Annotated in this window: 43 protein-coding genes (1 of these 43 only partly in view); 24 read left to right on the top strand and 19 right to left on the bottom strand. The window is 62.4% G+C overall.

Annotation, left to right across the window (positions count from 1 at the left end):
• On the bottom strand, positions 1 to 101 hold the beginning of the coding sequence (locus CO666_RS17750; protein ID WP_010067732.1) for a hypothetical protein. It extends 118 nt beyond the left edge of the window; only the first 101 of its 219 coding nucleotides appear in the window; it begins with the start codon at positions 99 to 101; the stop codon falls past the left edge of the window.
• A gap of 353 nt (positions 102 to 454) precedes the next feature.
• Between CO666_RS17750 and CO666_RS17745 the strand changes: the two genes are divergently transcribed.
• Positions 455 to 1,546: a DUF475 domain-containing protein gene (locus CO666_RS17745; protein ID WP_097613445.1), complete on the top strand. Its 1,092-nt coding sequence runs from the start codon at positions 455 to 457 to the stop codon at positions 1,544 to 1,546.
• 103 nt (positions 1,547 to 1,649) lie between these two features.
• Here the strand turns inward: CO666_RS17745 and CO666_RS34185 are convergent, their stop codons facing one another.
• The 4 genes from CO666_RS34185 to CO666_RS17725 form a co-directional block, all read right to left on the bottom strand.
• Complete coding sequence (locus CO666_RS34185; RefSeq protein ID WP_097613444.1) at positions 1,650 to 1,820, bottom strand: hypothetical protein; 171 nt, start codon at positions 1,818 to 1,820, stop codon at positions 1,650 to 1,652.
• Positions 1,821 to 1,971: 151 nt separating this feature from the next.
• The gene (locus CO666_RS17735; RefSeq protein ID WP_097613476.1) at positions 1,972 to 3,489 is read right to left on the bottom strand and encodes a tripartite tricarboxylate transporter permease; all 1,518 of its coding nucleotides are present in this window, start codon (positions 3,487 to 3,489) and stop codon (positions 1,972 to 1,974) included.
• 90 nt (positions 3,490 to 3,579) lie between these two features.
• On the bottom strand, positions 3,580 to 4,071 hold the full coding sequence (locus CO666_RS17730; protein ID WP_097613442.1) for a tripartite tricarboxylate transporter TctB family protein: 492 nt from the start codon (positions 4,069 to 4,071) through the stop codon (positions 3,580 to 3,582).
• On the bottom strand, positions 4,068 to 5,012 hold the full coding sequence (locus tag CO666_RS17725; protein ID WP_097613440.1) for a Bug family tripartite tricarboxylate transporter substrate binding protein: 945 nt from the start codon (positions 5,010 to 5,012) through the stop codon (positions 4,068 to 4,070). The genes CO666_RS17730 and CO666_RS17725 overlap by 4 nt, the downstream gene beginning before the upstream one ends.
• A gap of 434 nt (positions 5,013 to 5,446) precedes the next feature.
• On the opposite strand from CO666_RS17725, the gene CO666_RS17720 reads away from it, so the two are divergent.
• Positions 5,447 to 7,060 (top strand): right-handed parallel beta-helix repeat-containing protein, encoded by a 1,614-nt coding sequence (locus CO666_RS17720; RefSeq protein ID WP_097613438.1) that lies wholly within the window; start codon positions 5,447 to 5,449, stop codon positions 7,058 to 7,060.
• A 6-nt stretch (positions 7,061 to 7,066) separates the two neighbouring features.
• Here the strand turns inward: CO666_RS17720 and CO666_RS17715 are convergent, their stop codons facing one another.
• Positions 7,067 to 8,113, bottom strand: a complete 1,047-nt coding sequence (locus CO666_RS17715; RefSeq protein WP_097613436.1) for an ABC transporter substrate-binding protein — start codon at positions 8,111 to 8,113, stop codon at positions 7,067 to 7,069.
• A 59-nt stretch (positions 8,114 to 8,172) separates the two neighbouring features.
• A complete protein-coding gene (locus tag CO666_RS17710; protein ID WP_097613434.1) occupies positions 8,173 to 9,042 on the bottom strand; it encodes an ornithine carbamoyltransferase in 870 nt (289 codons plus the stop codon).
• Between the two features lie 362 nt (positions 9,043 to 9,404).
• Here CO666_RS17710 and CO666_RS17705 point away from each other — a divergent pair, with 362 nt between their 5' ends.
• The 14 genes from CO666_RS17705 to CO666_RS17640 all read left to right on the top strand — a co-directional run bounded on the left by CO666_RS17705 (position 9,405) and on the right by CO666_RS17640 (position 33,409).
• Complete coding sequence (locus CO666_RS17705) at positions 9,405 to 11,270, top strand: adenylate/guanylate cyclase domain-containing protein (RefSeq protein WP_097613432.1); 1,866 nt, start codon at positions 9,405 to 9,407, stop codon at positions 11,268 to 11,270.
• A gap of 96 nt (positions 11,271 to 11,366) precedes the next feature.
• Positions 11,367 to 12,044 (top strand): response regulator, encoded by a 678-nt coding sequence (locus CO666_RS17700; RefSeq protein WP_097613430.1) that lies wholly within the window; start codon positions 11,367 to 11,369, stop codon positions 12,042 to 12,044.
• Entirely contained in the window at positions 12,041 to 13,423 is a 1,383-nt protein-coding gene (locus CO666_RS17695; RefSeq protein WP_097613428.1) for a sensor histidine kinase, read from the top strand. The genes CO666_RS17700 and CO666_RS17695 overlap by 4 nt, the downstream gene beginning before the upstream one ends.
• Positions 13,424 to 13,520: 97 nt before the next feature.
• Positions 13,521 to 16,847: a transglutaminase family protein gene (locus CO666_RS17690; RefSeq protein WP_097613427.1), complete on the top strand. Its 3,327-nt coding sequence runs from the start codon at positions 13,521 to 13,523 to the stop codon at positions 16,845 to 16,847.
• Between the two features lie 37 nt (positions 16,848 to 16,884).
• Positions 16,885 to 19,302, top strand: coding sequence for a circularly permuted type 2 ATP-grasp protein (locus CO666_RS17685; RefSeq protein ID WP_097613425.1), 2,418 nt, complete (start codon positions 16,885 to 16,887; stop codon positions 19,300 to 19,302).
• 5 nt (positions 19,303 to 19,307) lie between these two features.
• Entirely contained in the window at positions 19,308 to 20,186 is an 879-nt protein-coding gene (locus CO666_RS17680) for a transglutaminase family protein (protein ID WP_097613423.1), read from the top strand.
• Between the two features lie 114 nt (positions 20,187 to 20,300).
• Complete coding sequence (locus CO666_RS17675) at positions 20,301 to 21,533, top strand: TadE/TadG family type IV pilus assembly protein (protein WP_097613421.1); 1,233 nt, start codon at positions 20,301 to 20,303, stop codon at positions 21,531 to 21,533.
• 275 nt (positions 21,534 to 21,808) lie between these two features.
• On the top strand, positions 21,809 to 24,271 hold the full coding sequence (locus tag CO666_RS17670; protein ID WP_097613420.1) for a glycogen/starch/alpha-glucan phosphorylase: 2,463 nt from the start codon (positions 21,809 to 21,811) through the stop codon (positions 24,269 to 24,271).
• Positions 24,268 to 26,475, top strand: a complete 2,208-nt coding sequence (gene glgB, locus CO666_RS17665) for a 1,4-alpha-glucan branching protein GlgB (RefSeq protein ID WP_097613418.1) — start codon at positions 24,268 to 24,270, stop codon at positions 26,473 to 26,475. Before CO666_RS17670 ends, glgB begins: the two co-directional genes overlap by 4 nt.
• A 19-nt stretch (positions 26,476 to 26,494) precedes the next feature.
• Positions 26,495 to 27,757 (top strand): glucose-1-phosphate adenylyltransferase, encoded by a 1,263-nt coding sequence (gene glgC, locus CO666_RS17660; RefSeq protein WP_085738378.1) that lies wholly within the window; start codon positions 26,495 to 26,497, stop codon positions 27,755 to 27,757.
• Between the two features lie 3 nt (positions 27,758 to 27,760).
• The gene (gene glgA / locus CO666_RS17655) at positions 27,761 to 29,203 is read left to right on the top strand and encodes a glycogen synthase GlgA (protein WP_097613417.1); all 1,443 of its coding nucleotides are present in this window, start codon (positions 27,761 to 27,763) and stop codon (positions 29,201 to 29,203) included.
• 6 nt (positions 29,204 to 29,209) lie between these two features.
• Entirely contained in the window at positions 29,210 to 30,841 is a 1,632-nt protein-coding gene (locus CO666_RS17650; RefSeq protein ID WP_097613415.1) for an alpha-D-glucose phosphate-specific phosphoglucomutase, read from the top strand.
• 12 nt (positions 30,842 to 30,853) lie between these two features.
• Positions 30,854 to 32,830, top strand: coding sequence for a glycogen debranching protein GlgX (gene glgX, locus CO666_RS17645; protein ID WP_097613413.1), 1,977 nt, complete (start codon positions 30,854 to 30,856; stop codon positions 32,828 to 32,830).
• Between the two features lie 90 nt (positions 32,831 to 32,920).
• Positions 32,921 to 33,409, top strand: coding sequence for a MaoC family dehydratase (locus CO666_RS17640; protein WP_097613411.1), 489 nt, complete (start codon positions 32,921 to 32,923; stop codon positions 33,407 to 33,409).
• Between the two features lie 14 nt (positions 33,410 to 33,423).
• Here CO666_RS17640 and CO666_RS17635 read toward each other — a convergent pair whose 3' ends face one another.
• The 5 genes from CO666_RS17635 to CO666_RS17615 form a co-directional block, all read right to left on the bottom strand.
• Complete coding sequence (locus tag CO666_RS17635; RefSeq protein ID WP_097613409.1) at positions 33,424 to 33,825, bottom strand: VOC family protein; 402 nt, start codon at positions 33,823 to 33,825, stop codon at positions 33,424 to 33,426.
• Between the two features lie 45 nt (positions 33,826 to 33,870).
• Positions 33,871 to 34,419, bottom strand: a complete 549-nt coding sequence (locus tag CO666_RS17630; RefSeq protein WP_097613408.1) for a sarcosine oxidase subunit gamma — start codon at positions 34,417 to 34,419, stop codon at positions 33,871 to 33,873.
• On the bottom strand, positions 34,412 to 37,405 hold the full coding sequence (locus tag CO666_RS17625) for a sarcosine oxidase subunit alpha (RefSeq protein WP_097613406.1): 2,994 nt from the start codon (positions 37,403 to 37,405) through the stop codon (positions 34,412 to 34,414). The genes CO666_RS17630 and CO666_RS17625 overlap by 8 nt, the downstream gene beginning before the upstream one ends.
• Entirely contained in the window at positions 37,402 to 37,743 is a 342-nt protein-coding gene (locus CO666_RS17620; RefSeq protein WP_097613404.1) for a sarcosine oxidase subunit delta, read from the bottom strand. The genes CO666_RS17625 and CO666_RS17620 overlap by 4 nt, the downstream gene beginning before the upstream one ends.
• Before the next feature lie 79 nt (positions 37,744 to 37,822).
• Positions 37,823 to 39,076, bottom strand: coding sequence for a sarcosine oxidase subunit beta family protein (locus CO666_RS17615; protein WP_097613402.1), 1,254 nt, complete (start codon positions 39,074 to 39,076; stop codon positions 37,823 to 37,825).
• A gap of 295 nt (positions 39,077 to 39,371) precedes the next feature.
• Here CO666_RS17615 and CO666_RS17610 point away from each other — a divergent pair, with 295 nt between their 5' ends.
• Positions 39,372 to 40,382 (top strand): FecR family protein, encoded by a 1,011-nt coding sequence (locus tag CO666_RS17610; protein WP_097613400.1) that lies wholly within the window; start codon positions 39,372 to 39,374, stop codon positions 40,380 to 40,382.
• 6 nt (positions 40,383 to 40,388) lie between these two features.
• Here CO666_RS17610 and CO666_RS17605 read toward each other — a convergent pair whose 3' ends face one another.
• On the bottom strand, positions 40,389 to 42,560 hold the full coding sequence (locus tag CO666_RS17605; protein WP_097613398.1) for a CHASE2 domain-containing protein: 2,172 nt from the start codon (positions 42,558 to 42,560) through the stop codon (positions 40,389 to 40,391).
• A gap of 317 nt (positions 42,561 to 42,877) precedes the next feature.
• On the opposite strand from CO666_RS17605, the gene CO666_RS17600 reads away from it, so the two are divergent.
• From CO666_RS17600 to CO666_RS17580, 5 genes are all read left to right on the top strand, one after another.
• Positions 42,878 to 44,407 carry an adenylate/guanylate cyclase domain-containing protein gene (locus CO666_RS17600; RefSeq protein ID WP_245436807.1) on the top strand — a complete coding sequence of 510 codons (1,530 nt, stop codon included), beginning with the start codon at positions 42,878 to 42,880 and terminating at the stop codon, positions 44,405 to 44,407.
• 174 nt (positions 44,408 to 44,581) lie between these two features.
• On the top strand, positions 44,582 to 44,797 hold the full coding sequence (rpsU, locus tag CO666_RS17595) for a 30S ribosomal protein S21 (RefSeq protein ID WP_003542939.1): 216 nt from the start codon (positions 44,582 to 44,584) through the stop codon (positions 44,795 to 44,797).
• Positions 44,798 to 44,931: 134 nt separating this feature from the next.
• On the top strand, positions 44,932 to 45,801 hold the full coding sequence (locus CO666_RS17590; RefSeq protein WP_097613395.1) for a tetratricopeptide repeat protein: 870 nt from the start codon (positions 44,932 to 44,934) through the stop codon (positions 45,799 to 45,801).
• 230 nt (positions 45,802 to 46,031) lie between these two features.
• A complete protein-coding gene (locus tag CO666_RS17585; RefSeq protein ID WP_097613474.1) occupies positions 46,032 to 47,684 on the top strand; it encodes a sensor histidine kinase in 1,653 nt (550 codons plus the stop codon).
• Positions 47,685 to 47,743: 59 nt separating this feature from the next.
• Positions 47,744 to 48,226 carry a DUF992 domain-containing protein gene (locus CO666_RS17580; RefSeq protein WP_097613393.1) on the top strand — a complete coding sequence of 161 codons (483 nt, stop codon included), beginning with the start codon at positions 47,744 to 47,746 and terminating at the stop codon, positions 48,224 to 48,226.
• A 54-nt stretch (positions 48,227 to 48,280) separates the two neighbouring features.
• Here the strand turns inward: CO666_RS17580 and CO666_RS17575 are convergent, their stop codons facing one another.
• The 6 genes from CO666_RS17575 to CO666_RS17550 form a co-directional block, all read right to left on the bottom strand.
• Entirely contained in the window at positions 48,281 to 49,675 is a 1,395-nt protein-coding gene (locus CO666_RS17575; protein ID WP_097613392.1) for an NAD(P)(+) transhydrogenase (Re/Si-specific) subunit beta, read from the bottom strand.
• A gap of 7 nt (positions 49,676 to 49,682) precedes the next feature.
• Positions 49,683 to 50,081 (bottom strand): proton-translocating transhydrogenase family protein, encoded by a 399-nt coding sequence (locus tag CO666_RS17570; protein WP_088681691.1) that lies wholly within the window; start codon positions 50,079 to 50,081, stop codon positions 49,683 to 49,685.
• Positions 50,081 to 51,229, bottom strand: coding sequence for a Re/Si-specific NAD(P)(+) transhydrogenase subunit alpha (locus CO666_RS17565; protein WP_097613390.1), 1,149 nt, complete (start codon positions 51,227 to 51,229; stop codon positions 50,081 to 50,083). Before CO666_RS17565 ends, CO666_RS17570 begins: the two co-directional genes overlap by 1 nt.
• Positions 51,230 to 51,436: 207 nt before the next feature.
• Positions 51,437 to 51,661 (bottom strand): aa3-type cytochrome c oxidase subunit IV, encoded by a 225-nt coding sequence (locus CO666_RS17560; protein WP_097613388.1) that lies wholly within the window; start codon positions 51,659 to 51,661, stop codon positions 51,437 to 51,439.
• Between the two features lie 234 nt (positions 51,662 to 51,895).
• A complete protein-coding gene (locus CO666_RS17555) occupies positions 51,896 to 52,648 on the bottom strand; it encodes an N-acyl amino acid synthase FeeM domain-containing protein (RefSeq protein ID WP_097613386.1) in 753 nt (250 codons plus the stop codon).
• Positions 52,649 to 52,793: 145 nt separating this feature from the next.
• Positions 52,794 to 55,097: a putative bifunctional diguanylate cyclase/phosphodiesterase gene (locus CO666_RS17550; protein WP_097613385.1), complete on the bottom strand. Its 2,304-nt coding sequence runs from the start codon at positions 55,095 to 55,097 to the stop codon at positions 52,794 to 52,796.
• A 328-nt stretch (positions 55,098 to 55,425) separates the two neighbouring features.
• Here CO666_RS17550 and CO666_RS17545 point away from each other — a divergent pair, with 328 nt between their 5' ends.
• A complete protein-coding gene (locus CO666_RS17545) occupies positions 55,426 to 55,965 on the top strand; it encodes a TRAP transporter small permease subunit (protein ID WP_097613383.1) in 540 nt (179 codons plus the stop codon).
• A 21-nt stretch (positions 55,966 to 55,986) separates the two neighbouring features.
• The gene (locus tag CO666_RS17540) at positions 55,987 to 57,474 is read left to right on the top strand and encodes a TRAP transporter large permease (protein ID WP_097613382.1); all 1,488 of its coding nucleotides are present in this window, start codon (positions 55,987 to 55,989) and stop codon (positions 57,472 to 57,474) included.
• The last annotated feature ends 197 nt before the right edge of the window (positions 57,475 to 57,671 follow it).

The following is a 57,671-nucleotide window of genomic DNA, read 5'->3' as shown; positions in this document are numbered from 1 at the left end:
GGCAGCACCTGCGCCTTCTGCATGCGGTTCGGCTTTGCCCGCTTCATGCGGTCGGACGCCTCGGTGCGTTTGTCGGGAACATGGGTCGAAGTGTGCATCATCGGCCTCCTTTTTTAAGCTCAACCAGAGCCTAACGGCCGGGCATCCGAATGGTTCCCAAAAAATCAACCGATCTCCAGGTGCCGCCGGCCTTGACTGGCTGGGGAAGTCCATTACCTAGGGCCTATCCCGCAGCCTTCCAGACATCGGCTGACGGGGAACTTTGGTGCCGGGCCCCTCTGGCGAGAGTTTTTAACGGCGCTCTCGTGATGTCGGTACCGCCTGCAGCTTAGCCGGCGGATTTTTCATCGATGAACAAACTCACCATGCCTGACCCGCATGCCAGTGGTGGCGTGCCGCGTCTTTCGGATATAGCCACTCTCTTCAACATGATTTGCGGCCGCGAGGTGCGGCCATGAATCAGCCCGCAACCAACACGTCCTCGCTCAGCTATTTCCGCTGGGCCTTCATCGTCACCGCCCTCGGCCTCGTTCTCGGCGCCGTGCTCGGTTGGCAGACCACAGGCACGATCGGCGGCATGGTGACCGTCTTCTTCATCTGCACCGTGCTTGCGGTGCTGGAGATTTCGCTGTCCTTCGACAATGCCATCGTCAATGCCAACAAGCTGAAGGAGATGACGCCGGTCTGGCAGAAACGCTTCCTCACCTGGGGCATCATCATCGCCGTCTTCGGCATGCGCATCGTCTTCCCGCTGGCGATCGTCGCGATCGCGGCACAGATCGGCCCCTGGGATGCTCTGGTGCTCGCCGCCCGCGAGCCGGCCGAATATGCCCGCATCATGAACGACGCGCATCTGCCGATCGCAGCTTTCGGCGGCACCTTCCTGATGATGGTCGGCCTCAACTACTTCTTCGACCATAAGAAGGAAATCCACTGGCTTCCAGGCCTGGAAAGGGTGATGGCGCGTTCAGCCACCATCAAGGGTATCGAGATCGCCTTCGTGCTGGCGCTGATGCTGGTTTTCTCCTGGCTGATCGGCGGCGAGGAAGCCACCGTCTTCGTCCATTGCGCCATCTACGGCCTGCTCACTTTCCTCGCGGTCGAAGTGGTCGGCGGACTGCTCGATGCCTCGCAAAAGACGATGAGCGCCGCCGCCAAGGGCGGTCTCGGCGCCTTCATCTATCTCGAGGTGCTGGATGCCAGCTTCTCCTTCGACGGCGTCATCGGCGCCTTCGCCCTGACGCAGAACCTCTTCGTCATCGCGATCGGCCTCGGCATCGGTGCCATGTATGTGCGCTCGATGACGATCATGCTGGTGGAAAAGGGAACGCTTGCCGAATATCGCTACCTCGAGCATGGCGCCTTCTATGCCATCCTGATCCTCTCGGTGATCATGTATGCCCAGACCCTGGTGCATATCCCCGAGGTGATCACCGGTCTCGGCGGCGCAGCCCTGATCGGCCTGTCGCTCTGGTCGTCCATCCGCCACAACAAGCGTGAACGGGTGGAAGATCAAGCCGCCGGGCAGGAAGAGCTTCACGCCTGATGTTACAGGCCACGGTGCTCAGCACTGCGGCACCCCTTCAGAAATAATAAAGCCCGCGACCATCCGGTTGCGGGCTAATTCGTTCATGCATGGCTTGAAGGTTTTAGCGGATGACCCGACCGAAGGAGACCGGGTCGATGCCGAGTTCCCTGAGGTCGCGGGCACGCGGACGGCGGCCGGCTTCGACGGCGGCGCTGACGGCATTTGCGGCGCCGAGCGCGGCGAATGCGCGGCCAAGGAAACCGGTATGGATTGAACTTCTGATAGCGGACATTGTCTTCTTCTCTCACTCTATGATGGACCATTCATAGGTGGGCCGCCGAGCGCGCCGTAACAATGCACGGAAAATCACCGCAGCCATGCAAAAAGAAGAGGCCGGCGCATGTCTCCATGGCCGGCCACGAGGCAGGGGTAAGGTTGTCTTTTTAGTCTTCGTTTGCCGCCAGCTGCGACAGCACCTGGCCACGGCCGCGAATCCGCAGGATCAGCGGGATGAGGAAAGCGGCCGCCGCAACGATGAGCAGACCGGCCGCGATCGGCGACATGACAAGCGTCGTCACATCGCCCTGGCTGATCGCCAGCGCCCGACGCAGTTGCTGCTCGGCAAGCGGCCCGAGGATCAAGCCGACGACGACAGGCGCGATCGGATAACCGAAGAGCCGCATGACATAGCCGAGCAGCCCAAACGTGAGCAGCATGCCGAGTTCGAACACCGATGGATTGGCACCGATCGTCCCGAGCGTCGCAAACAGCAGGATGCCGGCATAGAGCCACGGCTTCGGAATGGTCAGCAACCGCACCCAGAGCCCGATCATCGGCAGGTTCAGCACCAAAAGCATCGCATTGGCGATGAGCAGGCTGGCGATCAGTCCCCAGACGAGCTGTGGATTGGTGGCAAACAGCAGCGGCCCCGGCTGCAAGCCATATTGCTGGAAGCCGGCCAGCATGATCGCCGCCGTCGCCGTCGTCGGCAGGCCGAGTGTCAGAAGCGGCACCAGCGTGCCGGCGGCCGAGGCGTTGTTGGCCGCCTCGGGACCGGCCACGCCTTCGATCGCGCCATGGCCGAATTCTTCCGGGTTCTTCGCCAGCCGCTTTTCGCTCGCATAGGAGAGGAAAGTGCCGATTTCGGCGCCGCCCGCCGGCATCGCGCCGATCGGGAAACCGATCAGCGTGCCGCGCAGCCAGGGCTTCCATGAACGCGCCCAGTCCTCAGCGGTCATCCAGAGCGAACCCTTGACCGCTTCGACCTTCTCCGCGATCCGATTGCCCTGCGCGGCGATATAAAGCGTCTCGCCGATCGCAAACATCGCAACGGCAAGCGTCGTCACCTCGACACCGTCGAGGAGGTCGGGAATGCCGAAGGAAAGCCGCGCCTGCCCCGTCTGCTGGTCGATGCCGACCATCGCGAGCGCGAAGCCGATGAACAGCGACGTCAGCCCTCGCAATGCCGAATCGCCGAAGGCCGAGGAAACGGTGACGAAGGCAAGCACCATCAGCGCGAAATATTCGCGCGGCCCGAAGACCAGCGCCAGCTTGACGATATAGGGAGCGATGAAGGCAAGCCCGAGCGTTGCGATCAGGCCGGCGACGAAGGAGCCGATCGCCGCTGTCGCCAGCGCCGGTCCGCCGCGCCCGGCGCGCGCCATCTTGTTGCCCTCGAGCGCGGTGACGATCGAGGCGCTCTCACCCGGCGTGTTGAGCAGGATCGACGTCGTCGAACCGCCATACATGCCGCCGTAATAAATGCCGGCGAACATGATCAGCGAACCGCCGGGATCGAGTTTGTAGGTGACCGGCAACAGCAGCGCCACGGTGAGGGCCGGGCCGATGCCGGGAAGCACGCCGACGGCTGTGCCGAGCGTCACGCCGACCAGCGCATAAACCAGGTTCATCGGCTGCATCGCAACCAGGATACCCTGCCATAGGAATTCGAATGTGCTCATCTTGGTGTCCCAAGCGGCGTTTCCGACCATCCGATCTTCGGAGCCAGGCGCCGCGCAAAATCAAAAGAGCTGACAGCGCGTTCCGCGCGGTCAGAAGAACAGATGTTCGAGCGGGCCGGCCGGCAGCGTCAGTTGCAGGAGCTGCGAGAAGATCGTCCAGACGACGAAGCTGATGACGATGCCGAGCGGCAGCGAGATCCAGAGCTTGCGTTTGCCGAAGCCGCGTGCCGTCAGCGCGAAGAGAATGCCGGTCGCGATCGAGAAGCCGGCGACGCGCAGAAGCAGCATCTGGCCGGCAAGACCGGCGACGATCCAGATGACGGGCGCCACTTCCTGCCGATCGCGTTCCGGAAAATCGCCGCGCCAGGCTTCGAAGGCGGTCCAGATCCCGAGACAGAAGAGGCCGAACGCCACCACTTGAGGCACTGTCGCCGGGCCGATGCGGTCGTATTGCGCGATGGTTTTCAGATGCAGGGCATCCCAGGCCATCACGCCGGCGAGGACGAAGAGGAAAACGGCAATGATGAACGCCGCCCAATCAGGGCGGCGTGTCGTTACCGAGGAGGTGTTATCCCCGCTCATTGAACAAGTCCGATATCTTTAAGAATGCCTTCAGTGGCGGAGACGTCCTTCTCGAGCTGCGCCTTGAAGGCGTCACCGGACAGATAGGTGTCGGCCCAGCCCTTGGTCTTCAAAGTTTCCTGCCATGTGGCGGAGCTATGCAACTTCTCGAAATCGGCGGTGACGCTTGCCACCTGCTCTGCCGACAGGCCGGGAGCGGCGGCAACCATGCGCCAGTTCTGAATGGTGACGTCGGTGCCGGCTTCCTTCAGCGTCGGCGCATCGACGCCGTCGATCCGCTTGTCGCTGGAGACGGCGAGAAGGCGGAGCGTGCCGGATTTCACCTGCGATTCGAACTCGCTATAGCTCGATACGCCGGCCGTGACCTGGCCGCCGAGAATGGCAGCAAGCGCTTCACCGCCGCCGGAGAAGGCGACATAGTTGATCTTGGTCGGATCGACGCCGGAGGCCTTGGCGATCAGGCCGACCGTAATGTGGTCGGTACCGCCGGCCGAACCGCCGCCCCAGGAAACCGAGCCCGGATCCTTCTTCAGCGCCGCAACCAGATCGGCCATGGTCTTGATCTCGGAGGAAGCGGGAACGACGACGGCTTCATATTCGCCGGTCAGACGGGCGATCGGGGTCACGTCCTTGAGCGTCACCGGCGATTTGTTGGTGAGTATCGCGCCGACCATGACATAGCCGCCGACGATCAGCGAATTCGGATTGCCCGCAGCCTGGCTGCTGAACTGTGCAAGGCCGATGGTGCCGCCGGCGCCGGGGACGTTCTGGACCTGGACGTTGCCGGAGATCTTCTCCTGCTGCAATGCGGTCTGCAGCGAACGGGCCGTCTGGTCCCAGCCGCCGCCGGGCGCGGCAGGCGCGATGATGGTGTAGTCGGCCGCAAAGGCCGGCAGCGCGATGGTCGCGGCAAGAAGGGTTGCGATGAACGTATGCTTCACGATGTGTCCTCCGTCGGCGGCTGAGCAAACCGCCTGTTATTCTCAAGGGAATCGGAAGGAATGGCCGCCGGCGGACGCAAGTCCTGAATGACGAGCAGAATACCTCCCAAGGCTTCAGCTCTCCGCCTCCACGGAGAAGAAGTAGCCAAAGCCACCACAACAAGCTGTCATTTAGCTGACACCGGCGAGATATCCAGAAGGAGAGGCCACTTTTTTGCCGCAATTGACAGTCGCGGGTCTAAATCCCGCTTCTCGCCGCCTCATGCAGACAGGTCATCCGACAAAGCTCGCCATCTCTGTATTGTTTGCAGTATCTGCGGCTTGACACTTGCACGCGCCACCTTGAGTCAATTACATCTATCACAATTCAAGATTTTGTTTCCGCCATCCAGATTTCTGCAGCTCTGTATTCACCGTCATGAGTGGGAAACGATATGTCGCGCTGTCTGCATACAGACCCTGACCGGATTTATGACGACTTGCGAGCGCTGCGTCCCGGCGTGAAACTGACACTGAAGAGCGCACGATATGCAACGCCGCTCGTCCTCTCCTCCATCAGCGGCTCCCAGCAACAGCCGGTCGTGATCGGCGGCAAGAGCGCCGTCATCGACGGCGGCAGAAGCTACGACGATTATCGCGACACCGCCAACCGGCTCTCCGCCGTGCAGGAAGCCAATGGCCGCTTCCCCGGCATCTACTATCTTGCCGATGACGCCGCGCTCGTGCTGCGGAATTGCCAGTGGGTGGTCATCGAGGATCTCACCTTCGAAGGCTGCTGGCCAACCGCGATCTATCTCGACAACTGCCAGCACATCACGCTTCGCCGCCTGCATATTCGCGGCAGCACCATCGCCATCGGCGCGGCCGGAGCCTATACCCGCCATCTGCTGATTGAAGAATGCGATTGGATCCAGGATCTACAGTCGCATGGCGAGGCAGACCTTGCCGCGATCCGAGAAACCAAAGCAGTCGATGCCGCGCTCGATCCCAAGGACTGCAGGCTCTGGCGAAAAACCTACTGGGGGCAGGTCCACGGCAATCTCGAAGACACCCAAAGCCGCGTCGACGTCGAAAAGGACGAGCGCGGTTTTGACGGCGACTTCTTCAGGGCTTGGACCATCGCCGGTTATGTCGTCCTGCGCGACAACGTCATTCTCGACGCCTTCAACGGCATCCATTTCTTCAACGATGCGTCCGATTCCACGGTGGAGGATTTCTGCCGCAACATCGTCATCGAAAACAACTGGTTCGTCCGCATCCGCGACAACGCCATTGAGGCCGAGGACTATGCCTGGAACTGGACGGTGCGCGGCAACAAGTTTGTCGACTGTTACATGCCCTTTTCGCTGGAGATGCGGCGATCCGGCTACTTCTACATCTACGGCAATCTCGGCTGGAATCTCCATCGTCCCGGCCCCGATGACGACGACCGCAATTTCGGCCAGCTTTTCAAATTTCCCAAAGAGCACGAAGCGGTCGGCCCGCATTATGTCTTCAACAATTCATGGATGCTGAGAGGGCCGATCAGCAAGCGCTACCGCTTCCGCCAGTTCCACCATCTGAACAATGCGATCGGCTATTACGGTGCGGCAGGCCTGTCGACGCCGGCGGATTCCGTGCCCTTTGGCGCGGGCTGGCAGAGCGTGCCGAAGGAGGGACAGGATGAAGCCTCGCTCGAGGGCAAGCATTTCACCAGGCTTTGGCAGGAACTCGACGTCCGCTTCGACGGCGATCTGATCGATCACAAATATTTCCCCGGTCCGTTGCGCGAGGCGGGATATGCGATCGGCGTCGACGCCCATCCCGGGCCGGTTCCTTTCCGCTCGCCCGTCCTCGGCCTGCCTGAGGGGCTGAAGCTGACGACAAAGGTTCCGGCAATCGCCTTCCTCATGCAGCTTCCCGACCGGCGCGCGCAGGCCGTCGGCGGCGCGAACTACGCCGTCGGCGCCTGGCAGGGCGAAGATCCCTTCACGGCCGATAGGCCGATGTTCTACAAATATTGGCTTTATGCCGACCCTTGCGGAAAGGGCGAAGTGGCCGAAAGCTGAGGCTCTTCACTGCGCCCGCAGGACCTCGTTCCAATGCGCGATCAGCCGCGCCCGCTTCACCTGGTCGAGATAGACCATCAGCCCGGGACTGACCGGCACCGGCCGAAGTTGGGAGCCGAGCAGTTCCTGCAGCGTGTTGGCGGTATTTTCTCCCGCCACCTCCGGGCTGACCGCGGGGATCTGCAGCTCGCGCGCCATGATCGTCTGCCCTTCCCTAGACATGAAGAAGGCAAGGTAGCGCCGCCCGAGCTCCGGCTCGGCAGCGGCCTGCGGCACCAGTCCGATCCGGGACATCACCACGGTATAATCCTTCGGCAGCACGATGCCGACATCGGGATGCCGCGAGGCCCAGTCGGCGGCATAGGAGCCGAGAATATTGTAACCGAGCACGAAGCGCCCGTCGGCGACGCGTTCGAGGATCGCCGAACTCGTCGAATAGAGCTTCACGCCCGCCGCCCCCATCGCTCCGATCACCGACCAGATGTCGCCGAACTGCTCCTGATCGCGCGCCATGAACAGAAAGCCGACGCCGGAGCGCTCGATATCGTAGGTGCTGATCCGGCCATAAACAGCACTGCCCTTGCGCTTCAGATAATCAACGAGTTCCGCCCGCGATCTCGGCACCGGCTCATGCGCAAAGCTCGGTTTGTGATAGACGAACACCGCCGGCTCGAAGGTCAGCGCATAGGCGGTGTTGCGCCAGTTCGCCCATTTCGGCCATGCAGCACTCATCGGCAGGTTGCTGACCTGCGCATAGCCGTCGTTGGAGAGCTTCACCTGCAGGTCCATCGCCGAGGAAAAGGCGAAATCCGCCGTCCTCTTGCCGGCATCCGTCTCCCTGACGATGCGGTCGTAGATATCGCCGGTCAGCATGTCCTCGTATTTGACCGCGACGTCGGGATTGGCTTCCTGGAAACCTCGGATCATCGGCTGCGCCAACGGCTCGTCGAGCGAGGAATAGACCGTCAGCACCGGCGCATCGGCATTGCCCGATTTCGCCGGATAAAAGGCCTGATCGGCCAAGGCGAAGCCCGGCCAGAACGCCAGCAGCAAGATGAAAACTCTCCTCATGCCGCAACAATGCCTCAGCATGCCGGGAGGAGCAACCGGATCTAGGCGGCGACCCACTCCATCAGCGCATTTTGCGCATGCAGCAGAAAGGCTTTGGCGGCGCGGCTTTGGCAGTGCGGATGCTCCATCGCTTCGGTCGTCACCTCCTCGCCGCGCCTGACCGGCGGGCATGGCAGGAAGATTGCATCCTCCGACAAACGATCGAGCAGATCGGCGCCGATCCGGTAGCTGGCAAGCGCCTCCGAGGTGGCATCGCCCGGCCATGAATCGGTGATGACGATGTCGGCACCCAGCAACTCGCCCATATCGATGCTCACGCGAAAACGCCTGTTGAGCAGCGCAGCGTCACTGATATGCCAGCGTTCGGGAAAGACCTGCACCACCTCGATCGGCAATGCGATCGAGGCTTCGGCCCAGGAGCGCAGGATATTCGCATCCGCCGCCACGCCGACGACCTTCAACCCGTCGATCGAACCGCGCCGGCTCTCGATATAGGCAAGGTCGCCGAGCGTCTCGCAAGGGTGGTTGGAGCGTGTGCGCGCGTTGATGACAGGCACCGGCGAGGCGGCCCCCACCGCCTTCAACGTCGCAAGCTCTTTCGTGCGGATCACCAGCATGTCGAACCAGTTGCCGAGATAGCCCGCAAGGTCGCCGGTCTCCTCCCTGACATTGAACCCGATCGGCACATGCACGCAGATACCGCCCATCGCCTGGATGCCGAGATCGAAGGCGCTCGTATTGCGCCAGCCGCCATCGTCGGCAATCAGCCCGATGCGTTTGCCCGCAAGGCTCTGCGGCATGGTGCGCTCATCCCAGGCTTTGGCAAGCTCCCCGGCGCGAGCAATAATCGATCGAAGCCCGGCCTCCGGAACATCGTGAAACTCCAGAAAATTCCGGGCCGAACCTGTCATCCCAATCCCACCACATATGAAACCGCACTTACAATAACGTGGGCCGGCCTCACAGCAACCGTCGAAGGAAGAGGCCGCTGCCTTGCTGTCCGCAGCAAGCTCAGTCGTCATGACGATCTCGGAAGCATCGGGAAAGCAGAACGCTCCTCTTTGTCCGCTTAAACTCCATTTTCGCCATAAAGGATTAGCGACAAGGCCTATCCTTCGCCCGTTTAGAGTATTGATGCAGATCGGCGACGCTATATTGTCGCGCTGCCGTGTCAAAACGTCGAAACCGCCCGAATTTCTTATCCGGGGAACGACTTCACACGACAAAAATCTAGAAAAGGCCAGACTGAACTGGGAAGATCCTGGGAGGGGTCATGGAACGGCGGCTGAGCGCTATTCTCGCTGCGGATGTCGTTGGCTACAGCCGACTGATGGGCATCGATGAGTCAGGCACGCTGCAGGCGCTGAACCGCCATCGCTGCGAGCTGGTCGACATTCGCATCTCGGACTACAAGGGCCGGATCTTCAAACTCACCGGCGACGGCATTCTTGCCGAATTCCAGAGCGTGGTGAATGCGGTTGCCTGCGCCGCCGAAATCCAGCGCAGCATGGCGGCCCGCAACGAGAGCGTGCCCAAGGACGAGCGCGTCGAATTTCGCATCGGCATCAATCTCGGCGACGTCGTGGTCGAAAACGGCGACATCTTCGGAGATGGCGTCAATCTTGCCGCCAGACTCGAGCGCATCGCCTCACCGGGCGGCATCGCCGTGTCGGCCTCGGTACGCGATCAGGTCGGCTCGCGCCTCAATCTCGGCTTCGATTTTATCGGCGAACATACGCTGAAGAACATCAGGCAGCCCGTGCAGGTCTATACCGTCACCCTGACGCCGCCCTCCTCGGTGAAATTGGTCGCGCAGAACCGAAATACCTGCTTCATCGCGGTGCTGCCCTTCACCAATATGAGCGGCGATGCCGACCAGGACTATTTTTCCGACGGCATCACCGAAGACATCATCACCGATCTCTCCAAGATCTCCAGCCTGCACGTCGTGCCGCGCAATACCATCTTCACCTACAAGGGCATATCGGTGAAGGTGAAGCGGCTCGCCCAGGAACTCGGCGTGCGCTATGTGCTCGAGGGAAGCGTACGCATCTTCGGCAATCGTGTGCGCATTTCCGGCCAGCTGATCGACACCGCCAATGGCGATCATCTCTGGGCCGAGCGCTACGATCGCGACCTCACCGACATCTTCGCCATCCAGGACGAGATCACCCATGCGATCGTCGGCCAGTTGAAGGTGCGTCTGCTGCCGGAAGAGAAGAAGGCGATCGCCAACGAGCCGACCGCCAATGTCGAGGCCTATACCTATTATCTCCGTGGCCGCCAGCTCTCCCACACCTGGACCAAATCCTATCTGCAGCTTGCCAGGCGCATGTTCTGCAAGGCCGTCGAACTCGACCCCGACTATGCCCGCGCCTATGCCGGTATTGCCGATTGCGACGCGGCGATCCGCGACTGGGCGCCCGACGACGTGCCGCTGCGGGGCATCCTCGACATGAGCGCCCGCGCGCTCGCGCTTGATCCCGACCTTCCCGAGGCCCATGCTTCGCATGGTCTCGCCCTGCATCAGAGCGGTTTTGACGACAGGGCGGCGGCCGCCTTCGAACGGGCCTTGGCGCTCGACCCGAACCTCTTCGAGGCGAATTTCCATTATGCCCGGTTCTTCTTCATGCACGGCAACTTTGCCGAATCGGTTCAATACTTCACCCGCGCCGCCGAGATCCGCCCCGACGATTATGTCTCGCCGATCCACCTGATGTCAGCCTACCGCTCGCTCGGCCGTGCGCTGGATACGGAAAACTGGGCGCGCCTCGGCCTGCTGCGCGCCGAACGCGCCCTGAACCTCAATCCGGAAAATTCAGGCCCGGCCCATCGCGGCGCGCTGGCGCTTGCCCATATGGGCGATGTGACGAGAGCACGCGACTGGGCGGCCCGTGCGATCGCCATCGATCCCGACGATATCGTCGCACAGTATAATCTCGCCTGCGTCTATTCGGTCCTCGGCGATGTCGAACAGGCGATCGATCTATTGCAGAAGCTGCTGCCGAACAGCTCCGTCTACCACATCAAATGGTTCAATAACGATTCCGATCTTGACAATATCCGCGACGATCCCCGCTTCCGGCAACTGCTGGCCGCCGCAATGACGCAGCGCGAACGGGTCGAAAGGACAGGCTGAAAGCGCCTTTTCCCGGGCGCCGTTCACCATTCCTGAAAATCGCTGTGACATACCATCGGCACCTCTGTAATCTCGCCGAAAACAGGGGAAGCATCCGTGCGCATTCTGCTCACCGAAGACAATATCGCGCTGGCCGACGGCCTGTCGGCGATCTTGCGCGGCACGGGCCATGCCGTCGACGTCGTCCATGACGGGGCGTCGGCCAATGCGGTCATCGCCGCTGAAAATTTCGATCTTGTTATTCTCGACCTCAACCTGCCGGAGATGGATGGGCTTGACGTGCTGCGCGCCATGCGTGCCCGGCAGAACCAGGCAGCCGTCCTCATCCTGACGGCGCGCGGCACGCCGGAAGAACGGGTAAAGGGTCTCGATCTCGGCGCCGACGACTATCTGATCAAACCCTTCGACATATCAGAATTCGAGGCGCGCGTGCGCGTTCTGCTGCGCCGCCAGGCCGGCCTGCGTTCGGCGACCGTCGGCTTCGGCGGCATCTCCTTCGACCTCAACTCCCGCACCTTTTCGGCAGGCGCGACACCCCTCGACATTCCCGCCCGCGAGCTTGGGCTGCTCGAAATTCTTTTCATGCGGGCCGGCAAGGTCGTCGCCAAGGAGGCGATCATCCAGTCGCTGACGGCCTTCGACGACGACATTTCGACAAATGCCATCGAGCAATATGTCAGCCGCCTGCGGAAACGCCTCTCGCCGCACGGCCTAACGGTCAAGACCGCCCGCGGCATCGGCTATTATCTCGACAAGCTGCCCGAGGCCTCATGACATCGGCCTATTCGCTCAGGCGCCGGCTGCTCTTCTGGCTGCTCGTCTCCACCGCCGTCATCGGCACGCTGGCGCTTGCCGATACCTATCGTGAGGCGGTCCAGACCTCGAATATCGTCTCCGACCGCGTGCTCGCCGGCTCGGCGCTGGCAATCGCCGAACGCGTCGTCGTCGCCGAGGACGGTACGCTGCAGGTCGACATCCCCTATGTGGCGCTGGAAATGCTGACCTCGGCCGCCCAGGACCGCGTCTTCTACCGCGTCGACGGTCCACCGGGCCAATTCATCACCGGCTACCAGTCGCTGCCGGTCGTGAAGAAGACACCGCCCAATGGCGCCGCCTTCGCCGACGACACCTTTCGCGGCGAGCCGATCCGCGTCGCCACGCTCGAACGCTCCGCCTCGACCGGCATCCGCTCGGTGCCCTTCGTGGTGACGGTCGCCGAAACCACTATCGCCCGCCGGCAATTGACGCAGGCGATCCTCGTCCGCTCGGCGCTGCGCCTCGCCTTCATGATCGCCGGTGCCGCCGTCATTGTCTGGATCTCGGTCACGGTGGCCCTGCGTCCGCTCTATAAACTCGGCGACGCCATCGGCGAGCGCAGTCCCGATGACCTGCATCCGATCGAAGAGATCGTGCCGAGCGAGGTCGAGCCGCTGGTCGATACGGTGAATAGCTTCATGGTCCGCCTGCAATCGGCGCTCGATGCGTTGCGCCATTTCACCGGCAATGCCAGCCATCAGCTGCGCACGCCGCTGGCGATCATCCGCACCCAGCTTGCCCTCTCCGCGCGCGCCGGATCGCTTGACGAGGCACAGGCGGCCGCGCTGAAGGGCGATCAGGCCGTGGCGCATGCCGAGCGTATCCTCGCCCAGCTACTCCTCATGGCAAAGATCGACGCTGCCGCCGCCAAGGAGGCGCTGACCGCGTCTGCCATCGATCTTGCGGCAATCGCCCAGGAAATCACCGGCGAGCAGATCCCGACGGCTGCCGTCGCCGGCATCGATCTCGGCTTCGAGGGCGAGAGCCCGGCGATGATCCGCGCCGAGCCGCTGCTGATCGGCGAAATGCTGCGCAATCTTGCCGGAAATGCCATCGCCTATGCCGGCAAGGGGGCCGAGGTCACCGTCCGCATCATCGCAGCAGCGGAGACGATCCGCCTGGAAGTCGAGGACAACGGCCCCGGCATTCCACGCAACAAGCTGGAGGAGGTGCGCGGGCGTTTTTCGCGCGGCAACGATACGGGGGCGCCGGGCGCCGGCCTCGGCCTGCCGATCGTCGAGGAAATCGCCAATCTTTTCAATGCCGACCTGACGCTGGAGCCGGGACCGAACGGCAGGGGCCTGAAGGCGGCCGTCACCTTCGCCAAGGCGGCGTAAAAGCGTCGACCCTCCTTGCTTTCTCTCGCTGCATTGCACACACTGATTTCGGGAACAGCAAGCCGCACGACGATGCGCGCCGGATAAAAAGAGAAATATGTCGATCAAAGCCAGCATCTATCATCTGACCCATTACACCTATGACAAGCCGGTCCGCCTCGGCCCCCAGATCATCCGGCTGAAACCTGCCTCGCATTCGAAGACGCGAGTGCTCAGCCACTCGCTGAAGGTCACGCCCGCCAACCATTTCGTCAACCTGCAGCAGGACCCTTACGGCAACTACCTCGCCCGCTACGTCTTTCCGGACCCGGTAACGGAGTTCAAGATCGAGGTCGATCTCGTCGCCGACATGACGGTCTACAATCCCTTCGATTTCTTCGTCGAGGAAGAGGCGACCAAGTGGCCGTTCGGATACCCGGAAACGATCCAGGAAGATCTATCGATCTACATGACGCCGGAACCGGCCGGTCCGCGCCTGAAGGCGCTGCTGCCGACGCTCGACTGGTCACCCGGCCAGCCGACGATCGACATGATCGTCGGCTTGAATGCCCGCCTGCAGCGACAGATCGGCTACGTTATCCGCCTGGAAACCGGCGTGCAAACACCGGAAGAAACGCTGGAAAGCGCCAAGGGCTCCTGCCGTGACACCAGCTGGCTGCTCGTCCAGATTCTTCGACATCTCGGCCTCGCCGCCCGCTTCGTCTCCGGTTATCTCATCCAGCTGACGCCGGATCTGAAGGCCCTCGACGGCCCTTCCGGCACCGAAGTCGATTTCACCGACCTGCATGCCTGGGCCGAGGTCTATCTGCCCGGCGCCGGCTGGGTTGGCCTCGACCCCACCTCGGGCTTGCTGACCGGCGAAAGCCATATCCCGCTCGCCGCCACGCCACATTACCGCAATGCCGCGCCGATCTCCGGCGGTTATTTCGGTGAGGCCGAAACCGAATTCGCCTTCGACATGAAGGTCTCGCGCGTCGCCGAACATCCGCGCATCACCAAGCCCTTCTCCGATGAAAGCTGGGACGAACTCAACGAACTCGGCGAGCAGGTCGACCGTGTCCTCGAAGCGGAAAACGTGCATCTGACGATGGGCGGCGAGCCGACCTTCGTTTCGATCGACGATTTCCAGTCCGAAGAGTGGAACACTGCCGCCGTCGGCCCGACCAAACGCGAAAAGGCCGACAGTCTGATCCGCAGGCTGCAGCAACACTTCGCCCCCGGCGGCTTCCTGCATTACGGCCAGGGCAAGTGGTATCCGGGTGAAAGCCTGCCGCGCTGGACCTTCTCGCTCTACTGGCGCCGCGACGGCAAACCGATCTGGCAGAATCTCGATCTGATTGCCGCCGAAGGCAGGGATACCGGTGTTGCGGCCGCGGATGCCGAGAAACTCCTGACGGCGATCGCCAGGGAACTGGCGATCAAGCCCGACATGGTGCAGCCGGCCTATGAAGATACTGCAGACTGGATCATCAAGGAAGGCAACCTTCCCGACAATGTCGATCCGTCGAATTCGAAGCTGAAGGATCCCGAGGAACGCAACCGCATCGCCCGCGTTTTCGATCGCGGCCTCACCGTCCCCACGGGCTACATCCTTCCGGTCCAGGCGTGGAACGCCAAGGCAGCTGAAGCCCGAGTCTGGGTCAGTGAAAAATGGCGCACCCGCCGCGGCAAGATCTTCCTCGTTCCGGGTGACAGCCCGATCGGCTACCGTCTGCCGCTCGGCACCCTGCCTTATGTTCCCCCGGCGCGTTATCCCTATATCCATCCGGCCGATCCGACCATCCCGCGCCAACCGCTGCCTGATGTCTTCGTACCGGCCGGCCGCGCCATGCCGGAAGCCTCCTTTCATGCCGGCGACAGCAATCGCAGCCGGATCGAACAGACGCTCGGCGACATCGGCGGCGCCGTGCGTACCGCCATGTCGGTCGAGCCGCGCGATGGCAGGCTCTGCGTGTTCATGCCGCCGGTCGAACGTATCGAAGACTATCTCGAGCTGATCGCCGCGGCCGAAAACGCCGCCGCCGAGCTTAAGCTTCCGGTCCATATCGAAGGTTATCCGCCGCCGCAGGATGAGCGCATCAACGTCATCCGCGTCGCCCCGGATCCCGGCGTCATCGAGGTCAATATCCATCCGGCCTCCAGCTGGAAGGAATGCGTCGACATCACTACGGCGATCTACGAGGAGGCCCGCGCCACCCGGCTCGGCGCCGACAAGTTCATGATCGACGGCCGCCACACCGGCACCGGCGGCGGCAACCACGTCGTCGTCGGCAGCGCCAATCCGAACAACAGCCCCTTCCTGCGCCGTCCCGATCTCTTGAAGAGCGTCGTCCTCCACTGGCAACGCCACCCCTCGCTCTCCTACCTCTTCTCCGGCATGTTCATCGGCCCCACCAGCCAGGCGCCGCGTATCGACGAGGCGCGTCACGACAGCCTCTACGAGCTGGAAATCGCCATGGCGCAGATCGCTGCCCCCGGCCGCGGCCAGCCGCCGCTGCCCTGGCTCGTCGACCGCCTGTTCCGCAACCTCCTGACCGACGTCACCGGCAACACCCACCGTGCCGAAATCTGCATCGACAAGCTGTTTTCGCCGGACGGCCCGACCGGCAGGCTGGGTCTGATCGAGTTCCGCGGCTTCGAAATGCCGCCGAACGCGCGCATGTCGCTTGCCCAGCAGTTGCTGGTGCGTGCGCTGATCGCCCGCTTCTGGATCAACCCAGTCGACGGCAAATTCGTCCGCTGGGGCACGACGCTGCACGACCGTTTCATGCTGCCGCATTTCGTCTGGGCCGATTTCCTCGACGTGCTTGCCGACCTTCGCGAAAACGGCTTCGACCTCAGCCCGGAATGGTTCAAGGCCCAGCTCGAATTCCGCTTCCCCTTCTGCGGCGAAGTCGAATACGAGGGCTCGAAGCTGGAGCTGCGCCAGGCGCTGGAGCCCTGGCATGTCATGGGCGAAGAAGGCGCCATCGGGGGCACGGTGCGCTATGTCGACAGCTCGGTCGAGCGCCTGCAGGTCCGGTTCGAAACCGGCAATACCGGACGCTACACCGTCACCTGCAACGGCCGTATGCTGCCGCTGACGCCGACCGGCACGTCAGGCGTGTCGGTCGCCGGCGTCCGTTACAAGGCGTGGCAGCCGGCCTCCGGCCTGCATCCCGTGCTGCCGGTCAACACGCCTTTGACTTTTGACATTTATGATACATGGTCGAAGCGTTCGATCGGCGGCTGCATCTATCATGTTGCCCATCCGGGCGGCCGGACCTATGACACCTTCCCGGTCAACGGCAACGAGGCGGAAGCAAGGCGGCTCGCCCGCTTCGAGCCGTGGGGGCACACGGCGGGGGGATATATCCCGCGTGCCGAGACGGGTTCGCTTGAATTCCCGCTGACGCTGGATCTGAGGCGGCCGGCCGGGATTTGAGGCCGGTGGTAAGGCCGAAGGTTGAAGTTGGAGTTTGATGGGTAAGAGACCGGCAGTGGAGCGCAGGGGCGAGGCAGAGGACCGCATCGGCAAGGATGCGGCCTTCGACTATGCGCCGCTTCCCGGTATCGCCGACGAAATGGTCGACAACAAAGGCGTCGTCCGCCCGGTCTGGCAGCGTTTCCTCTCGCATCTCGGCGCAATGCCGGAAAAAGACCTCGCCGAGCGTTTCGCCCGCGCCGACCGTTATCTCAGGGATGCCGGCGTCTTCTACCGGGCCTATGGCAGCAAGGGCACCGGCGAACGCGCCTGGCCGATCTCGCATATCCCGGTGCTGATCGACGAGCGCGAATGGCAGACGTTGTCGGCGGGCCTCGTCCAGCGCGCCGACCTGCTGGAGGCGATCGTCGCCGATATCTACGGTGCCAACCGGCTGGTGGAAGAGGGGGTGCTGCCGCCGGCGCTGATCGCCGCCAATCCCGAATTCCAGCGCCCGCTCACCGGCATCCGGCCCGCCTCCGGCCACTATCTGCATTTCTGCGCCTTCGAGATCGGCCGCGGGCCCGACGGCAACTGGTGGGTACTGGCCGACCGGACGCAGGCGCCGTCGGGCGCCGGTTTTGCACTGGAAAGCCGCGTCGCCACGACCCGGGCCTTCTCGGATATCTACGCCGAAACCCCCGTCCATCGCCTCGCCTCCTTCTTCGGCGCCTTCCGCGATGCGCTGCAGGACATGAAACATTCGGGCGACGACCGCATTGCCGTGCTGACGCCGGGCCCGGCCAACGAGACCTATTACGAGCACGCCTACATCGCCCGTTATCTCGGCTTCATGCTGCTCGAGGGCGAGGACCTCACCGTCGTCAAGGGCCGCGTCATGGTGCGCACCGTCGCCGGCCTGAAGCCGATCGGCGTGCTCTGGCGCCGACTCGATTCGGCTTTTGCCGACCCGCTGGAGCTGAACCAGAATTCGCATATCGGCACGCCCGGTCTCGTCGAAGCGCTGCGCGCCGAAAGCGTCACCATCGTCAATGCGCTCGGCACCGGCGTTCTCGAAACCCGGGCGCTTCTCGCCTTCATGCCGACCATCTGTCGCCGCCTCCTGGGCGAGGACCTGCAACTGCCTTCGATCGCCACCTGGTGGTGCGGCCAGAAGGAAGAGCGCGAGCACGTCGCAAAAAATATCGAGAAGATGGTGATCGGCCCGGCCTATTCCCGCGCCCCTTTCTTCGACGACAACGGCGAATCCGTGCTTGGTGCGTCGCTGCGCGCGACCGCCAAGGATTCCATCACCGATTGGCTGAGTTCGGACGGCCCGAAACTTGTGGGGCAAGAGGTCGTGACGCTGTCAACGACGCCGGCCTGGGTGGACGGCAAGCTCGTGCCGCGGCCGATGTCGTTGCGCGTCTTCGCCGCCCGCACGGCAAACGGCTGGCAGATCATGCCCGGCGGTTTTGCCCGCATCGGCTCCGGCGCCGACGTCGCGGCGATCGCCATGCAGTCGGGCGGCGCGGCCGCCGACGTCTGGATCGTCAGCGACAAGCCGGTCGAGCGCCACACGCTGCTGCCGGCCGAGGGCAGCTTCACACGCAACATGCCGGGCAGCCTGCCGAGCCGGGCGGCCGACAACCTGTTCTGGCTCGGCCGCTATATCGAGCGCGCCGAAGGGGCGTTGCGCATCCTGCGCGCCTGGCATGCGCGTTATGCCGAAGCCGCCGATCCGAGTCAGCCGCTGCTCGCCGACGTCTCCGAATATCTGGCGGCCGTCGATATCGATACTGCCGAACCCGTACCGGAAAGGCTGCTGCGCAACATCGACAGCGCCGTTTATTCGGCGAGCAATATTCGCGACCGTTTCTCGCCGGACGGCTGGCTGGCGCTCAACGATCTCGCCAAGACCGCCCGCCGCTTCCGCGTCAGCGTCACTGCCGGCGATGATGCCAGCCACGCGATGACGATCCTGCTGCGCAAGCTCGCGGGCTTTGCCGGCCTCGTGCACGAAAACATGTACCGCTTCATGGGCTGGCGCTTCCTGTCGCTCGGCCGCTACATCGAGCGCGGCCTGCATATGACCCGGCTGCTCGGCCACATGTCCGGCCCGGAAGCGCCCGATGGCGCGCTCGACATGCTTCTCGAGATCGGCGACAGCGTCATGACCCACCGCCGCCGCTACAACGTCAACACGGCGCGGCTGACCGTCACCGACCTGCTTGCGCTCGACCCGCTCAATCCTCGCTCGGTTCTCTTTCAGGTGAACGAGATTCATCACGAGGTCGAGCAATTGCCGAATGCGCTGATCAACGGCCAAATGTCGCCCTTCTACCGCGAGGCGATGCGGCTCCATTCCGGCCTGGCGGTGATGACGCCGGAGGGCATGGGGGTCGAGGTCTATCAACGGCTCGAACGCGAATTGGAACAGCTTTCCGATCTGCTCGCCCAGACCTATCTCGGATAACGTCGATGCTCTACGACCTTTCTCTCCGCATGGGTTACAGCTACGACGTGCCGGCCTCCGGCGCCCGCCACATCATGCGCCTGATGCCGCTGTCGTTGACCAATCGGCAGCGCTTGGTCGCAGGCTCGATCACCATCTCGCCGACGCCGGACGAGCAATCGCATTTCGTCGATTTCTTCGATCACCCCGCCACCTCCTTCATGGTGCGCGCGCCGCACGAGACGCTCGACATTCGCATGCAGGCCCGCGTGCAGGTGGAAAGCCAGCCGATCGCCGCCGATTTCTCGCCGCTGCTTGCGGATCTGCCGGAGGAGATAGCAGGCATCTGGTCGCTGGCGCCGGATTCGCCGCACCATTTCCTCGGCGACAGCCCGCGCCTGACGCAGGCGCGTGAGATCAGCGACTATGCGCGAAGCTGCGCCATGCCCGGTCTGACGGCGATGCGGATCGCCCATGCGCTCTGCGCCCGCATCAACAAGGATTTCACCTACGACCCCGAAGCGACGACAGTCGACACGACGCCGCTCGAAGCGTTCAGGCTGAAGCGCGGCGTCTGCCAGGATTTCACCCACATCATGATCCTGGCGCTCAGAAGCCTCGGCATTCCGGCCGGCTACGTCTCCGGTTTCCTGCGCACCATCCCGCCGCCCGGCAAGGAGCGGCTGGAAGGGGCAGATGCCATGCATGCCTGGGTCAGGATCTGGTGCGGCGAGACGATCGGCTGGATCGAACTCGACCCGACCAACGACATCCCCGCCGGCATGGACCACATCGTCGTCGCCTATGGCCGGGACTATTCCGACGTCGTTCCCGTGATCGGCGTGTTGAAAAGCTATGGCGGCCAGCGCGCTGTCCAAGCGGTCGATGTGATCCCGCTGAAATAATCCCAAAATTGGAAAAATCCGTCGATTCGTTAGAATTGAATGGACGCCGTAAGGGCGGCGTAAAGAAGTAGCGATGCCTAATGTAACCCACAGGGTCCATTTCGGGTGAACATGATGCGCACCTCCTTCTTCCATCCCTGCCTGCGTCGCATGTCAAGCGACCGTGGCGGCAATTTCGGCCTCATGACGGCGATCATGATGCCCATCCTTCTCGGCGTCGCCGGCATGGCGATCCAGGTGGGCGACATGTTGCTCTCCAAACAGCAACTCCAGGAAGCGGCCGATTCGGCCGCGCTCGCAACCGCGACCGCCCTCGCAAATGGCACGGTCCAAACCTCACAGGCCGAAGCCTTCGCGCGGAATTACGTTGCCGGGCAGATGGCGAACTATCTTCAGAGCGGCGTCGACATCAAGAACGCGACAGGCGTCAACGTGCAGACAACAACGTCGGGCAAATCGACATCCTACCAGGTAACGGTTTCGCCGGGTTACGACCTCACGGTCAATCCACTCATGCAGGCGGTCGGCTTTACGACGCAGCATCTTTCGACGTCCAGCACGTCGGTCGGTGGTCACTCAGAGACCCAAGGCTCGATCTCCATGTTCCTCGCACTCGATAAGTCGGGATCGATGGGAGATCCTACCGCCACCGTCGACGTGGATAATCCGACGGAGCCATTCACCTATGACTGCAACCCCCATCTCAACAAGAAGGGCAAAACCGTCTACGACACCTGCACCGGCACGCGTACGCACTATTACACCAAGATAGAGGCGCTGAAGATCGCAGCCGGCAATCTGTTCGGTCAGCTCGACAGCGCCGATCCCAACGCGGAATACGTGCGCACCGGCGCTGTCTCCTACGATCTCGTTGAGTATGCGCCGAGCAAACTCGCTTGGGGGACCACCGCTGTCACGAGCTACGTCAATGCGCTCCAGTCGGGAGGCGGCACGAATTCAAGCGGCGCCGTGAACACGGCTTATACGTCCCTCACCGCCAAGAACGCAGCGGGCAATGACGCCGAGGACGCTGCTCACAAGCTCAAGACCGGGCAAGTGCCCAAGAAGTACATCGTCTTCATGACGGACGGCGACAATAACGATGATAGCAGCGGCGGCCGTTCCTATGACACTTTGACCAAGGCAACCTGCGATACGGCCAAGTCCAAGGGTATCGAAATCTATACGATTGCCTTTATGGCACCCGCAGGCGGACAGGCGCTGTTGCATTATTGCGCCTCCGACGACTCCCATTATTTCCAGGCTGAAAAAATGGAAGACCTCCTTGCCGCTTTCAAGGCGATCGGCGCAAAGGCCTCCGCACAGGTGACACGCCTGACGAACTGACGATACATCAGGCGAAAAGCCCAACAAAAAAGCCGCTCCGGAACAAACCGGCGCGGCTTTCGTTATTCTCATCCCACGCATCAGATCGATAAAAGCGATTGAAATCAATCCCCTCGAACCCGCTGAATATGAAGGTTTCGCAAATTTTTCGTTTGTCCAAATCCCTTGTTGCAAGTGCTTCCTAACGATGCATAAACTGTGGCAGACACAGAAGACAAATCGATTAGATCAGGCCTAATAGCCTGAAACAAAATTAAAATTGGCGAGATCTGACCATGAATACCGTTTCCAAGCCAGTTATCCCCTCCCCCGCTCCGCGCAGCTCGAAGCCGGAAATTCTCGCTGAAGAAATCATCGAACGTCTGACCTACCGCATCGGCAAGGATGCCAAGGTGGCAAAGCCGCATGACTGGCTGACGGCGACGATCCTGGTGGTCCGCGACCGCATCATCGATCGGTGGATGGCCTCCACCCGCGAAGTTTACGCAACCGGCGCCAAGCGCGTTTATTATCTTTCCCTCGAATTCCTGATCGGCCGCCTGATGCGCGATGCCGTCTCGAACCTCGGGCTGATGGAAGAGGTGCGCGATGCGCTTGCCTCGCTCGGCGTCGACGTCAACGTCATCGCCGGCCTGGAGCCGGACGCCGCGCTCGGCAACGGCGGCCTCGGCCGACTGGCCGCCTGTTTCATGGAAAGCATGGCGACGGTCGACGTTCCGGCCTATGGCTACGGCATCCGCTACGTCCACGGCCTCTTCCGCCAGCAGATGGCCGACGGCTGGCAGGTGGAACTGCCCGAGAACTGGCTCGCCCACGGCAACCCCTGGGAGTTCGAGCGCCGCGAGAGTTCCTATGAAATCGGCTTCGGCGGCGCCGTCGAATTCATCACCACCCACGACGATCAGCCGCGTTACGTCTGGAAGCCGGCCGAACGCGTCATTGCCGCCGCCTTCGACACGCCGGCCGTCGGCTGGCGCGGCAAGCGCGTCAACACGCTGCGCCTCTGGTCGGCGCAGCCGATCGATCCGATCCTGCTCGATGCTTTCAATGCCGGCGACCACATCGGAGCACTGCGCGAAAGCAACAAGGCCGAAAGCCTGACCCGGGTTCTCTATCCTGCCGATGCGACGCCAGCCGGTCAGGAACTGCGTCTGCGCCAGGAATTCTTCTTCTCGTCGGCCTCGCTGCAGGACATCCTGCGCCGCCATCTGCAGCAATATGACGATTTCACTTCGCTGCCTGATAAGGTGGCGATCCAGCTCAACGACACCCATCCCGCCGTTTCGGTCGCCGAACTCGTGCGCCTGCTCTGCGACGTGCACGGCATGGATTTCGATCAGGCCTGGGATATCACCCGCCGCACCTTCTCCTACACCAACCACACGCTTCTGCCCGAAGCGCTGGAAAGCTGGCCGGTTCCGCTGTTCGAGCGGCTGCTGCCGCGCCACATGCAGATCGTCTATGCGATCAACGCCAAGATCCTGCTCGAAGCCCGCAAGGGCAAAAACTTCTCCGACAGCGAAATCCGCTCGATCTCGCTGATCGAGGAAAGCGGCGACCGCCGCGTGCGCATGGGCAACCTCGCCTTCATCGGTTCGCACTCGATCAACGGCGTCTCGGCGCTGCACACCGAACTGATGAAGGTCACGGTCTTTGCCGACCTGCACAAGCTCTATCCCGATCGCATCAACAACAAGACCAACGGCATCACGCCGCGCCGCTGGCTGCAGCAGTGCAATCCTGGCCTCACCGGCCTGATCCGCGAGGCAATCGGCGACGAATTCCTTGACGATGCCGAGAAGCTGACGCCGCTCGACAAGTTCGCCTCCGACCCGACCTTCCAGCAGAAGTTTGCGGCGGTGAAGCGCGCCAACAAGGTGGCGCTCTCCAATCTCGTCGCCAGCCGCATGGGCGTGAAGCTCGATCCATCGGCAATGTTCGACATCCAGATCAAGCGCATCCACGAATACAAGCGCCAGCTTCTGAACATCATCGAAGCCGTCGCGCTCTACGACCAGATCCGCTCGCATCCCGAGCTCGACTGGGTGCCGCGCGTGAAACTCTTCGCCGGCAAGGCGGCGCCGAGCTACTACAACGCCAAGCTGATCATCAAGCTCATCAACGACGTCGCCCGCACGATCAACAACGACCCGTCGGTGCGCGGCCTGCTGAAGGTCGTCTTCGTGCCGAACTACAATGTCTCGCTCGCCGAAGTCATGGTTCCGGCCGCCGACCTCTCCGAACAGATCTCGACCGCCGGCATGGAAGCATCCGGCACCGGCAACATGAAGTTCGGCCTGAACGGCGCGTTGACGATCGGCACACTCGACGGCGCCAATGTCGAGATGCGCGACAATGTCGGCGAGGACAATATCGTCATCTTCGGCTTGCGCGCCGACGAGGTCGCGAAGGTCCGCAGCGATGGCCACAATCCGCGCGCCATCATCGAAGGATCGCGCGAACTCGCCCAGGCGCTTTCGGCCATCGGTTCCGGCGTCTTCTCGCCGGATGACCGCAACCGTTACACGGCACTCATCGACGGCATCTACTCCCACGACTGGTTCATGGTCGCGGCCGATTTCGACGCCTATGCCCAGGCTCAGCGCGACGTCGATCAGATCTGGACCAACCAGTCCGCCTGGTACACCAAGACGATCAATAACACGGCGCGGATGGGCTGGTTCTCTTCCGACCGTACGATCAGGCAATATGCAGACGAAATCTGGAGAGCCGGATGAAAACGCCGAAAACAGTCCCTGAAGTAAAGCTTTCCTGGGAAATTTCGGCAGATGAAATCGCGGCGATCCTTGCCGGATCGCATTCCAATCCCTTTGCCGTGCTGGGCGTGCACCAGGCAGGCGACACCTTCGTCGCCCGGTGTTTCATTCCGGGCGCCGACGAAGTGACCGCCATGACGCTCGACGGCGGCGTCATCGGCGAACTCAAGCAACTTCACACCGATGGCTTTTTCGCCGGCCCGGTTTCCCTGACCAAGCTCCAGCCGGTGCGTTACCGCGCCCGGCGCGGCGATGCCGAATGGGCTGTCACCGATCCTTACAGCTTCGGTCCGGTGCTCGGGCCGATGGATGATTATTTTGCCCGGCAGGGCTCGCACCTGCGCCTGTTCGACAAGATGGGCGCCCACCTCATCAAGCATGATGGCGCCCAGGGCATCCATTTCGCCGTCTGGGCCCCGAATGCGCAGCGCGTCTCCGTCGTCGGCGATTTCAACAATTGGGACGGCCGCCGCCACGTCATGCGCTTCCGCGCCGATAGCGGCATCTGGGAAATCTTCGCCCCCGACGTCCCGATCGGCGTTGCCTACAAGTTCGAGATCCGCGGCCAGGACGGCGTGCTGCTGCCGCTGAAGGCCGATCCCTTCGCGCGGCGCAGCGAGCTCCGGCCGAAAACCGCCTCCATCACCGCCGCCGAGCTCGAGCAGGAATGGGAAGACGAAGCCCATCTGAAGCACTGGCGCGAGGCCGACAAGCGCCGCCAGCCGATCTCGATCTACGAGGTGCATGCCGCCTCATGGCAGCGCCGGCAGGACGGCACGATGCTGTCCTGGGACGAGCTTGCCTCCAGCCTCATCCCCTATTGCGCCGATATGGGCTTCACCCATATCGAATTCCTGCCGATCACCGAACATCCCTATGACCCCTCCTGGGGTTACCAGACGACCGGCCTTTACGCACCGACCGCCCGTTTCGGCGAGCCGGAGGGTTTTGCCCGTTTCGTCAACGGCTGCCACAAGGTCGGCATCGGTGTCATCCTCGATTGGGTACCGGCGCATTTCCCGACCGACGAGCACGGCCTCGGCTGGTTCGACGGCACAGCACTCTACGAGCACGAAGACCCGCGCAAGGGATTCCACCCGGACTGGAGCACGGCGATCTACAATTTCGGCCGCACCGAGGTCGTTTCCTATCTCGTCAACAACGCGCTCTACTGGGCCGAGAAATTCCATCTCGATGGCCTGCGCGTCGATGCCGTCGCCTCAATGCTGTATCTCGATTATTCCCGCAAGCACGGCGAATGGATCCCGAACGAATATGGCGGCAACGAAAACCTCGAAGCGGTCCGCTTTCTGCAGGATCTCAACATCCGCATCTACGGCCAGCATTCCAACGTCATGACCATCGCCGAGGAGTCGACCTCCTGGCCGAAGGTCTCGCAGCCCGTCCATGAAGGCGGCCTCGGCTTTGGCTTCAAGTGGAACATGGGCTTCATGCATGACACGCTGAGCTACATGAAGCGCGATCCCATCCATCGCAGGCATCATCACAACGAACTCACCTTCGGCCTGCTCTATGCCTATTCCGAAAATTTCGTCCTGCCGCTTTCGCATGACGAGGTCGTCCACGGCAAAGGCTCGCTGATTGCCAAGATGCCGGGCGACGACTGGCAGAAATTCGCCAATCTGCGCGCCTACTACGCCTATATGTGGGGCTATCCCGGCAAGAAGCTCTTGTTCATGGGCCAGGAATTCGCCCAGTGGAGCGAGTGGAGCGAGGCGAAGTCGCTCGACTGGAACCTGCTTCAGTATCGCATGCACGAGGGTATGCGCCGCCTGGTGCGCGATCTCAATTTCACCTATCGCAGCAAGCCGGCGCTGCATGAGCGGGACTGCGAGGGCGAAGGTTTCGAATGGTTGGTCGCCGACGACCACCAAAATTCCGTCTTTGCCTGGCTGCGCAAGGCGCCGGGCCAGAAGCCGGTCGCCGTCATCACTAATTTCACTCCGGTCTACCGCGAGAACTACTCGATCCGCCTGCCCGTCGCAGGCCGCTGGCGGGAAATACTGAACACCGATGCCGACATCTACGGCGGCAGCGGCAAGGGCAATGGCGGGCGCGTGCAGGCCGTCGATGCCGGCGGCAACATCACCTGCTCGATTACCCTGCCGCCCTTGGCGACAATCATGCTTGAACCTGAAAATTAGTGACTGGTGGGAGGAGAAAATGGTAGAAAAGCGCGTTCAGCCACTTGCCCGTGATGCAATGGCATATGTTCTGGCGGGCGGCAGGGGAAGCCGTCTCAAGGAACTCACCGACCGGCGTGCCAAGCCCGCCGTCTATTTCGGCGGCAAGGCCCGCATCATCGATTTCGCCCTGTCGAACGCCCTGAATTCCGGCATCCGCCGCATCGGCGTCGCCACGCAATACAAGGCGCATTCGCTGATCCGCCACATGCAGCGCGGCTGGAACTTCTTCCGCCCCGAGCGCAACGAGAGCTTCGACATCCTGCCGGCCAGCCAGCGCGTCTCCGAGACGCAATGGTATGAAGGCACCGCCGACGCCGTCTATCAGAACATCGACATCATCGAGGATTACGGTGTCGAATACATGGTCATTCTCGCCGGCGACCACGTCTACAAGATGGACTATGAATGGATGCTGCAGCAGCACGTCGATTCCGGTGCCGACGTCACCATCGGCTGCCTGGAAGTGCCGCGCATGGAGGCGACCGGCTTCGGCGTCATGCATGTCAACGACAAGGACGAGATCATCGCCTTCGTCGAGAAGCCGGCCGATCCGCCGCCCATTCCCGACAAGCCGGATTTCGCCCTCGCCTCGATGGGCATCTACGTCTTCCACACCAAATTCCTGCTCGACGCGCTACGCCGCGACGCCGCCGACCCGAGCTCGAGCCGCGACTTTGGCAAAGACATCATTCCCTATATCGTCCAGCACGGTAAGGCGGTCGCCCACCGCTTCGCCAAGTCCTGCGTCCGCTCCGATTTCGAGCACGAGCCCTACTGGCGCGACGTCGGCACGATCGACGCCTATTGGCAGGCCAATATCGACCTGACGGCGATCGTGCCGGAGCTCGACATCTACGACAAATCCTGGCCGATCTGGACCTATGCGGAGATCACCCCGCCGGCGAAATTCGTCCATGACGACGAGGATCGCCGCGGCTCGGCCACCTCCTCCGTCGTGTCGGGCGACTGCATCATCTCGGGCGCCAGCCTCAACAACAGCCTGCTCTTTACCGGTGTCAGGGCCAACTCCTTCTCCAAATTGGAAGGCGCGGTCATCCTGCCGAACGTGAAGATCGGACGGCGAGCGCAGCTCAAGAATGTGGTGATCGACCATGGCGTCGTCATTCCGGAAGGCCTTGTCGTCGGCGAGGATGCCGAACTCGACGCCAAACGCTTCCGGCGGACCGAAAGCGGCATCTGCCTGATCACCCAACCGATGATCGACAAGCTGGATATCTGACTTATGAAAGTTCTTTCGGTTTCGTCCGAAGTCTTCCCTTTGATCAAGACAGGGGGCCTGGCCGATGTGTCAGGCGCCCTGCCGATTGCTCTGAAAGCCTTCGGGGTCGAAACCAAGACCCTCCTGCCCGGCTATCCCGCCGTCATGAAGGTCATTCGCGACCCCGTCGTCAGGCTCGAATTCCCCGACCTGCTCGGTGAGAAGGCAACCGTGCTGGAGGTTGAGCACGAGGGCCTCGACCTGCTGGTCCTCGATGCGCCGGCCTATTACGACAGGCCGGGCGGTCCCTATCTCGATCCGCTCGGCAAGGACTACCCCGACAACTGGCGGCGTTTCGCCGCTCTGTCGCTTGCTGCTTCCGAGATCGCCGCCGGGCTGCTGCCCGGCTGGCGGCCGAATCTCGTCCACACCCACGACTGGCAGGCAGCGCTGACCTCGGTCTATATGCGTTATTATCCGACTCCGGAACTGCCGAGCGTGCTGACCATCCACAACATCGCCTTCCAGGGCCAGTTCGGTTCCGAGATCTTTCCCGGCCTGCGGCTGCCCGCCCATGCCTTCGCCACCGAAAGCATCGAATATTACGGCACTGTCGGCTTCCTCAAGGGCGGCCTGAAGACCGCCCACGCAATCACCACGGTGAGCCCCACCTATGCCGACGAGATCCTGACGCCGGAATTCGGCATGGGGCTCGACGGTGTCATCGCCAGCCGCATCGATGATCTGCACGGCATCGTCAACGGCATCGACACCGATATCTGGAACCCGGCGACCGATCCTGTCGTCCACACCCATTATGGCCCGACGACGCTGAAGAACCGTGAGGAGAACCGGCGCTCGATTGCCGAATTCTTCCGTCTCGACAATGACGACGCCCCGATCTTCTGCGTCATCAGCCGCCTCACCTGGCAGAAGGGCATGGATATCGTCGCCAACGTTGCCGACGAAATCGTCGCCATGGGCGGCAAGCTCGTCGTGCTCGGTTCCGGCGAAGCAGCGCTCGAAGGCGCCTTGCTCGCCTCGGCCAGCCGCCATCCCGGCCGCATCGGCGTCTCGATCGGTTATAACGAACCGATGTCGCATCTGATGCAGGCCGGCTGCGACGCGATCATCATCCCCTCGCGCTTCGAACCCTGCGGCCTGACCCAGCTTTACGGCCTGCGTTACGGCTGCGTGCCGATCGTCGCCCGCACCGGCGGGCTGAACGATACGGTCATCGACGCCAATCACGCCGCACTTGCGGCAAAAGTGGCAACCGGCATACAATTCTCACCCGTGACGGAAACGGGCATGCTACAGGCAATCCGCCGTGCGATGCATTTTTACGCGGACCGAAAACTCTGGACCCAATTGCAAAAGCAGGGCATGAAATCGGATGTCTCCTGGGAGAAGAGCGCCGAACGCTACGCTGCCCTCTATTCAAGCCTCGTCTCGAAAGGCATGTGACCTAAAATGATCAAGTCCGTACCCACCACGCCCTATCTGGACCAGAAACCCGGCACCTCGGGCCTGCGCAAGAAGGTTCCGGTCTTCCAGCAGCCGAACTATGCGGAGAACTTCATCCAGTCGATCTTCGATTCGCTGGAAGGTTATCAGGGCAAGTGCCTCGTCATCGGCGGCGACGGACGCTACTACAATCGCGAAGTCATCCAGAAGGCGATCAAGATGGCCGCCGCCAATGGCTTCGGCAAGGTCATGGTCGGCAAGGGCGGCATCCTGTCGACGCCGGCCGCCTCGCACATCATCCGCAAATACAAGGCCTTCGGCGGCATCATTCTGTCGGCCAGCCACAATCCCGGCGGCCCAACCGAAGATTTCGGCATCAAATACAACATCAACAATGGCGGCCCGGCCCCGGAGAAGATCACCGACGCGATCTATGCGCGTTCCAAGACGATCGACAGCTACAAGATCGCCGATTTCGCCGACGTCAATCTCGACCGCATCGGCAAGGACGAGCTTCCCGGCGGTATGATCCTCTCGGTCATCGACCCGGTCGAGGACTATGCCGCGCTGATGGAAGAACTGTTCGATTTCGGCGCCATCCGCAATCTGATCAGCCTCGGCTTCCGCATCGCCTTCGATGGGATGAGCGCCGTCACCGGCCCCTATGCCAAGGAAATCTTCGAAAATCGCCTCGGCGCTCCCTTGGGCTCGGTGCGCAACTTCATGCCGCTGCCGGATTTCGGCGGTCATCATCCCGACCCGAACCCGGTTCACTGCAAGGAACTGTTCGATGAGATGATGGGCGACGACGCGCCCGATTTTGGTGCCGCGTCCGACGGCGATGGCGACCGCAACCTGATCATCGGCCGCGACATTTTCGTCACCCCCTCCGACAGCTTGGCGATCCTGGCCGCCAACGCCAATCTCGCCCCCGGCTATTCCGGCGGTCTCGCCGGTATCGCCCGTTCGATGCCGACATCGGGGGCTGCCGACCGCGTCGCCGAAAAACGCGGCATCGGCATGTACGAGACGCCGACCGGCTGGAAGTTCTTCGGCAATCTGCTCGACGCCGGCATGGCGACGATTTGCGGCGAAGAAAGCTCCGGCACCGGCTCCAGTCACGTCCGCGAGAAGGACGGTCTCTGGGCGGTGCTGCTGTGGCTGAACATTCTTGCCGTGCGCGGCGAAAGCGTCGTCGATATCGTCACCCAGCACTGGCAGACCTATGGCCGCAACTATTATTCGCGACACGATTACGAAGGCCTCGATACCGATGCGGCGAACGGCCTTGTGGACAATCTCCGCAGCCAGCTTTCTACCCTGCCCGGCAAGAGCTTCGGCAGCCTGAAGGTCGAAAAGGCCGACGACTTCGCCTATCACGATCCGATCGACAAATCGGTGAGCGAGCATCAGGGCATCCGCATCCTCTTCGAAGGCGGCTCCCGCGTCGTCTTCCGCCTCTCCGGCACCGGCACGTCTGGCGCAACCTTGCGCGTCTATATCGAGCGCTACGAGCCGGATTCGACTCGCCACAACATCGAAACGCAGGAAGCGCTCGCCGATCTGATCGCGGCCGCCGAAAGCATTGCCAGCATTCGTGAACGCACGGGACGCGACGCGCCAACCGTGATCACCTGATCCGGGGGGAACATGCGGGGGTCCAGTTCGGCGCAAAGCGGCGCGATCGTCTTCGAGACCGGCGTCGAATTTGCCGTGTGGTCACATGATGCCGCCCAGATCGAACTCTGCCTCTTCGACAATGACGGCAACAGGGAATTCGCGCGCCTGCCGATGGCGCGCGACGGCAATCACACCCATCGTCTCTTCGTCGACGGGCTGAAGGCGGGCGCGCGTTACGGCTATCGCGCCGACGGCATCTATGCGCCCGACAACGGCCTCTGGTTCGACCCCTCGAAACTGCTGATCGATCCCTACACCAAAGAGATCGATCGGCCGTTCCGTTACGATCCCCGCCTCGGCATCTATGGCGAGGACAGCCAGGATCTGATGCCGAAGGCGATCGTTACCACCGACACGCGAGCCGCAATCGGCAAGCCGCTCTTCAAACCGGGCGGCTTTATCTATGAAGTGGCGGTGCGGCCCTTCACCATTCTCCATCCCGACGTGCCGGAAGCCGAGCGCGGCACGGTCGCAGCGCTTGCCCATCCCTCCGTCATCGCCCATCTGAAGCGGATCGGTGTCGATGCCGTCGAACTGATGCCGATCACGGCCTGGATCGACGAACGCCATCTGCCGCCGCTCGGCCTCACCAACGGCTGGGGCTACAATCCTGTCGCCTTCATGGCGCTCGATCCGCGGCTGGCGCCGGGCGGCATGGCGGAACTCCGCAAAACGGTCGCCGCTCTCCACGCCGAAGGCATCGCCGTCATCCTCGATCTCGTCTTCAACCATACCGGCGAGAGCGACCGTTACGGGACGACGCTGTCGCTGCGCGGCCTCAACAATCTGCATTATTACCGCCACGCCCGGAATGGGCCGGGCGAACTCGTCAACGACACCGGCACAGGCAACACGCTCGCCTGCGATCATCCAGAGGTCAGGCGTCTCATCATCGACAGCCTGCGCCATTTCGTGCTCAACGCCGGCGTCGACGGTTTTCGCTTCGATCTTGCCCCGGTGCTCGGCCGCACCGCGACGGGCTTCGAGCGCGATGGAACCCTTGCCGCGATCCTCGCCGACGACGTGCTTGCCGACCGCATCATGATCGCCGAACCCTGGGATATCGGCCCGGGCGGTTATCAGCTCGGCAATTTCCCCAGTCCCTTCCTCGAATGGAACGACCGGGTTCGCGACGATCTGCGCTGCTACTGGCGCGGGGACCAATGGAAGACCGGCGCATTGGCGACAGCGCTTGCCGGCTCCTCCGACATTTTCTCCCGTAACGACGGCAGGGGCACGCGCAGCGTCAATTTCCTCGCCGCCCATGACGGCTTCACGCTGATCGACCTCGTCTCCTACGCCGCCAAGCACAATGACGCCAATGGCGAGCACAATCGCGACGGCCACAACGAGAACCATTCCTGGAACAACGGCGTCGAGGGCGAAACCCTCTATCCCACGATCCGCAAGCGCCGGATCAGCGACGTGATGGCGCTGATATCGACGCTCTTTGCCACCCGCGGCAGCATCATGCTGACGGCAGGCGACGAGGGCGGCCGCAGCCAGCACGGCAACAACAACGCCTATTGCCAGGACAACGAAATCACCTGGCTGGACTGGAAGGCCCTGAACGAGGACCTCGTCGCCCACACCGCCTTCGTCTCGGGGCTGCGCCGCCGCTTCACCGTCTTTTCGGAAGCCGGCTTCCTCTCCGGAGATGGTGACGTCGAATGGATTTCGCTCTCCGGCGAAGCGATGACCGTCGCCGAATGGGAGACGCCGTCGCTCTCGACCCTCGGCATGCTGCTTATAACAGGCGACCGCTCCTCTCGGGGCGGGCGGACCCGGCTTGCCGTGCTCTTCAACCGGTCCGACAGCCGCCAGATCTTCACGCTTCCCTCGGACGGCGAGGCGGCCTGGCGGCAGTTGACGCCGGAGGGAACGAAGAAAGCCGGCCCCGGCGTTACCGTCGAGCCACGCTCCGTCGCCTTTTTCTTAGAAAAATGACCCCCTCGGCCCGCCTGGGCGAATCCTTGTCGCAATCGTCATAAATGCACGATAAGGCTTTGAGGCGGCGGCTTGTTTCAAGAGGAATTCATGGTCACGGAAATTTCACTCTCCGACGTGCGGGGATTGATCGGCATGGAAACGGGCCTTTCGGATTGGATCACCGTCGACCAGACGATGATCGACGCCTTCGCGGCGGCGACCGACGATCATCAGTTCATTCATGTCGATCCCGAACGCGCGGCAGCCGAGAGCCCCTTCGGCGGCACCATCGCCCATGGCTTCCTGACACTGTCTCTGCTGTCGGCGATGAACTACAACTGCCTGCCGAAAGTGCGCGAGCAGACCATGGGCATCAATTACGGCTTCGATCGCGTCCGCTTCATGACGCCGGTGAAAAGCGGCGCCCGCGTGCGCGGCCGATTCCTGCTCTCCGATGCCCGTTTCCGCGGCGGCGGCATGCTGATGACCACCTATGACGTGACCATTGAAATCGAAAACGAGAAGAAGCCGGCGCTGACGGCAAAATGGATCACCATCATCCAATTCGACCCGAAGGACCGCCCCGAGGACGCCTAAGCAAAACGCTGCTCTTATGGCTCCGGCAAATTGATGACCGCTTCGAGAGCGTGCCCGTCCGGATCGATGACGAAGGCGGCATAATAATGCTCGCCGTAATGGGGCCGCAGACCGGGATCGCCATTATCACGGCCGCCATGCGCGATGGCCGCCGCATGAAATCGATCGACCGCCGCGCGGCTCGGCGCGGCAAAGGCCAGATGAAAACCCGGGCCGGGAGGACATTGGCCCTCCGGCCGATGCTTGATCGCCAGCTTGTCGCCGCCGCCGGGAGGCCCGTAGCCGACCGCCTGCCCTGTCTGCCCCGGCCGGATGTCATCCCAGACCCTGACATAACCGAGCGCTGCAAGGGCGGCATCGTAAAATGCCGCCGACCGTTCGATATCGAAAACGCCGAGGGAAGCATGGTGCAACATCCGCTTATCCCTTGAACAGAGGACTATGCAGGAATTGCCCCGGCCTCAATGTCCCGCATCACCGGCCGCTTCGGCCAGCAGCCCGAAGACGTAATCGGAAAACGACCGCCAGCATTCCACCCGGAACGTATCCGCCTCCGTGCGGAGAAGCACGATCTCCGCCTTGCCGAGAATGGTGCGCGACGCGGCGCCGACCGGAAAGGCAGCAAGCGACAGATCCTGCGGGCAGCCGGCCGCAAGTGTGGTTTCGGCGCCCGGTCCCGAGACGATGATCGCGACATTGCGGTGGGAAACGTCGGTCGCCGAATGCAGCGCTCCGGCGCCTGCAAATGCCGCCATCAGATCGGCGCCGGCCTCATCGATGACAAGCCACTCATCCGGCCCGATCCAGAGCACCGATCGGGCACCGGCCCGGCCGGATGTCTTCGGGGTGGTCGGCACGGACAGGCCGAGAGCGGAGGAAAGTGCCTTAAGCGATTCCGTCGGCGCGCGCAGCGCCACCCGGCTCGCGGCCGGGGCCACCGTGAGCCGCACGTTTGCGGAGCCGCCGAGACGGCCGTCAAGCACCGGCTTGCGAATTGCGACATCAGCCATGGATGCGGCCTCCTTCCTTGTCAAAGAACACCAGATCCGTCACTTCGACGGCGATCGTCCGGTCCGGCATCGGCACGTAGAGCGTCTCGCCCATCCGCGCCCGGCCGCCGGCGACAAGCGCGAAGGCGATCGACCTGCCGCAGCTTTCGGACCAGTAGGCCGAGGTGACGTGGCCGAGCATGGTCATCGGCTTCGGCTCGTTCGGGTTGGCAACGACCTGCGCACCTTCTTCGAGCACCAGCTTCGGATCCTTGGTGACGAGGCCGACGAGTTGCTTGCGTCCCTCCTTGACGAGGTCCGGCCGCTGCAGCCCGCGGATACCGACGAAATCCTTCTTTTTCTTCGAAACCGCCCAGGCAACGCCGGCGTCGTCGGGGGTCACGGTGCCGTCAGTATCCTGGCCGACGATAATGTAGCCCTTCTCTGCGCGAAGGACGTGCATCGTCTCTGTGCCGTAGACGCAGGCCCCGAGCGGTTCGGCATTGGCCCAGACCGCTTCGAGCACCGACTGGCCGTAATCGGCCGGCACGTTGATTTCGAAGCCGATTTCACCGGTGAAGGAGACGCGGAAGAGCCGCGCCGGTACGCCGCAGACCGTGCACTCGGCAACGCTCATATGCGGGAAAGCCTCGTTCGAAAGATCGACCCCTTCGACCAGCGGCGCGACGATCTCGCGCGCCTTCGGCCCCTGGACGGCGATGACAGCCCATTGTTCGGTCACCGAGGTCAGCCATACCTTCAGATCCGGGAATTCCGTCTGCAGGTAGTCTTCCATGTGATGGAGAACGCGCGGCGCGCCGCCGGTCGTCGTCGTCACGTGGAAACGATCCTCCGCCAGGCGTCCGACGACGCCGTCGTCATAAACGAAGCCATCCTCGCGCGTCATGATGCCGTAGCGGGCCTTGCCGGGCTTCAGCGTGTCCCAGGCATTCGTATAGATGAGATTGAGGAACTTCGCCGCATCCGGACCCACCACCTCGATCTTGCCGAGCGTCGAGGCGTCGAAGATACCGGCCGACTCGCGCGCCGTCCGACATTCGCGGGCAACCGCCTGATGCATGGTCTCGCCGGCGCGCGGATAGAACCAGGCGCGCTTCCAGTTGCCGACATCTTCGAAGACTGCGCCGTGGGCTTCTTCCCAGGCGTGCAGCGGCGTCTTGCGCGTCGGATCGAACAGCTCTCCGCGCGAATGGCCGATCAGCGTACCGTAGCTGACGGGCGTATAGGGCGCACGGAACGTGGTAAGCCCGACCTGCGGGATTTCCTTGCCGAGCATTTCGGCGGCAATCGCCAGGCCGTGCATGTTGGACAGCTTGCCCTGGTCCGAGGCCATGCCGTTGGTCGTGAAGCGCTTGATATGCTCGATCGAATGCATGCCTTCGCGCACGGCAAGGCGGATATCCTTGGCACAGACGTCGTGCTGGAAATCGATGAAGGCCTTGGCGTTGGTCTTCGGGCCCGCGCCTTCGGCAGCGCCGATCATGCCGCCCGTCCACTCATAGGCCTGCTCGGCCGAAATCGCGATCTTCTCGCCGCCGCTTTTGCCGGTGGCCTGCGCCATCAGCTCGCCGGCAGCAAGCGATTCCTCGATCGTCCGCTGCAGATCGTCGGTACCGTTGCAGGCGCCGACCGAGAGGCAGTCCTGCGCGTAGGTTCCGGGCAGGAAGCGCTGGCTTTCGGCGTCGAAGGCGACCTTGCCGCGCGACTGCGAGAACAGATGCACGGACGGCGTCCAGCCGGCCGAAACCAGCAGCGCATCGACCGCGATCTTGCGCGGCGAGCCGCCGCCGTTGCGCGCCACCGTCATCGACGAGATGCGCAGCCGCCCCGCCGTGTTGACGACCGACTGCCCTGTCAGGACATCGATGCCGAGCGCACGCGCCTCTTCCAGCACCGCCGCTCCCGGCGCCTGCCGGCAATCGACGATGGCGGCGATCGAAACACCTGCCCGTTTCAGATCGAAAGCTGCCTCATAGGCAGAGTCGTGCGCCGTATAGATGCCGACATTCTTGCCGACGGCAACGCCGTAGTGGTTGAGATAGGTCCGCGCCGCCGAGGCCAGCATGATGCCCGGCCGGTCGTTGTTCGGGAACACCATGTGCCGTTCGATGGCGCCATTGGCAAGGATCACCCGCTTGGCCCGGACCTGCCAGAGCCGCTCGCGCGGCAGATCATGGGAGGGATTGGCGAGATGATCGGTGACGCGCTCGGCGAGACCGATGAAATTGTGGTTGTAGTAGCCGAAGGCGGTGGTGCGGGTGAGTACCTCGACATTGTCCATCGACTTCAGCTGCGCCACGGTCTTCTGCGCCCAGGCATAACCGTCCTGGCCGTCGATCGTGACGCCGGCATCGTAGCGCAGTGCACCGCCGACTTCCGCCTGCTCGTCGCAGAGGATCACCTTCGCGCCGGTCTGGGCTGCGGCCAGTGCCGCCGAAAGCCCGGCAACACCGGCGCCGACCACCAGCACGTCACAATGGGCGTAGCGGCTGGCATAATGATCGGGATCGCCTTCGGTCGGCGCGACGCCGAGGCCGGCGGCGCGACGGATAAGCGGTTCGTAGACATGCTTCCACGCGGCGCGCGGCCACATGAAGGTCTTGTAGTAGAAACCGGCGGCGAAGAATGGCGACATCAGATTGTTGATGGCACCGACATCGCGGGCGAGCGAGGGCCAGCGGTTCTGAGACTTGACGATCATGCCGTCGAAGACTTCCTGAACCGTCGCGCGCACGTTCGGCTGCTTGCGCGCCGCATCGCGGGCGACGTCGATCAGCGCATTCGGCTCCTCGGCACCGGCCGAGAGAATGCCGCGCGGACGGTGATACTTGAATGATCGTCCCAGAAGATGCACGCCGTGGGCGATCAGCGCCGAGGCGACGGTATCGCCTTCAAGCGCGGTATAGGTCTGACCGTCGAAGCTGAAGCGCGCGGTCTTGGCCGGCGTCAGGCGCCCCTTGCCGACGATACGATGTGCACCGCTCATTGCGCCTCTCCTTCCAAGGCTTCATATGTCTCGACAGGCCCATGCTGCTTGGCGGCAGCCCCGATCTCCGGTTTCGGCTCACCCGCCTTGTAGGTCATGATGAACTTGTCGGTCACCGTATCGCGCGCCGCGTTGAAGAAGCGTCCGCAGCCGTGAATATGGCGCCAGCGTTCGAAGATCAGCCCCTTCGGATTATCGCGCAGAAAGAAATAGGCCTCGAATTCCTCGTCCGAGATCGAGGCGATATCGGTGGGCCGCGCGATATGCGCGTCACCTGCACCACGGAATTCCAGCTCGGAGCGCTCTTCCTGGCAGTAAGGGCAATGGATCAGCAGCATGTAAGCCTCCCGGCGCATAGGGTCGGTGCAACGGGGAACGTAACGCTCCCCCACAAAATCTCGGCCATAATGAACGTCATCAGTGCGCCACCGCCGCCGCCGCCGCTTCGTCGATCAGCCGGCCGGTGCGGAAACGCTCCAGCGTCAGCCCGGCATTGAACTTGTGCGGCTCGTCGCGGGCAATCAGATGCGCGAAGAGATTGGCCGAGCCCGGGGTCGCCTTGAAGCCGCCGGTGCCCCAGCCGCAATTGACGTAGAGCCCGGGAACCGGCGTCTTCGACTGGATCGCCGAACGGTCCGGCGTATTGTCGACGATGCCGCCCCATTGCCGCATCATCTTGACGCGCCGGAACATCGGGAAGAGTTCGCAGATAGCATCGAGCGTATGCGTGATGATCTGCAGCCCGCCGGTCTGGGAATAGGAATTATACTGGTCGGTGCCGGCGCCGATGACGAGCTCTCCCTTGTCGGACTGGGAGATATAGGCATGCACCGTGTTCGACATGACGACGCAGGGAAAGATCGGTTTCAGCGGCTCGGAGACCAGCGCCTGCAGCGGGCTCGATTGCAGCGGCACGCGCACGTCGGCCATCTTCATGATGGTCGTCGTATGGCCGGCCGCCGACACCGCGACCTTTTTGGCGCCGATGAAGCCGCGCGAGGTCTCGACCCCGGTCACCCGTCCGTCGGGGCCGCGGCGGATGCCGGTCACTTCGCAATTCTGGATGATGTGCACGCCGCGATCGGAGGCGGCGCGCGCATAACCCCAGGCAACCGCGTCATGCCGCGCCGTGCCGCCGCGCCGCTGCAGTGCCGCACCGTTGATCGGATAACGCGCGCTGGCCGAGATGTCGAGAGGCGGACAATAGGCCTTGGCCTGCTCCGGCGTCAGCCATTCATTGTCGATGCCGTAGAGCCGGTTGGCGTGGATATGCCGCTTGAACGACTGCTGGTCGTGGATGTTGTGCGAGAGCATCATCACGCCGCGCGGCGAATACATCACATTGTAGTTGAGTTCCTGAGAAAGCCCCTCCCAGAGCTTCATCGAATGCTCGTAAATGTGCATGCTCTCTTCGTAGAGATAATTCGAACGAATGATCGTGGTATTGCGGCCGGTATTGCCGCCGCCGAGCCAGCCTTTCTCGATCACCGCCACATTGGTGATGCCATGCTCCTTGGCGAGATAATAGGCAGCACCCAGCCCGTGGCCGCCGCCGCCGATGATGACCACATCGTATTCGGCGCGAGGCTCCGGCGAAGTCCACTGCTTCTCCCAGCCCCTATGGCCCCGAAGGGCCTCCCTCGCCACGGCAAAAACCGAATATTTCCGCATCCGCCTTCTTCTCCTTCGGGAAAGGGCTGTTCTCCGTGCCCATACAAATCGCAAATCCAAATGCGGCACAACGGCTCTTTTGCGACAGCCGAACGCTTTACTTTTGACACTAAGCGACATGATGCCGAAAAGCGCGCGGTTTTCGGGGCGACATCACGCGCTGTTTCCGAAGGCCGCGCAGCAGAGGAGGCAACCAACCTTCCTGGGCCTGCGGCCGGGTCCTAGCCCAACTGGGCAAGAAGACAAGCAGTTACTAAAATGTTAATTCACCCCATGTTCCCGGGGTTCCTGTATCATGTGGGGTCGGCGTTCATTACTCTTGGCGCTTTGCGTTGTCATCGCCGGCGCGCAAGCGGCACTTGCCGCCGAGCCCGTCGGCCAAGCCGTCGTCATCAAGACGGAGGTGACGGGACAGAGCGGCCCGATCGAGGTCGACGCCAGCGTTCATCGCAACGAGCGCATCAAGACATCCCCATCAGGCCTCGGCCAGTTCCTGTTCCGCGACGGCACCAAGCTTGCGGTGGGCTGGGGCTCCTCGGTCGTCATCGACAAATATGTCTTCGATGATTCACAATCGGTAAAGCAGCTCACCATCAGAGCGGCGAAGGGAACTTTCCGCTGGGTGAGCGGCAATTCCAACTCCTCGGCCTACCAGATCCTGACGCCCGCCGGCACGATCGGCGTGCGCGGCACCGCTTTCGATTTCTATGTCGGCCCGGATGGCACGACCGCCGTTGTCCTGTTGAATGGCGCGGCCCGGTTTTGCGGCCCGGGCGGCTGCCGGCAGTTGCAGCAGCGCTGCGATTGTGTGGTGGCCAAGCCGAACGGCAATATGTCGGCAGCACGCCGGGTCGATCCCAGCATTCTCGATACGCTCGGAAATTCCCGCGCCCTCCCCTTTCTCTCCGGCAACCAGCGGCTTGCAGGCGGCATCGGCATGATCGGCGGCTGCAATATGGCGTCAGTCGCGCCGGAGAGAAAAGACAGACAGCAGCCTCCGCCGGCCGTTGCGCCTGTCCCGCAAAGACAGGATCCGCCACAGAGACAGGCCGAGCCGCAAAAGGAGCGGCCGAACAAGACCGACCCGCCGCACCATGACAAACCGCACCATGACGGGCCGCACCATGACAAACCGGATAGGCCTGACAAGCACGAGGGTCATGGCCGGCATGACGATGACGGCAAGCCGGGAAACCACGGCGAGGATCATCGTGACCACGACCGCGACCATCATGGACATCGCGATCGTGATCATGACAACGATCGCAACCACGACAGAGGCCGGAATTTCAATCGCGGCCGCTGAGGCCCGTCAGTCTGCGGCGCTTTTTTCCACCCTTTCGGGCACTTCCCGGAAATGATCGGTCCTGCCGGATATGCGCTTATAGAATTCCGCTAGGCCGACGGTCACCTGCACCGCCCTCAGCTTGGCCGTACCCATGAGCTTCCGGCTGTTCCTGGAATGCGATTGCAGGGCCTGCATCAACTGCTGGTGGACGACGACAAGGGCTGAAAATTCGGCGGATGCTGCAACGCGTTCGTCGCCGACGACGGCAAGGATCTGTGTCCGGTTGCTTTTCCCCTTGAGCGGGAGCGCGCCGGCATCGATCAGCGCCATTCCCTGCACCGACCGCGCCGTGCTGTCGGAAATGAGGATATCGAAGCCGACCTCCTTGCAGGACGATTCGATACGGGCCGCGACGTTAACCGCGTCTCCGACGGCCGAATAGTTGAAGCGGGTCTTGGCGCCCATATTGCCGACGCAGGCAAGGCCGGTATGGATGCCGATGCCGATCCCGACCTCCTGATTGGCCCCGAAGCCGAAGGCGTCGCCGGCGTTCAGTTCGGCGAGCGTCTCGCGCATGGCAAGTGCCGTGCGAACCGCCTTTGTTTGGTGATCCGCCACATCGACGGGCGCATTCCAGAACGCCATGATCGAATCGCCGATGAACTTGTCGAGCGTGCCTTCATTGGCCACGACATGACGGCTGAGCGCATCGAGCAGCGTATTCAGGAAGGCCACGACATCCGTCGGCGCCAGTCTCTCGCTGATCTCGGTGAAGTTCCTGACATCGACGAACATGACCGTCAGCTCGCGGTCGTCTCCGCCGAGACGCAATGCATCGCGGTTATGCTCGATGCGGTGGAGCAGCGACGGTGAAAGATAATGCCCGAAGGCGCGCCGTACTTCGCGCCGCTCTCGGTCGATCACCAGGATCTTGAACGACGTCGCGGCGAAGTGGATGATCGATCCGCTGATGATCGGTGCCAGCGGATCGAGAAGAAGCCCGGCATAAAGAAAGGAAAGCCACGACGCCACCAGCGCCATTGCCGTGATCAACAGGCCGCAAACCAGCGCGACGGCGGGGCTGACGAAGGTCGTCACCACGACGAGCAGGCATCCGAGCACGGCGATGACAAGGATTTCGAGCCCATCCGCCCAGTCGGGCCGGGACAGGAACTGGCCGGAAAGGATTTGCTCGACGGCTTGCGCATGCAGCGAAACGCCGGGAACGTTCTCGCCGAGCGCTGTGACGCGAATGTCCTGCAAGCCGGCCGCCGATGTGCCGACGAAGACGATGCTGCCTTCGATAGCGGCTGCCGTCTCCGCGGAGGCTCCCTCAGGCGCTAGCACCTGCCGGGCGGAGATATACCGCTCGGCACGATCGGGAGTGACATAGAGCCAGAGTTCGCCCGCCGCCGTCAGCGGCACGATGAAATCCCCGATCTTTGCCGATGTCATGATTCCGGCGCGGTCGGGCGCACCCGATAGAACATAGGTCGAGGCTCCCTGCGCGACACGCAACGCCTCGACGGCGAGATTCGGGTAGAGCTGTTCTCCGTCGGTCAGGAACAGCGGGACCGCCCGTACCACCGGCGAAGGATTTCCGGGGTTGAGGCTGATGTGGCCGAGCCCCGCCGCATTTGCCTCCAATTGAGGCCTGAGCGGCGTCGAGGCGCCAAGATAGGGCGGAGCCGAGACGGGGCTTTCGCCCGTGAACGCGAAACCCGCCTTGACGGGCGGCCGGTAATTGCCCTCGTTGGAAAGGCCGAAGCCGAGCACGACGGGCTTTTCGGCGATCGAGCGGGCGAATATCTCGTCATTGTCGGGCAGTTTTTCGGCCAGCGAAGGGTCGATCCCGGCCGCCTCGCGCAAGACATTGCGCGGCGACAACCGGTCCGGCTCGGAGAAGAGAACGTCGAAGGCGATGGCCGCGGCACCCATTTCAGAAAGCCGGTCCACCAGGAGAGCCAGCCGGTCCCGCGGCCAGGGCCATTGGCCGAATTCGCGCAATGAGGCCTCATCGATGTCGATGACACGGACCGGCATCGGCTTGAATGTCCTCGGAACCAGCCGCTGATACTCATCGAACGTTACGCCGCGGATCAGCTTGAAAAGACCGGGATCGCCTGCCCGCAGGATCGTGAGCAGAGCCACGATCGCCAGGCCGATAACGACACCGATTTGCTGCGCGCGCGTCATGATCTCACCGGTGTCCCCTGCCGGCAGACAGGCTACGCCGCTTTCGCGCCAAACACCATTCGCCGATGCAATCCCGGCCTCTCTTTTCGCCCTCTCCCGTTCCGTCTTCCGTCAGGCGCCCCGGGCGGCGCCTTCGATGCGGTCACGCCTTCCGTTCTGGCCGGATGGCAAGGCTTCGATCTTGCCGGGCAGGCGGCGAAATGTTCTTGTAGCGATCGAAGATCGAATGCCTTTCCAGAGAAGCATGAGGGACGCCCGTGATTTCCGAAACCGCCGCGCGTAGGAGCGGCTACTGGCTGATTGTCGTGGTGCTGGCAATGCTCGCGGGGCTGCCGCTTGCCGTCTGGCTCGATATCAGCGATCTCTCGGGCAATACCCTGCGGCATCAGGCCCGAGACATGAGCTCGCTGATTTCAAGCATCCGCTCCTATTATTCCGCCAATGTCGTGGGCCGCGTTCTGGCTGCCCATGCCAGCGGCGCGACCGAAGGCACTGTTGTCTCTCACAACTATGCCAATATATCGGGCGCCATCCCGCTGCCGGCAACACTTTCCCTGGAACTCGGCGACGTCATCAAGGAGCAGCAGGCCAATATCACCTACCGTTTCGTCTCCGACCTGCCGTTCAAGAGCCGCGCATCCCACGACCTCGACCAATTCGAGACGAAAGCGCTTGCCGCCTTGCGCGCCGATCCGCAGCAGACGCCGACCGACCTCACCCGTGTCGGATTGACCGATACTTTGCGCTTCATCACCCCGGTGGTCATGGGCCAGGCCTGCGTTGCCTGCCACAACAGCCATCCCGAAAGTCCGAAGACAGATTGGAAGGTGGGCGACGTGCGCGGCATTCAGGAGGTCATCATCCGGCAGCCTTATGCCGGCAACGTCTTCGCCTTCAAATATCTGCTCTGTTATTTTCTGTTCGTCGCCGTTATCGGCATCAGCTTCATTCTGCTCCAGCGCCAGCAGGCGCGCGCTATCCACAGCGCCAATCTGGATTTGGAAGCGGCAAACGAATTCCTCGCCAGCGTTTCCCTGAAGATTTCGCGTTATCTCTCGCCGCAGATCTACAAAAGCATCTTCTCCGGGCAGAAGGACGTCGTCGTCCACACCGAGCGCAAGCGCCTGACGATCTTCTTCTCCGACATCAAGGATTTCACCGCGACGACCGAGCGCCTGCAGCCGGAAGCCCTGACGGAAATGCTCAACGAATATCTGACGGAGATGTCGAACATCGCTCTGGCCCATGGCGGCACGGTGGACAAGTTCATCGGCGATGCGATGCTGGTCTTTTTCGGCGACCCGGAAACGAAAGGGCCGGAGGAGGATGCGAAAGCCTGCCTGCGCATGGCGGTCGACATGCAGCGCCGACTCGGAGAACTCAAGGACAGGTGGCGCAGAAACGGCACCGAGGAGCCGTTCGTGGTCCGCATGGGCATCAACAGCGGCTATTGCAATGTCGGCAATTTCGGCAGCAACGACCGCATGGACTATACGATCATCGGGGCCGAGGCCAATCTCGCAGCCAGGCTGCAATCCATCGCCCAGGGCGGGGAAATCGTCATCAGCTACGAAACCTATGCGCTGGTCAACGAAATCGTCGATGCCCATTCCCTCCCGCCGATCACGATGAAGGGCATTCAACGCGAGATCGTGCCCTATGCTGTGGATGGACTGACGCTCGGTGCGGATCACAAGAGCCGCGTCCTCAGCGAGCACCTCGCGGGTCTCGACCTGCATCTGGACATGAGCCGGCTGGAGCCTGCCGATCGCCTCCGGGTCAGGACCGCCCTTAAGGAGGCAATCGCCGCACTGGACGAAGCCGCGCCCGAGGTCGCCGGATCGTGACCGGATAGGGCAAGCGTGATTTTTCCGCCCGCTTCCCATATCCGTCTGGACTTCCCATACCCGATCTGCTATCTGGCATCACCAATCGCAAGGCTGCGGCCGCGCGAACGTTATATTTTTGCCCCTGGCGCCGCGCCGCCGCAGGCATCAACCAACCGAAGGAACGTGATTCTCGTGCAGGTACTTGTCCGCGATAACAATGTCGATCAGGCTCTCCGCGCTCTCAAGAAGAAGATGCAGCGCGAAGGCATTTTCCGCGAAATGAAGATGCGCGACTACTACGAGAAGCCGTCGCAGAAGCGTGCTCGCGAAAAGGCTGAAGCTGTTCGCCGCGTTCGCAAGCTGGCCCGCAAGCGCGCCCAGCGCGAAGGTCTGGTCGCAGCACGCTAAGCGTTGCTGTCGTTTTTTTGACGTTTTCAGATGCATTGTGGCGGGGGCGATAGGTTCGCCGCCGCTTTTTTAGTTTGCCGCTGAAATCGCATGTCCGCATACCGGATGTGCCCGCATGGGGGAAGCGAGCCCGAATGGCAGTCATCACTTTCAATCCGTCCCGCGCTCGGCGCTTGCAGAAAACCGCATTCCTGCCGGCTCTGGCGCTGGCGGCGATGTTCGGCCTTGCAGGTTGTGAGACGACCTCCACCTCCGATGCCGTCATCAGCATCGACAAGGCGCAGGGCTCGCAAGAGAATATCGCGTCGCTGACGGCTGTCATCAATGCCAACCCCAGGGATCCCGAGGGTTACAATGTCCGCGGCTCCGCCTACGGCCGCGGCGGCGAATTCCGCAAGGCGCTGAACGATTTCAACACGGCGCTGCAGATCAATCCGCGGTTTTTCCAGGCTTACGCCAACCGCGCCCTCGTCTATCGCAACATGGGCCAGCAGGCCCAGGCGATTGGCGACTACAACGCCGCCCTGCAGATTAATCCGAGCTATGACGTCGCCTATATCGGCCGCGGCAATGTCTATCGCATGGCTGGCCAGGACGACCAGGCCTTCAACGATTTCGACAAGGCGATCCAGCTCGGCACCACCGATGGCCGCGCCTATCACAATCGTGGCTTGATCTATCAGAAGCGCAATCAGCAGGACAAGGCGATCGACGACTTCTCGAAAGCGATCTCGCTCGCGCCGAATTCGCCCGAGCCCTATAACGGCCGCGGCATTTCCTATATCGCGCTGAACGACGACGACAATGCGTTTGCCGATTTCAACCATGCGATCGAGCTCAACGGCAACATCGCCGAATCCTGGGCCAATCAGGCCCTCGTCTACGAACGCCGCGGCGACAAGGCGAAGGCCGCTCGGTCCTATCGCCACGCTGTCGGCCTCGATCCCAAATACCAGCCGGCTCGCGACGGCCTTGCCCGCGTCGGCGGCGCCTCAGCCGGCTAAGGACTTTGGTCGGGCGGCCGAAATATCGGCCGCCGCACAGCTCGTCGTCTTCGCTGACATAGCAGGTTGCAACCTGCTCCCGCTCCCCCTAACATGGCGCTGCTTCGATAGCCTGCTATCGGGCGTTCGAACCACGTTGAGGGCGGCTTGCGAGAGATGCGGATCTTTGCTTTCCTGACCGCTCGCGAAAATCGTTGCCGGCCGCCATCGCATGGAACGTGGCGCAACAGATGAAGATTGTCGCTCTGTTCTTTCCCAAGGCCTCGATCGGCACTTATCTCGTCGCCATGGCGGTGGCGATCGCCCTGCCGATCTTCGCCTTTGTGACGTTGCTTCTGTTGCAGCTGGAAGATAACCAGCGTTCGACGCTGCGGCGCGAGACGGCCCAGGATGCGCTCGCCCTTTCCCGCATCGTTGACCGCCAGCTTCAGGATATGGCAACGACGCTGCGGTTGCTGTCGAGCTCCCCCGAACTCGAGAACGGCAATCTCGCCGCCTTCCATCAGCGGACCGAAACGGCCCTTAGAGACAATACGCTGTTCGTCATCGCCGTCGACCGCAACGGCCAGCAGCTCTTGAACACGCGCCGGGCGTTCGGCACGCCGCTCGGCGAGATAGCCAACACCGCCGCCCTCCAGTCGGTCATGACCTCCGGCCGTATCGAGGCGTCGGACGTCTTTCGCGGCCGCACCAGCGGCGACTGGGTCTATAACGTCACCCTGCCGCGAAAAAACGATCCGGTCGCGGCCCTTATCATCACCCAGGACGCCAAGGATCTGGGCAAGCTCGTGACGACCGAGGGTCTTGCCCCGGGCTGGTCGGCCGCCGTCATCGATCAGAGCGGCCATGTCGTCGCCGCCACCGGCCCCACCGATCTCGAACCCGGCATGCCCTTCGATCCGCGCATCCTGCCGGCCTTCACGGCGCCCCGCGGCGTCTTCCAGGACGAGACGATCCTGCCGCACATGCTGCTCGGTTATGCCCGGATTCCCGGCTGGTCGTGGAAAACGGTGATCTGGGGACCGATCGCCCAGGCATCGATCCTCAGCACCTGGCGTTTCCTCATCATCGGCGGCGTCGCCCTTGTTCTCGTCGCCGTGCTGGCCGCCTATGCCGTCGCACGGCAGGTGCGCACCACCATCCGCGATATCGCCGAAATGGCGAACCGTATGGGCGAAGGCCATATCGTCTCGCCGGTCGAGACCAGCGTCATCGAGGCGAACCAGGTGGCGATCGCGCTGTCGAATGCCTCCTTCGATCGCAGCCAGACCGAGGACCGGCTGCGCTTCGTCATGCATGAGCTCGTCCACCGCACCAAGAACCTTCTGACGCTTGCCCAGGCGATGATGCGCCAGCTCGCCAAGCAGGCCGACAGCGTCGAAACCTTCCAGGCCGCCGTCGCCGATCGCCTCGACGGGCTGGTGCGTTCGATCGAGCTTCTGACCAGCGAGCAATGGGGCGGCGTGTCGCTGCGGCGGGTGGTCGACATCCATCTGCAGGCCTTCCCGCAATCGCGCGAACAGATCGACATCATAGGCGAAGATTTCGTCCTGAAGCCGGATGCGGTGCAGAATCTCGGCCTCGCCTTGCATGAACTCGCCACCAATTCGGTGAAATATGGTGCACTCTCCGTACCGCAGGGCCGTGTCCGCTTCGAATGGCATGACGTCAAGGAGGAAGACAGACCGGATGCCCTGCTCCGCTTCACCTGGGAAGAGCGCGGCGGCCCGCCCGTCGTTGAGCCATCGCGCTCGGGCTTCGGCTCGACCGTCATCAAGGCTCATGCCGCCTCGGCTTTCCGCGGCACGGTGCAGGTCGACTTCCTGCCCGAAGGCCTGCGCTGGGTGCTGACGGCGCAGCGCGCCATGCTGGAACGGGATTAGCGCAGGAACAATCGTCATCTCTACCCGTTTGGGACAGGTCGTTCCAAAGGAGAAAGACCATGTTCAAGCAAATGCTCATCGCAGCCGCGGCACTGGCGGCCGCTGCCTGGGCAAGCCCGGCAGGCGCGGAAAGCTATGTCACGCTTGGCCGCCTGGTCTGCGGGTCGGATGGCGGCCAGGGCCTGATCGTCACCTCGCAGAAGAACCTTATCTGCACCTATACGCCGGCCTCCGGCGGCGCCAAGGCAGTCTACGCCGGCAAGATCGAGAAATTCGGCATCGATCTCGGCCAGACCGGCAAAAGCGTGATGATCTGGCAGGTGCTGGCCAAGACCGGCACGGATGTTCCGCAATTCGCCCTCGCCGGCGAATATTACGGCATCGGTGCCGATGCGAGCGTCGGTGCGGGCGCCGGCGCCAAGGTGATCGCCGGCGGCACCAACAAGGCCTTCATGCTGCAGCCATTGAATGTCCAGGCCCAGGAAGGGCTGAATCTGGCGATCGGCGTCGAGAAGATGACCCTCGTGCCGGGCGAAATATGACGAAGGCCAGCATTGAATCGAGCAGCCGCCCGAAGGCGGCTGTCTCTGCGTCGATCAATGCGCGATGGCCTTGTTGATATCCTCGGTCATCTTCTTGGCGTCGCCGAGCAGCATCATCGTGCCGTCCTTGTAGAACAGCGTATTGTCGATGCCGGCATAACCCGAGCCGAGCGAGCGCTTGACGAACAGGCAGGTCTTTGCCCGGTCGACATCGAGGATCGGCATGCCGTAGATCGGCGAGGCCTTGTCGTCGCGCGCCGCCGGATTGGTGACGTCGTTGGCGCCGATGACATAGGCGACGTCGGCCTGGGCGAATTCCGAATTGATGTCCTCGAGCTCGAAGACCTCGTCATAGGGAACATTGGCTTCGGCAAGCAGCACGTTCATATGGCCGGGCATGCGGCCTGCGACCGGGTGGATCGCATACTTCACTTCGACGCCGTTCTTCTTGAGATTGTCGGCAAGTTCGCGCAGCGCATGCTGGGCCTGGGCGACCGCCATGCCGTATCCCGGCACGATGATCACCTTGGAGGCATTGGCCATCAGATAGGCCGCATCCTCGGCCGAGCCGAGCTTGACCGTCTTGTCTGAGGTATCGGGCCCGCCGGATGCGGTCTCGCCACCGAAACCGCCGAGGATAACCGAGACGAAGGACCGGTTCATGCCCTTGCACATGATGTAGGACAGGATCGCACCGGAGGAGCCGACCAGCGCGCCGGTGATGATCAGCGCCAGATTGCCAAGGGTGAAGCCGATGCCGGCCGCAGCCCATCCGGAATAGGAGTTCAGCATCGAAACGACGACAGGCATATCGGCGCCGCCGATCGGCACGATCAGCAGCACACCCAGCGCCAGCGACAACGCCACGACGGCCCAGAAGTCGAAATGGCTTTCGGTGGCGGCAAGCCCGATAATGAAGAGCACGATCAGCACCAGCAGGCTGGCATTGATGAGATGCCGGTAGGGCAGCAGGATCGGCTTTCCGGACATCCGTCCGTCGAGCTTGAGGAAGGCGATGATCGAGCCGGTGAAGGTCAGCGCCCCGATCGCCACGCCGAGCGCCATTTCGATGCGCGCCTCGGTGTGGATCTGGCCGATCTCACCGATACCGAAGGAGGCGGGCGTATAAAGTGCCGAGGCCGCCACCAGCACGGCGGCAAGACCGACCAGCGAATGGAAACCGGCGACGAGCTGCGGCATCGAGGTCATCGGGATGGTGCGGGCGACATAGGCGCCGACGCTGCCGCCGATGGCAAGGCCCAGCACGATCAGCACGAAGCCGCCGAAGTTGGGCGTCGCCAGCACCAGCGTCGTCAGGATGGCGATCGCCATGCCGACCATGCCGTAGAGATTGCCCTTGCGGCTGGTGGCCGGATGGGAGAGGCCGCGGAGCGCCAGGATGAAGAGCACGCCGGAGACGAGGTAGAGGAAGGCTGCAATATTGGTCATCGATCCCTCACCTGTCCTTCTTGCGGTACATCGCCAGCATCCGCTGCGTGACCAGGAAACCGCCGAAGATGTTGACCGAGACCAGCACGAGGGCGACGAAGCCGAAGCCGGTCGCAAGCCCGCTGGTGGAGATGCCGACCGCCAGAAGCGCGCCGACGACGATGACGGAGGAGATCGCGTTGGTGACGGCCATCAGTGGCGTATGCAGCGCCGGCGTCACCGACCAGACGACGTAATAGCCGACGAAGATCGACAAGACGAAGATCGCCAGCTGGAAGACGAAGGGGTCGATCGCCCCGCCGGTCGCAGCACTTGCCGCTTCCGGAGCGTGGGCAGCTGCGGTGGCGACGGCCGTCACGGCGTCGTTCAGTTGCTCCAGCGCCCTGTCCATTGCCTCACTGGCCATCACATGTCTCCCTTCTTCGCGCCGCCGAAGGCGGGATGAACCACATCGCCGGCATAGGTCAGCATCGTCGCCTTGACGAGTTCGTCGTCGAGATTGACGACGACCGTCTTCGTTTCCTTGTTGACCATGGTCTCAAGGAAGGTGACGAGGTTCTTGGCATAGAGCGCCGAAGCGCTGGCCGCGACCCGGCCCGGCATATTGGCAAAACCGATCACCCTGACACCCTCGACATCGGCGATCTCGCCGGCAACGACACCTTCGATATTGCCGCCGCGCTCAACCGCGAGATCGACGGCGACCGCACCTGGCTTCATCGAGGAAAGCATGGCGCGCGACACAAGCCGCGGCGCCGGCCGGCCGGGAATGAGAGCGGTGGTGATGACGATATCCTGCTTGGCGATATGTTCGGCGACAAGGGCTGCCTGTTTCGCCTGATAATCGGCGGACATCTCCTTGGCATAACCGCCGGCCGTTTCCGCCGCCTTGAACTCCTCGTCCTCGACGGCGATGAACTTGGCGCCGAGCGAGGCGACCTGCTCCTTGGCGGCCGGACGCACATCGGTGGCCGAGACCGCGGCGCCAAGACGGCGCGCGGTGGCAATCGCCTGGAGGCCGGCAACGCCGGCGCCCATGACGAAGACCTTGGCGGCCGGCACCGTGCCTGCCGCCGTCATCATCATCGGCATGGCGCGGTCATAGACACCAGCCGCCTCGATGACCGCCTGGTAGCCGGCGAGATTGGCCTGAGAGGAGAGAACGTCCATCGACTGGGCACGGGTGATGCGCGGCATCAGTTCCATGGCGAAAGCCGAAACCCCGGCGCTCGCCAGAGCCGCTATCGCCTCGTCGTTGCCGTAGGGATCCATGATGGCGATGACGACAGCGCCGCTCTTGTAACCCGAAATCTCCGAGGGGCTCGGACGGCGCACCTTCAGCACCACGTCGGCGGCGGCAGCATCGGCGAAACTGCCGATCCTGGCGCCCACAGCCTCGAACTCGGCGTCCGGAATGCGTGAAGCCGCACCCGCGCCGGCTTCGACGACGACGTCGAAGCCGAAACTCTTCATCTTCTTCACGGTCTCAGCGGAGGCCGCGACACGCGTCTCCTCGCCCGCAATTTCCCTTGCCACGAAAACGATATTGCCCAACTGCCCCCTCCTCCGGGTCAGCCAGACCGCCGCGGGCTCCCCCGCGCAGGCCCAAGCACCTAAATCACAAAGCTTCGGAGAAGCTCCCTCCCCTCCGAGCGCCGTGCATCCCTGCGGACGCACAAAAGACGCTCCGACTGTTTGAGTCGACGGATCGCGCTTGGCCTGAAAATCGATTCCGATTTTGAGGCCATGCGCTAGCCGCGATCAGCGGAACAGGAAGGTGCCGATGGCCAGAAGAATGATGAAGACGAAGATGCCGCCGAGAAGGCCGGCGCCGCCGAAGAAACCGGCCGTCATCGCAAGCAGAAGGACGATGAGAAGCATCGAGCCGTATTTCGCGCCGGCGATGAACATGTCGTAGGTCTTTTCATGTTCCCTGTAATCCATCGGCGCGCCGGTCTCGACCGGTCCGGTATGATGTTCGGCCATAAATATCGTCTCCCTGAATGCCTTTGCGCTGCCTGATTCCCTCGCCTGGCGAGGGAGATCCCTGTCTGCAGGAATTACACAATGACAGGTGAAAGCGCAATGCATGAGAATGCCGCAGCTTGACTTCAAATCCACCTATTCAGAGAGCGCAAAAACATGAGAGGCGCCGACCGCGGATCTTGTCGTCGCCTCTCATTGTTCTCACGCCGATCTCTCCCGGGAGGGGAGAAGAAATCAGAGCGGCAGGTCGGTGCCGAGTTCGCCCTGTGGCACGAAGCGCGCCGTTGGAATGATGGTAAGCGGCGGCAGTGTGTCGTTGGGATTGCGCGAAAACATCATGCGTTGCTCGCTGGCGCTGGAGATGAAGAAGGGATAGCGCATCAGTAGCTTTCGCCCGACCTCGATCACATTCGTCGACATCAGCGTGACGTCAACCCCGTAACTCTCCGCCAGTCGGCCGGGCACAATGGTATCGGCATAGAAGACCCGCTTGTAGAAGGCGGCATGCGGGGGCCGGACGGACTGAATCACGCGGTCCGCCCGGAAATACGCTGCCGCAACGATGGCGGGTCTCAGTGTCAGATAGGGAACCCATGGCATGTTGGCGGTGAGTTCCGGATCGGCCGCGAAACGCGCCGGGTCGATCAAGGTCAGGCCGGCGTCCAAAAGCTCATCCATCGCCTCGGGAAAGGCCTCTCCGGATCGGCTGACACGATGATCCGGCGTCACATAGTGAAGCCGGATCGTACTGATCAGTTCACCATAATAGTACAAACCGAAGATATAGGCATGACTGTCGAAATCGACATCGTCCAACAGACCTTCCGGGGCAAGCGACAGCGCGCCGTGGGCCTCGTATGCCTTGTAGCGCAGCCGTTCCACCTCCTCCATGTCTTCGCTGCTCTCGACACGGCGATATTCGACATGGTCCAAAATTTCCAGGATTTTCCTGCTGAAATCATTACGCGTGAAAAGTGTCTCTGACATTCTCTCGATCCGCTCGTTAACGGATCATTAATCATATGCGAGCGACATTTACGCAAGGAAATCGGATAATTTCCGTTGTTTTTAAATCATTAAGGTTAACGCGGCCCGGTATGTTCAGCGCAAAAAACGGCCTGTCGCAGGGCGCTCAGGCGACCTTGTTACGACGGCGTTGCACGACGCGGCGGCCGATGCCCTGCTGTAACAGCGGGATGTTCTTGGAAGGCACCGGCTGCGAGAAAACATAGCCCTGCACAAGATCGGTGCTTCGGTGCTTGTTGAGCAGTGCAAGCTGCTCTTCGGTCTCGACACCCTCGATGACGATCTTCAGTCCGAGTTCCCGGGCGAGGTGGACGGTGCCGCGCAACAGCTTGAGGCGGCGGGTATCCTCGACGATGTTGCGCACGAAGGACCGGTCGATCTTGACGATATCGAGCGGCAGCGTGTCGAGGTAGCTGAGGCTGGAGAAGCCGGTGCCGAAATCGTCGATGGCGATGGTGATGCCGCAGGCCCTGAGCTCCGCCAGTATGGCACGCACCGCCGCCGGCTCGTCGATCAGGCAGCTCTCAGTGACTTCGAGGTGCAGCCGCGCTGCATCGAGGCCGGAATGGGCAAGCGCATCGGCGACCACCTGGAGAATGTCGGCATCCCTGAGATCGCGCGCCGAAAGGTTGACCGAGACGGCGATATGATCCGGCCAGTTCATGCATTCGCTGCAGGCCTTGAACAAGACGAAGCGGGTGATGTCGGAAATGATGCCCATATCCTCGGCGAGCCGGATGAAGACATCGGGCGGGATCGAGCCTTTCTCCGGGTGCACCCAGCGCGCCAAGGCCTCGGCGCATTCGATCCGGGAGCCGTCGGCCCGGAACATCGGCTGGAAGACGAGATGCAGGGCTTGGGCCGAAACCGCATCGCGCAGATCCGCCTTCAGCTTCTGCTGCTCGATATAGCGTCCATCCATCTCCCGCTCGAAGCCGGATATGCCGCCCTTGAAGCGCGACTTGCTTTCGAACAGGGCAAGATCCGCCTTGACGCTCCATTCGTCCATCGCGAAGGCGGTACTTTCGAGGATCGCGTAGCCGGCGCTGAGCGAAACGAGGAAGGTCAGCTGATCGACCTCGTAGTTGCCCTGGATCGCGGCGTGTACGCGGCGGATCTCGATATCGAGCGAGGCCGGCTCCTTCGCATGCGGGAAGAACAGGATGAACTGGTCGCCCATCAGCCGCCCGAGAATGGCGTTGCCGCAGGCCTGCTTGATGCGGGCGGCGATGGCGCAGAGCAGATGATCGCCGATGACGTGACCGCGCATGTCGTTGACATGCTTGAATTCGTCGATATCGAGAACCATGAAGCCGAGCGGTCCGGACTTGCGCTGATGTTTGGTGAGATACTCCTGCACCAGCTGCCCGAAATATTCCCGGTTCGGCAGGCCGGTCAGCGCATCGAAGCGGACCATGTGCATGATCTTCTGTTCCGCCTTCACCCGGCTCGACACATCTTCGAAGATCAGCACGGCACCGCCATCGGCCCTTCGGCTGGCGGAGAATTCGAGCGACAGGCCTTCGGGGAAATGAACGAGCGTGCGCGACAGGTTGCCTTCGGCGACCTGGGTCAACTGACGCAGGATGAGCTCCGGCTGCGAGGCATCCATGAAGCTGTAGCGCGCGCCATAGCGCAGCACGGCGCCGAGGTCGCGCTCCTTCAGCCGCTCCGGCGCACCGATCTTCAGAAGCTCGCAGGCCTTGCGGTTGACGACCTGAATGCGGTTTTCGGCATCGACCATGACGAGGCCATGCGGCATGTTGTTGAGCGCCGTGTCGAAGCGGTCGGCGATGATGGTGATTTCCCGGCGCGCGATGACATTCTCGTAGAGAAACTCGCGCACGCCATTCGCCATGGCCCGCGTCGTCAGCCAGAAAGGAATGAGGAAGATCGAAAGCAGACCACGATAAAAATCCAGCGCCAGCAGGCTGCCGATGATCATCGGCAGGCAGCAGAAGAACGTCTGGAGGTCGACTGCGAAGCGCGAGCCGTAGTTGCGGCCGACGACGGAAACCATGGTCGCCATGGTGACGGAAATGCAGGCAAGCTCCGCAAAGGAATCATGCACGACGAAGATGGCGTAGCCGCTGGCGATGCCAAGCAGCGCGGTGGTGCAGGCTCCGCTGGCAACGAGAACCCGCTCCCAGCGCTCGATTCCGGCGCGTGACAGGCCGTCCTTGTCGACGCGATCGAACTGCCGGAAGATGGCCATGCGGGCGCCGAAGACGAGAAGAAAGGCGGCCGAGAGCAGGATGTAGATGGAGTATTGCGTCTTGGCAGCCACGGCAAGGCACGTCGCAACATGCACAATGACGCCGACAAGAAGCGTCATGCGGTTCCCGGAAAGGGAACTCACAAACGACAGATACACATCTAAAGGGACCCTGTTCGGGTTATCTGGCTTCATCCACACTTTCCCTGTGCGCGGGGATTCTAAGCCCAACCCTTTAAAAATTGATTTCAATGGAATCAAACATTTGGTCAAATTTTCTAAAACCACAGGATGAACTGCACAGCCTACACGCGTCAATGCAGCCTGTCGGCGAGATTATGGAAATATTTTATCCACGCCTGGGTTGTTGAAATATTCGACGGTCATCCGGGCCGGCCTGCGCGCTTAAGACTATCCGCCAATGCAAGGCATTTATCCTTCCAATTTCAAGGGCCGTGGTCTACATCGAGTGCAAGAGGGAAAACTGCCGGAAAACCGGCGGGACAAGAATAAGGGGAGGCGAATGTCGGTGTTGCTGGCCGCCAGTCGGCTGATCGATGGGATCAGCCAGTTCATAGGCAAAATTGCCGAATATATGGTGCTGTTCTGCTGTCTGATCAGCGCCGGAAACGCCATCGTTCGTTATGCCTTCAACTACAGTTCGAATGGCTGGCTGGAGATTCAGTGGTATCTCTTCGCTTTCGTCGTGCTGCTCGGCGCCTCGCATGCGCTGCGCAACAACGAGCATGTCCGCGTCGATCTGATCTATGGCTCCGTATCCGACAAGGCGAAGATCTGGATCGACATCTTCGGTCTGATTCTCTTCCTCATCCCCGTCTGCATCTTCCTCACCTGGGTCTGCTGGCCCTTCTTCGCGCTCTCCTTCCGGCAGGGGGAAATATCGGGCAATGCCGGCGGGCTGATCCGCTGGCCCGTCAAGCTGATCCTCGTCGCCGGTTTCGCGCTGCTTTCCCTTCAGGGCGTTTCCGAGTTGATCAAGCGGATCGCCGCCCTCACCGGCCAAATCAGCATCGACACCAAATACGAAAAACCGCTGCAGTAAAGCGGGCTGGGAGAAACGGATTTGTTTGATTTCGGCATCATCCCGCCGGCCATGTTCCTGGGCATGGTCATTTTCATGCTCTACGGCTTTCCGGTCGCCTTTTCGCTCGCCGCCGTCGGCCTGTTCTTCGGCATCATCGGCATCATCACCGGCCATTTCGGCGCGGTCTGGTTACAAGCGCTGCCGCCGCGCTTTTTCGGCATCGTCTCCAACGATCTCCTGCTGGCCATTCCCTTCTTCACCTTCATGGGAGCAATATTGGAGCGCTGCGGGCTGGCCGAGGATCTGCTCGAAGGCACCGGCAAGCTCTTCGGCGGCATTCCCGGCGGCCTCGCCTATGCCGTCATCCTCGTCGGCGCCGTGCTCGGCGCGATCACCGGAACGGTGGCCGCCTCCGTCATCACCATGGGGGTGATCTCGCTGCCGATCATGCTGCGTTACGGCTACAGCCCGCGGCTTGCCACCGGCGTCATCGCCGCTTCCGGCACCATCACCCAGGTGATCCCGCCTTCCCTGGTGCTCGTCGTTCTCGCCGATCAGCTCGGCCGGTCGGTCGGCGACATGTATCTCGGCGCCATCGGCCCCTCGATCCTGCAGGTGACGATCTTCATTCTCTTCATCCTGGTGATGTCGATCATCCGGCCGAAATCGATGCCGCCGCTGCCGAAGGAGGTGCGCGGCGATTTCAACTGGGCACTGCTCGCAAAAGTGCTGATGGGCATGGTGCCTTCGATCGTGCTGATCTTCCTGGTGCTCGGCACGATCTTCATGGGCCTTGCGACGCCGACCGAAGCCGGCGCGCTCGGCGTCGTCGGCGCCATGCTGCTCGCCGCCATGAATCGCCGTCTCACCTGGCCGCTGATCCGCGAGGCGATGACATCGACCACGCACATCACCTCGATGGTGGTGATGATCCTGATCGGCTCCACCTGTTTCAGCCTGGTCTTCCAGGGCATGGACGGCTCGCGCTGGATCGAGCACATGCTGTCGGGCATTCCCGGCGGCCCGGTCGGCTTTCTGATCTTCGTCAACATCTTCATCTTCGTGCTCGCCTTCTTCCTCGATTTCTTCGAGATCGCCTTCATCGTCATCCCGATGCTCGCTCCCGTCGCCTCCAGTCTCGGCATCGACCTGATCTGGTTCGGTGTGCTGATCTGCGTCAACATGCAGACGAGTTTCATGCACCCGCCCTTCGGCTTCGCGCTGTTCTACCTACGCTCGATCGCCGGCAAGGAGGTCAAGACCTCGGATATCTACATGGGCGCGCTGCCCTGGGTCGGCATGCAGTTGATCCTGGTGGCGATCGTGATCTTCTGGCCGCAATCGGTCACCTATTGGCTGGACCATGGCCCGAAGGTCGATCCGAACTCGATCAAGATCGAGGTCCCGGGCTTCGGCAGCCCGCTTGGCTTGCCGCCGATAGGCGGCGGCAGCGGCTCACCGCAGATCCCCGGCCTTACCCTGCCGCCGCTCGGCCTGCCGGGGGCACCGCCGGCGCCCGCCAAATAACGTCAAAAAGAAAACCCCCGGACCGAAAGGATCCGGGGGCTTACTCGGCTAAAATCAAACCTCAGCGGGGTGACCGCCCCTCATCCGGCTGCCGCCACCTTCTCCCCGTAAACGGGGCGAAGGGACCATGCCGCAACCTCTCCGTTCCCCACCAACCTCTCGCAGGGCACGTCCCCTCTCCCCGTCAAAACGGGGAG

The sequence above is a fragment of the Rhizobium chutanense genome, from assembly GCF_002531935.1.
GTDB lineage: Bacteria > Pseudomonadota > Alphaproteobacteria > Rhizobiales > Rhizobiaceae > Rhizobium > Rhizobium chutanense.
Note: the sequence above shows the minus strand (reverse complement) of the source record. Positions and strands in the feature narration are given on the sequence as shown.

Bases quoted from the DNA above. Each gene is read 5' to 3' on its own strand.
- CO666_RS17745 (WP_097613445.1), top strand. From the start codon at position 455: ATGAATCAGCCCGCAACCAACACGTCCTCGCTCAGCTATTTCCGCTGG.
- CO666_RS34185 (WP_097613444.1), bottom strand. From the start codon at position 1,820: ATGTCCGCTATCAGAAGTTCAATCCATACCGGTTTCCTTGGCCGCGCA.
- CO666_RS17735 (WP_097613476.1), bottom strand. From the start codon at position 3,489: ATGAGCACATTCGAATTCCTATGGCAGGGTATCCTGGTTGCGATGCAG.
- CO666_RS17730 (WP_097613442.1), bottom strand. From the start codon at position 4,071: ATGAGCGGGGATAACACCTCCTCGGTAACGACACGCCGCCCTGATTGG.
- CO666_RS17720 (WP_097613438.1), top strand. From the start codon at position 5,447: ATGTCGCGCTGTCTGCATACAGACCCTGACCGGATTTATGACGACTTG.
- CO666_RS17710 (WP_097613434.1), bottom strand. From the start codon at position 9,042: ATGACAGGTTCGGCCCGGAATTTTCTGGAGTTTCACGATGTTCCGGAG.
- CO666_RS17705 (WP_097613432.1), top strand. From the start codon at position 9,405: ATGGAACGGCGGCTGAGCGCTATTCTCGCTGCGGATGTCGTTGGCTAC.
- CO666_RS17695 (WP_097613428.1), top strand. From the start codon at position 12,041: ATGACATCGGCCTATTCGCTCAGGCGCCGGCTGCTCTTCTGGCTGCTC.
- CO666_RS17690 (WP_097613427.1), top strand. From the start codon at position 13,521: ATGTCGATCAAAGCCAGCATCTATCATCTGACCCATTACACCTATGAC.
- CO666_RS17685 (WP_097613425.1), top strand. From the start codon at position 16,885: ATGGGTAAGAGACCGGCAGTGGAGCGCAGGGGCGAGGCAGAGGACCGC.
- CO666_RS17680 (WP_097613423.1), top strand. From the start codon at position 19,308: ATGCTCTACGACCTTTCTCTCCGCATGGGTTACAGCTACGACGTGCCG.
- CO666_RS17675 (WP_097613421.1), top strand. From the start codon at position 20,301: ATGCGCACCTCCTTCTTCCATCCCTGCCTGCGTCGCATGTCAAGCGAC.
- CO666_RS17670 (WP_097613420.1), top strand. From the start codon at position 21,809: ATGAATACCGTTTCCAAGCCAGTTATCCCCTCCCCCGCTCCGCGCAGC.
- glgB (WP_097613418.1), top strand. From the start codon at position 24,268: ATGAAAACGCCGAAAACAGTCCCTGAAGTAAAGCTTTCCTGGGAAATT.
- glgC (WP_085738378.1), top strand. From the start codon at position 26,495: ATGGTAGAAAAGCGCGTTCAGCCACTTGCCCGTGATGCAATGGCATAT.
- glgA (WP_097613417.1), top strand. From the start codon at position 27,761: ATGAAAGTTCTTTCGGTTTCGTCCGAAGTCTTCCCTTTGATCAAGACA.
- CO666_RS17650 (WP_097613415.1), top strand. From the start codon at position 29,210: ATGATCAAGTCCGTACCCACCACGCCCTATCTGGACCAGAAACCCGGC.
- glgX (WP_097613413.1), top strand. From the start codon at position 30,854: ATGCGGGGGTCCAGTTCGGCGCAAAGCGGCGCGATCGTCTTCGAGACC.
- CO666_RS17640 (WP_097613411.1), top strand. From the start codon at position 32,921: ATGGTCACGGAAATTTCACTCTCCGACGTGCGGGGATTGATCGGCATG.
- CO666_RS17635 (WP_097613409.1), bottom strand. From the start codon at position 33,825: ATGTTGCACCATGCTTCCCTCGGCGTTTTCGATATCGAACGGTCGGCG.
- CO666_RS17630 (WP_097613408.1), bottom strand. From the start codon at position 34,419: ATGGCTGATGTCGCAATTCGCAAGCCGGTGCTTGACGGCCGTCTCGGC.
- CO666_RS17625 (WP_097613406.1), bottom strand. From the start codon at position 37,405: ATGAGCGGTGCACATCGTATCGTCGGCAAGGGGCGCCTGACGCCGGCC.
- CO666_RS17620 (WP_097613404.1), bottom strand. From the start codon at position 37,743: ATGCTGCTGATCCATTGCCCTTACTGCCAGGAAGAGCGCTCCGAGCTG.
- CO666_RS17615 (WP_097613402.1), bottom strand. From the start codon at position 39,076: ATGCGGAAATATTCGGTTTTTGCCGTGGCGAGGGAGGCCCTTCGGGGC.
- CO666_RS17610 (WP_097613400.1), top strand. From the start codon at position 39,372: ATGTGGGGTCGGCGTTCATTACTCTTGGCGCTTTGCGTTGTCATCGCC.
- CO666_RS17605 (WP_097613398.1), bottom strand. From the start codon at position 42,560: ATGACGCGCGCGCAGCAAATCGGTGTCGTTATCGGCCTGGCGATCGTG.
- CO666_RS17600 (WP_245436807.1), top strand. From the start codon at position 42,878: ATGCTCGCGGGGCTGCCGCTTGCCGTCTGGCTCGATATCAGCGATCTC.
- CO666_RS17590 (WP_097613395.1), top strand. From the start codon at position 44,932: ATGGCAGTCATCACTTTCAATCCGTCCCGCGCTCGGCGCTTGCAGAAA.
- CO666_RS17585 (WP_097613474.1), top strand. From the start codon at position 46,032: ATGAAGATTGTCGCTCTGTTCTTTCCCAAGGCCTCGATCGGCACTTAT.
- CO666_RS17580 (WP_097613393.1), top strand. From the start codon at position 47,744: ATGTTCAAGCAAATGCTCATCGCAGCCGCGGCACTGGCGGCCGCTGCC.
- CO666_RS17575 (WP_097613392.1), bottom strand. From the start codon at position 49,675: ATGACCAATATTGCAGCCTTCCTCTACCTCGTCTCCGGCGTGCTCTTC.
- CO666_RS17570 (WP_088681691.1), bottom strand. From the start codon at position 50,081: ATGGCCAGTGAGGCAATGGACAGGGCGCTGGAGCAACTGAACGACGCC.
- CO666_RS17560 (WP_097613388.1), bottom strand. From the start codon at position 51,661: ATGGCCGAACATCATACCGGACCGGTCGAGACCGGCGCGCCGATGGAT.
- CO666_RS17555 (WP_097613386.1), bottom strand. From the start codon at position 52,648: ATGTCAGAGACACTTTTCACGCGTAATGATTTCAGCAGGAAAATCCTG.
- CO666_RS17550 (WP_097613385.1), bottom strand. From the start codon at position 55,097: ATGAAGCCAGATAACCCGAACAGGGTCCCTTTAGATGTGTATCTGTCG.
- CO666_RS17545 (WP_097613383.1), top strand. From the start codon at position 55,426: ATGTCGGTGTTGCTGGCCGCCAGTCGGCTGATCGATGGGATCAGCCAG.